Annotated in this window: 55 protein-coding genes (1 of these 55 only partly in view); 21 read left to right on the top strand and 34 right to left on the bottom strand. The window is 74.1% G+C overall.

Features of this window, described 5'->3' with window-relative positions:
* The 11 genes from ACFYXU_RS19790 to ACFYXU_RS19740 all read right to left on the bottom strand — a co-directional run.
* Window positions 1–550: the beginning of an aminotransferase class I/II-fold pyridoxal phosphate-dependent enzyme gene (locus ACFYXU_RS19790; RefSeq protein ID WP_389458894.1), read on the bottom strand. Its footprint begins 794 nt before the window's first position; only the first 550 of its 1,344 coding nucleotides appear in the window; it begins with the start codon at window positions 548–550; the stop codon falls past the left edge of the window.
* Window positions 547–1,758 carry an acetylornithine transaminase gene (locus ACFYXU_RS19785; RefSeq protein ID WP_389458892.1) on the bottom strand — a complete coding sequence of 404 codons (1,212 nt, stop codon included), beginning with the start codon at window positions 1,756–1,758 and terminating at the stop codon, window positions 547–549. The genes ACFYXU_RS19790 and ACFYXU_RS19785 overlap by 4 nt, the downstream gene beginning before the upstream one ends.
* Complete coding sequence (gene argB / locus ACFYXU_RS19780; protein ID WP_389458890.1) at window positions 1,755–2,693, bottom strand: acetylglutamate kinase; 939 nt, start codon at window positions 2,691–2,693, stop codon at window positions 1,755–1,757. Before argB ends, ACFYXU_RS19785 begins: the two co-directional genes overlap by 4 nt.
* Window positions 2,690–3,841: a bifunctional glutamate N-acetyltransferase/amino-acid acetyltransferase ArgJ gene (argJ, locus tag ACFYXU_RS19775; RefSeq protein ID WP_361391565.1), complete on the bottom strand. Its 1,152-nt coding sequence runs from the start codon at window positions 3,839–3,841 to the stop codon at window positions 2,690–2,692. The genes argB and argJ overlap by 4 nt, the downstream gene beginning before the upstream one ends.
* Window positions 3,838–4,878 (bottom strand): N-acetyl-gamma-glutamyl-phosphate reductase, encoded by a 1,041-nt coding sequence (argC, locus tag ACFYXU_RS19770; RefSeq protein WP_376512253.1) that lies wholly within the window; start codon window positions 4,876–4,878, stop codon window positions 3,838–3,840. Before argC ends, argJ begins: the two co-directional genes overlap by 4 nt.
* A gap of 75 nt (window positions 4,879–4,953) precedes the next feature.
* Window positions 4,954–5,658: an isochorismatase family protein gene (locus ACFYXU_RS19765; protein WP_376512251.1), complete on the bottom strand. Its 705-nt coding sequence runs from the start codon at window positions 5,656–5,658 to the stop codon at window positions 4,954–4,956.
* A gap of 96 nt (window positions 5,659–5,754) precedes the next feature.
* Entirely contained in the window at window positions 5,755–6,474 is a 720-nt protein-coding gene (locus ACFYXU_RS19760; protein ID WP_376512249.1) for a DUF2470 domain-containing protein, read from the bottom strand.
* Window positions 6,475–6,771: 297 nt separating this feature from the next.
* Window positions 6,772–7,167, bottom strand: coding sequence for an NTP pyrophosphohydrolase (locus ACFYXU_RS19755; protein ID WP_376512266.1), 396 nt, complete (start codon window positions 7,165–7,167; stop codon window positions 6,772–6,774).
* A gap of 92 nt (window positions 7,168–7,259) precedes the next feature.
* A complete protein-coding gene (locus tag ACFYXU_RS19750) occupies window positions 7,260–7,733 on the bottom strand; it encodes an SRPBCC family protein (protein WP_376512247.1) in 474 nt (157 codons plus the stop codon).
* A 123-nt stretch (window positions 7,734–7,856) separates the two neighbouring features.
* Window positions 7,857–8,927 (bottom strand): PI-PLC domain-containing protein, encoded by a 1,071-nt coding sequence (locus tag ACFYXU_RS19745; RefSeq protein ID WP_389405950.1) that lies wholly within the window; start codon window positions 8,925–8,927, stop codon window positions 7,857–7,859.
* A gap of 239 nt (window positions 8,928–9,166) precedes the next feature.
* Window positions 9,167–9,997 carry a DUF1206 domain-containing protein gene (locus tag ACFYXU_RS19740; RefSeq protein WP_389458887.1) on the bottom strand — a complete coding sequence of 277 codons (831 nt, stop codon included), beginning with the start codon at window positions 9,995–9,997 and terminating at the stop codon, window positions 9,167–9,169.
* 129 nt (window positions 9,998–10,126) lie between these two features.
* Here ACFYXU_RS19740 and ACFYXU_RS19735 point away from each other — a divergent pair, with 129 nt between their 5' ends.
* Entirely contained in the window at window positions 10,127–10,384 is a 258-nt protein-coding gene (locus tag ACFYXU_RS19735) for a WhiB family transcriptional regulator (protein ID WP_329858651.1), read from the top strand.
* A 152-nt stretch (window positions 10,385–10,536) separates the two neighbouring features.
* Here ACFYXU_RS19735 and ACFYXU_RS19730 read toward each other — a convergent pair whose 3' ends face one another.
* Both ACFYXU_RS19730 and ACFYXU_RS19725 read right to left on the bottom strand, forming a co-directional pair.
* A complete protein-coding gene (locus tag ACFYXU_RS19730; protein WP_376512242.1) occupies window positions 10,537–10,983 on the bottom strand; it encodes an ATP-binding protein in 447 nt (148 codons plus the stop codon).
* Window positions 10,984–11,083: 100 nt separating this feature from the next.
* Window positions 11,084–12,289, bottom strand: coding sequence for a PP2C family protein-serine/threonine phosphatase (locus tag ACFYXU_RS19725; protein ID WP_389405952.1), 1,206 nt, complete (start codon window positions 12,287–12,289; stop codon window positions 11,084–11,086).
* Window positions 12,290–12,396: 107 nt separating this feature from the next.
* Between ACFYXU_RS19725 and ACFYXU_RS19720 the strand changes: the two genes are divergently transcribed.
* Window positions 12,397–12,909: a MarR family transcriptional regulator gene (locus ACFYXU_RS19720; protein ID WP_329858654.1), complete on the top strand. Its 513-nt coding sequence runs from the start codon at window positions 12,397–12,399 to the stop codon at window positions 12,907–12,909.
* Between the two features lie 270 nt (window positions 12,910–13,179).
* Here the strand turns inward: ACFYXU_RS19720 and ACFYXU_RS19715 are convergent, their stop codons facing one another.
* The 5 genes from ACFYXU_RS19715 to ACFYXU_RS19695 all read right to left on the bottom strand — a co-directional run bounded on the left by ACFYXU_RS19715 (window position 13,180) and on the right by ACFYXU_RS19695 (window position 22,277).
* On the bottom strand, window positions 13,180–14,343 hold the full coding sequence (locus ACFYXU_RS19715) for a PP2C family protein-serine/threonine phosphatase (protein WP_389458884.1): 1,164 nt from the start codon (window positions 14,341–14,343) through the stop codon (window positions 13,180–13,182).
* A gap of 62 nt (window positions 14,344–14,405) precedes the next feature.
* On the bottom strand, window positions 14,406–14,774 hold the full coding sequence (locus tag ACFYXU_RS19710) for an STAS domain-containing protein (protein WP_329858656.1): 369 nt from the start codon (window positions 14,772–14,774) through the stop codon (window positions 14,406–14,408).
* Window positions 14,775–14,827: 53 nt separating this feature from the next.
* Entirely contained in the window at window positions 14,828–17,347 is a 2,520-nt protein-coding gene (locus ACFYXU_RS19705) for a SpoIIE family protein phosphatase (protein ID WP_389458881.1), read from the bottom strand.
* Window positions 17,348–17,467: 120 nt separating this feature from the next.
* Entirely contained in the window at window positions 17,468–21,481 is a 4,014-nt protein-coding gene (locus tag ACFYXU_RS19700) for a HAMP domain-containing protein (protein WP_376512235.1), read from the bottom strand.
* A gap of 451 nt (window positions 21,482–21,932) precedes the next feature.
* Window positions 21,933–22,277, bottom strand: coding sequence for a hypothetical protein (locus ACFYXU_RS19695; protein WP_389458879.1), 345 nt, complete (start codon window positions 22,275–22,277; stop codon window positions 21,933–21,935).
* Between the two features lie 245 nt (window positions 22,278–22,522).
* Between ACFYXU_RS19695 and ACFYXU_RS19690 the strand changes: the two genes are divergently transcribed.
* Window positions 22,523–22,669, top strand: a complete 147-nt coding sequence (locus ACFYXU_RS19690; protein ID WP_329858660.1) for a hypothetical protein — start codon at window positions 22,523–22,525, stop codon at window positions 22,667–22,669.
* A 159-nt stretch (window positions 22,670–22,828) separates the two neighbouring features.
* Here ACFYXU_RS19690 and ACFYXU_RS19685 read toward each other — a convergent pair whose 3' ends face one another.
* The 5 genes from ACFYXU_RS19685 to ACFYXU_RS19665 all read right to left on the bottom strand — a co-directional run bounded on the left by ACFYXU_RS19685 (window position 22,829) and on the right by ACFYXU_RS19665 (window position 26,879).
* Window positions 22,829–23,671: a class II glutamine amidotransferase gene (locus tag ACFYXU_RS19685; RefSeq protein ID WP_376512231.1), complete on the bottom strand. Its 843-nt coding sequence runs from the start codon at window positions 23,669–23,671 to the stop codon at window positions 22,829–22,831.
* 44 nt (window positions 23,672–23,715) lie between these two features.
* Window positions 23,716–24,471, bottom strand: coding sequence for a hypothetical protein (locus ACFYXU_RS19680; protein WP_376512229.1), 756 nt, complete (start codon window positions 24,469–24,471; stop codon window positions 23,716–23,718).
* Between the two features lie 16 nt (window positions 24,472–24,487).
* Window positions 24,488–25,048 carry a hypothetical protein gene (locus ACFYXU_RS19675; protein ID WP_376512228.1) on the bottom strand — a complete coding sequence of 187 codons (561 nt, stop codon included), beginning with the start codon at window positions 25,046–25,048 and terminating at the stop codon, window positions 24,488–24,490.
* Window positions 25,049–25,146: 98 nt separating this feature from the next.
* Complete coding sequence (lysA, locus tag ACFYXU_RS19670; protein ID WP_389458876.1) at window positions 25,147–26,490, bottom strand: diaminopimelate decarboxylase; 1,344 nt, start codon at window positions 26,488–26,490, stop codon at window positions 25,147–25,149.
* A 14-nt stretch (window positions 26,491–26,504) separates the two neighbouring features.
* Window positions 26,505–26,879, bottom strand: coding sequence for an SAV_915 family protein (locus ACFYXU_RS19665; RefSeq protein WP_361391506.1), 375 nt, complete (start codon window positions 26,877–26,879; stop codon window positions 26,505–26,507).
* Window positions 26,880–27,136: 257 nt separating this feature from the next.
* Here ACFYXU_RS19665 and ACFYXU_RS19660 point away from each other — a divergent pair, with 257 nt between their 5' ends.
* From ACFYXU_RS19660 to ACFYXU_RS19625, 8 genes are all read left to right on the top strand, one after another.
* A complete protein-coding gene (locus ACFYXU_RS19660; RefSeq protein WP_389458874.1) occupies window positions 27,137–27,643 on the top strand; it encodes an Asp23/Gls24 family envelope stress response protein in 507 nt (168 codons plus the stop codon).
* Window positions 27,644–27,714: 71 nt separating this feature from the next.
* A complete protein-coding gene (locus ACFYXU_RS19655; protein WP_376512224.1) occupies window positions 27,715–27,900 on the top strand; it encodes a hypothetical protein in 186 nt (61 codons plus the stop codon).
* Window positions 27,897–29,078, top strand: a complete 1,182-nt coding sequence (locus tag ACFYXU_RS19650; RefSeq protein WP_389458872.1) for a DUF6286 domain-containing protein — start codon at window positions 27,897–27,899, stop codon at window positions 29,076–29,078. Before ACFYXU_RS19655 ends, ACFYXU_RS19650 begins: the two co-directional genes overlap by 4 nt.
* On the top strand, window positions 29,075–29,653 hold the full coding sequence (locus ACFYXU_RS19645; RefSeq protein ID WP_376512221.1) for a hypothetical protein: 579 nt from the start codon (window positions 29,075–29,077) through the stop codon (window positions 29,651–29,653). Before ACFYXU_RS19650 ends, ACFYXU_RS19645 begins: the two co-directional genes overlap by 4 nt.
* A complete protein-coding gene (locus tag ACFYXU_RS19640; protein WP_376512219.1) occupies window positions 29,643–30,542 on the top strand; it encodes a YihY/virulence factor BrkB family protein in 900 nt (299 codons plus the stop codon). The genes ACFYXU_RS19645 and ACFYXU_RS19640 overlap by 11 nt, the downstream gene beginning before the upstream one ends.
* 51 nt (window positions 30,543–30,593) lie before the next feature.
* Complete coding sequence (locus ACFYXU_RS19635) at window positions 30,594–31,181, top strand: RNA polymerase sigma factor (protein WP_376512217.1); 588 nt, start codon at window positions 30,594–30,596, stop codon at window positions 31,179–31,181.
* Window positions 31,172–31,789: an Asp23/Gls24 family envelope stress response protein gene (locus ACFYXU_RS19630; protein ID WP_361391492.1), complete on the top strand. Its 618-nt coding sequence runs from the start codon at window positions 31,172–31,174 to the stop codon at window positions 31,787–31,789. Before ACFYXU_RS19635 ends, ACFYXU_RS19630 begins: the two co-directional genes overlap by 10 nt.
* A complete protein-coding gene (locus tag ACFYXU_RS19625; protein WP_376512215.1) occupies window positions 31,786–32,109 on the top strand; it encodes a hypothetical protein in 324 nt (107 codons plus the stop codon). The genes ACFYXU_RS19630 and ACFYXU_RS19625 overlap by 4 nt, the downstream gene beginning before the upstream one ends.
* A gap of 9 nt (window positions 32,110–32,118) precedes the next feature.
* Here the strand turns inward: ACFYXU_RS19625 and ACFYXU_RS19620 are convergent, their stop codons facing one another.
* The 3 genes from ACFYXU_RS19620 to ACFYXU_RS19610 form a co-directional block, all read right to left on the bottom strand.
* Window positions 32,119–32,715 (bottom strand): helix-turn-helix domain-containing protein, encoded by a 597-nt coding sequence (locus tag ACFYXU_RS19620; RefSeq protein WP_389405959.1) that lies wholly within the window; start codon window positions 32,713–32,715, stop codon window positions 32,119–32,121.
* A 121-nt stretch (window positions 32,716–32,836) separates the two neighbouring features.
* Window positions 32,837–33,688 carry a universal stress protein gene (locus ACFYXU_RS19615; RefSeq protein WP_389458870.1) on the bottom strand — a complete coding sequence of 284 codons (852 nt, stop codon included), beginning with the start codon at window positions 33,686–33,688 and terminating at the stop codon, window positions 32,837–32,839.
* A 397-nt stretch (window positions 33,689–34,085) separates the two neighbouring features.
* On the bottom strand, window positions 34,086–34,751 hold the full coding sequence (locus ACFYXU_RS19610) for a hypothetical protein (protein WP_389458868.1): 666 nt from the start codon (window positions 34,749–34,751) through the stop codon (window positions 34,086–34,088).
* 198 nt (window positions 34,752–34,949) lie between these two features.
* Between ACFYXU_RS19610 and ACFYXU_RS19605 the strand changes: the two genes are divergently transcribed.
* The 4 genes from ACFYXU_RS19605 to ACFYXU_RS19590 all read left to right on the top strand — a co-directional run bounded on the left by ACFYXU_RS19605 (window position 34,950) and on the right by ACFYXU_RS19590 (window position 41,263).
* A complete protein-coding gene (locus ACFYXU_RS19605; RefSeq protein ID WP_389458866.1) occupies window positions 34,950–36,602 on the top strand; it encodes a phospholipase A2 in 1,653 nt (550 codons plus the stop codon).
* Window positions 36,603–36,804: 202 nt separating this feature from the next.
* On the top strand, window positions 36,805–39,606 hold the full coding sequence (locus tag ACFYXU_RS19600; protein ID WP_389458864.1) for a S8 family serine peptidase: 2,802 nt from the start codon (window positions 36,805–36,807) through the stop codon (window positions 39,604–39,606).
* A gap of 202 nt (window positions 39,607–39,808) precedes the next feature.
* A complete protein-coding gene (locus ACFYXU_RS19595; protein WP_389458862.1) occupies window positions 39,809–40,024 on the top strand; it encodes a LapA family protein in 216 nt (71 codons plus the stop codon).
* Between the two features lie 147 nt (window positions 40,025–40,171).
* Window positions 40,172–41,263: a PP2C family protein-serine/threonine phosphatase gene (locus ACFYXU_RS19590; RefSeq protein WP_389458860.1), complete on the top strand. Its 1,092-nt coding sequence runs from the start codon at window positions 40,172–40,174 to the stop codon at window positions 41,261–41,263.
* Between the two features lie 40 nt (window positions 41,264–41,303).
* On the opposite strand, the gene ACFYXU_RS19585 is transcribed toward ACFYXU_RS19590, so the two are convergent.
* Complete coding sequence (locus ACFYXU_RS19585; RefSeq protein WP_389458858.1) at window positions 41,304–43,391, bottom strand: SpoIIE family protein phosphatase; 2,088 nt, start codon at window positions 43,389–43,391, stop codon at window positions 41,304–41,306.
* A 129-nt stretch (window positions 43,392–43,520) separates the two neighbouring features.
* On the opposite strand from ACFYXU_RS19585, the gene ACFYXU_RS19580 reads away from it, so the two are divergent.
* A complete protein-coding gene (locus ACFYXU_RS19580; protein WP_389405964.1) occupies window positions 43,521–43,742 on the top strand; it encodes a hypothetical protein in 222 nt (73 codons plus the stop codon).
* Window positions 43,743–43,909: 167 nt separating this feature from the next.
* The gene (locus ACFYXU_RS19575) at window positions 43,910–44,443 is read left to right on the top strand and encodes an EF-hand domain-containing protein (protein ID WP_329852457.1); all 534 of its coding nucleotides are present in this window, start codon (window positions 43,910–43,912) and stop codon (window positions 44,441–44,443) included.
* A 68-nt stretch (window positions 44,444–44,511) separates the two neighbouring features.
* On the opposite strand, the gene ACFYXU_RS19570 is transcribed toward ACFYXU_RS19575, so the two are convergent.
* The 6 genes from ACFYXU_RS19570 to ACFYXU_RS19545 all read right to left on the bottom strand — a co-directional run bounded on the left by ACFYXU_RS19570 (window position 44,512) and on the right by ACFYXU_RS19545 (window position 50,441).
* Window positions 44,512–45,471, bottom strand: a complete 960-nt coding sequence (locus ACFYXU_RS19570; protein ID WP_376512198.1) for a class I SAM-dependent methyltransferase — start codon at window positions 45,469–45,471, stop codon at window positions 44,512–44,514.
* Window positions 45,468–46,574: an NAD(P)-dependent alcohol dehydrogenase gene (locus tag ACFYXU_RS19565; RefSeq protein WP_389406445.1), complete on the bottom strand. Its 1,107-nt coding sequence runs from the start codon at window positions 46,572–46,574 to the stop codon at window positions 45,468–45,470. The genes ACFYXU_RS19570 and ACFYXU_RS19565 overlap by 4 nt, the downstream gene beginning before the upstream one ends.
* A 2-nt stretch (window positions 46,575–46,576) precedes the next feature.
* Window positions 46,577–47,986 (bottom strand): aldehyde dehydrogenase family protein, encoded by a 1,410-nt coding sequence (locus tag ACFYXU_RS19560; protein WP_389458855.1) that lies wholly within the window; start codon window positions 47,984–47,986, stop codon window positions 46,577–46,579.
* Between the two features lie 8 nt (window positions 47,987–47,994).
* On the bottom strand, window positions 47,995–48,750 hold the full coding sequence (locus tag ACFYXU_RS19555) for a (5-formylfuran-3-yl)methyl phosphate synthase (protein WP_361392507.1): 756 nt from the start codon (window positions 48,748–48,750) through the stop codon (window positions 47,995–47,997).
* A gap of 378 nt (window positions 48,751–49,128) precedes the next feature.
* The gene (locus ACFYXU_RS19550) at window positions 49,129–50,070 is read right to left on the bottom strand and encodes a M48 family metalloprotease (protein ID WP_389458853.1); all 942 of its coding nucleotides are present in this window, start codon (window positions 50,068–50,070) and stop codon (window positions 49,129–49,131) included.
* Window positions 50,067–50,441: a BlaI/MecI/CopY family transcriptional regulator gene (locus ACFYXU_RS19545; RefSeq protein WP_376512193.1), complete on the bottom strand. Its 375-nt coding sequence runs from the start codon at window positions 50,439–50,441 to the stop codon at window positions 50,067–50,069. The genes ACFYXU_RS19550 and ACFYXU_RS19545 overlap by 4 nt, the downstream gene beginning before the upstream one ends.
* Before the next feature lie 192 nt (window positions 50,442–50,633).
* On the opposite strand from ACFYXU_RS19545, the gene ACFYXU_RS19540 reads away from it, so the two are divergent.
* From ACFYXU_RS19540 to ACFYXU_RS19530, 3 genes are all read left to right on the top strand, one after another.
* The gene (locus tag ACFYXU_RS19540) at window positions 50,634–51,305 is read left to right on the top strand and encodes a DedA family protein (protein WP_389405969.1); all 672 of its coding nucleotides are present in this window, start codon (window positions 50,634–50,636) and stop codon (window positions 51,303–51,305) included.
* A complete protein-coding gene (locus ACFYXU_RS19535) occupies window positions 51,305–51,949 on the top strand; it encodes a phosphatase PAP2 family protein (RefSeq protein WP_389405970.1) in 645 nt (214 codons plus the stop codon). The genes ACFYXU_RS19540 and ACFYXU_RS19535 overlap by 1 nt, the downstream gene beginning before the upstream one ends.
* 301 nt (window positions 51,950–52,250) lie before the next feature.
* On the top strand, window positions 52,251–53,594 hold the full coding sequence (locus ACFYXU_RS19530) for a chloride channel protein (RefSeq protein WP_376512189.1): 1,344 nt from the start codon (window positions 52,251–52,253) through the stop codon (window positions 53,592–53,594).
* A 90-nt stretch (window positions 53,595–53,684) separates the two neighbouring features.
* On the opposite strand, the gene ACFYXU_RS19525 is transcribed toward ACFYXU_RS19530, so the two are convergent.
* Window positions 53,685–54,014: a hypothetical protein gene (locus ACFYXU_RS19525; protein ID WP_329852466.1), complete on the bottom strand. Its 330-nt coding sequence runs from the start codon at window positions 54,012–54,014 to the stop codon at window positions 53,685–53,687.
* Between the two features lie 189 nt (window positions 54,015–54,203).
* Between ACFYXU_RS19525 and ACFYXU_RS19520 the strand changes: the two genes are divergently transcribed.
* A complete protein-coding gene (locus ACFYXU_RS19520; RefSeq protein WP_389458850.1) occupies window positions 54,204–55,043 on the top strand; it encodes a hypothetical protein in 840 nt (279 codons plus the stop codon).
* Window positions 55,044–55,084 lie beyond the last annotated feature (41 nt).

The raw sequence follows: 55,084 nt of genomic DNA, 5'->3' as shown, positions 1-55,084 counted from the left end.
CCACCGCGTCGCCGGGCCGGAGGTGTGCGGACAGGGCGCGTTCGATGGCGTCGAGCGCGCCGGAGGTGAGCACCACCGGTCCGGCGGGCACCCCGTCGGCGTCGAAGGCGGTCCGTGCCGCCCGCTCCAGGTCCGGGACCACGAGAGCGTCGCCGTACAGCCTCGGCCGGCGGTCGTACCGCAGCGCGGCGGCCGTGAGGGCCCCGGTCAGCGGCGGCAGCAGGGCCGGATCCGGGTTCCCGTCGGCCAGGTCCCGCACACCGGGCGGGAGTCCGGCGTGGAGGGCGCCCCGGGGGAAGGTGGCGGGCTCGGCTCTCACCCGGCTGCCGCGCCGGCCGTCCGTCTCGATCAGCCCGCGCTCTCGGAGCGTCCGGTAGGCGGCGGCCACCGTGTGGAGGTTGACGCCGAGCCGGGCGGCCAGCTGCCGCATGGGCGGAAGCGCGGATCCCGGGGGGAACGCGCCGGAGGAGACGCCCTGTTCGACGCTCGTCGCGATGTCGGCGGCGCGGCTCCCCGTGATCGCGTGCTCTCCCGACGCGGCGGTCGTCATGCCGCGGGGTGGGGCGCGCCGTCGTCGCGCGCGGCGTCGAGTATCGCGGGCAGCGCCCTCGTCAGGGCCTCGGCGCGCTCCTCGGGCACATTGAGGGCGGGGGCCAGCCGTACCACGTCGGGGCCCGCCGCGTTCACGAGGAACCCGGCGTCCTGGGCGGCTCGCTGGACCCGCGCGGCGACAGGCTCGGCGAGGACGACGCCCAGGAGCAGCCCCGCGCCCCGGACCTCGCGGACCAGGGGGTGGCGCAGCGCCGTGACGCCGTCGCGCAGCCGCTCCCCCACGCGCGTGACGTGGGCGAGCAGTTCCTCCTTCTCGATGGTCTCCAGGACGGCGAGCCCGGCCGCGCAGGCGACGGGGTTGCCGCCGAAGGTCGAGCCGTGCTGACCGGGGGTCAGCAGGGAGGCGGCCGGGCCGAAGGCGACCGTGGCGCCGATCGGCAGACCGCCGCCCAGGCCCTTGGCGAGGGTGATCACGTCGGGTTCGACGCCCCGGTCCGCCTGGTGGGCGAACCAGTGTCCGGTGCGGCCGATCCCGGTCTGCACCTCGTCCAGGACGAGCAGGCTGCCCGCGTCCCGGGTGATCTCGCGGGCGGCCCGCAGATAGCCCTCGGGCGCCGGAACGACCCCGGCCTCGCCCTGGACCGGTTCGAGGACCACCGCGGCGGTGCGCTCCGTGACCGCGGCCCGCAGCGCCTCCGTGTCGCCGTAGGGGACGTGCGTGACCTCGGCGGGAAGGGGCGCGAAGGGGGCCTGCTTGGCGGGCTGGCCGGTGAGGGCGAGCGCCCCCATCGTGCGGCCGTGGAAGCCGCCCTGGGCCGCGACGATCTGCGGGCGTCCGGTGCGTCGGGCGATCTTGAAGGCGGCCTCGGCCGCCTCGGCGCCCGAGTTGGCGAAGAAGACCCGGCCCGGCCGGCCGAGGAGCTCGATGAGCCGCTCCGCCAGCGCGACGCCCGGCTCCGAGACGAACAGGTTCGACACGTGCCCCAGGCGCGCGGCCTGCTCCTGGACGGCCGAGACCAGCGCCGGGTGGGCGTGCCCGAGGGCGTTGACGGCGATCCCGCCGGTGAAGTCCGTGTAGGCGCGGCCTTCCTCGTCCCACACGGTGCTGCCCTCGCCCCGGACCAGGGCGAGCGGCGGCGTGCCGTAGTTGTCCATCATCACCGCGCGCCAGCGGTCTCTGAGCGGGGTCGTGGCTGTGGCGGTCACGCGCCGTCCTCCTTGTCGGCGGCCCCCTCGGGGCCGGACTTCTCGTCCGGCACCACCGTGGTGCCGGGACCGTCCTCGGCGAAGACACCGCGCAGCAGGGCGTGCGGCACCCGGCCGTCGATGACCTGTGCGCGGGCGACGCCGGTACGGACGGCCCGCAGGCAGCCCTCCATCTTCGGGAGCATGCCGCTCGCGAGACCGGGCAGCAGGGCGTCGAGCTCCCCGGCGGTGAGCCGGTCGATGACCCGGGTGCTGTGGGGCCAGTCCGCGTACAGGCCCTCGACGTCGGTCATGACCACCAGCCGGTCGGCGCCGAGGGCCGAGGCCAGCGCCGACGCCGCGAGATCGGCGTTCACGTTGTAGACCTGGCCGTCCTCGCCCCGCGCGACGGGCGAGACCACGGGGATGCGGCCCTGCTCCAGGAGCGCGCCGATCGTGCCGGCCTCGACGGCCACGACGTCACCGACCAGGCCGATGTCGACCGGGCGGCCGTCCACCCAGGCGGGGCGCCGGACGGCGGTCATGGTGTGCGCGTCCTCCCCCGACAGGCCCACGGCGAAGGGCCCGTGGGCGTTGATCGCGCCGACCAGGTCGCGCTGGACCCGTCCGGTGAGCACCATCCGCACCACGTCCATCGTCTCCGGCGTGGTCACCCGCAGCCCGGCCTCGAAGCGCACCTCGAGACCGAGACGGTCCAGCAGCGCGCTGATCTGGGGGCCGCCGCCGTGCACGACGACGGGGCGCAGGCCCGCGTGCCACAGCTCCACGACGTCCTGGGCGAACGTCCGGTGCAGCGACGGGTCCACCATGGCGTTGCCGCCGAACTTGACGACGACCGTGCGGCCCTGGAGTTCCTCCACCCACGGCAGGTCGCGGGCGAGCGGCGCGTCGGTCGTCGTGCCGGGGGTCGTCCGGCGCGCTGTGGCCCCGCTCATGAGCTGTACGCGCTGTTCTCGTGCACGTACTCGGCCGTCAGGTCGTTGGTCCAGATGACGGCGGAGGCGTCGCCGGAGCGGAGGTCCACGGTGACGGTGACGCGGCGGTCCGACAGGTCCACCTTGTCGCGCGCGTCGCCCTCCGCGCCGTCGCGGCACACCCAGACGCCGTTGATCGCCACGTCCAGGCGGTCGGGGTCGAAGGCGGCCGACGTGGTGCCGATCGCGGACAGCACGCGGCCCCAGTTCGGGTCCTCGCCGTGGAGCGCGCACTTGAGGAGGTTGTTGCGGGCGACGGAGCGGCCCACCTCGACGGCGTCGGCCTCCGAGGCGGCGCCGACGACGGCCACCTCGATCTCCTTGGAGGAGCCCTCGGCGTCCGCCACCAGCTGGCGCGCCAGGTCCTGGCAGACGGCGTGCACGGCGTCGGTGAGTTCCCCGTGGCCGGGTGTGACGCCCGAGGCTCCCGAGGCGAGCAGCAGCACGGTGTCGTTGGTGGACATGCAGCCGTCCGAGTCCACGCGGTCGAAGGTGGTGTGCACCGCCTCGCGCAGCGCCGCGTCGAGCGCGTCGGCGCTCACGGCGGCGTCCGTGGTGAGGACGACCAGCATGGTGGCCAGGCCCGGGGCGAGCATCCCGGCCCCCTTGGCCATGCCTCCGACCGTCCAGCCGTCCCGGGCTGCCACCGCCGTCTTGTGGACCGTGTCCGTCGTCTTGATCGCGACGGCCGCCTCCTCGCCGCCCTCGGGCGACAGCCGCTCCGCGACGGCGGCGATGCCGGCGGTCACCCGGTCCATGGGCAGGCGGACGCCTATCAGGCCGGTGGAGCACACGGCGACCTCGTCCGGGACCGTGTCCACGGCCCGCGCGGTGTGCTCGGCCATGGTCCGCGCGTCGTCCGCCCCGGCGGGTCCGGTGCAGGCGTTCGCGCCGCCGGAGTTGAGCACCACGGCGGAGATCCGCCCGTCCTCGAGGACCCGGCTGGACCAGCGTACGGGCGCGGCCTGCACGCGGTTGGAGGTGAAGACGCCGGCGGCGGCGCGCGCGGGTCCCCGGTTCACCACCAGGGCCAGGTCGGGGGCGCCGGACTCCTTGATGCCGGCGGCCCAGCCGCCGGCGAGGAATCCAAGGGCAGCGGTCACACTCACGGAGCCACTCCATTCGTGGGCAGGCCCAGCCACTCCGGCAGGCCGAGGGCGATGTTCATGCTCTGCACCGCGCCACCCGCGGTGCCCTTCGTCAGGTTGTCGATGGCGCTCACGCAGACGAGCCTGCGGGCGTCGGTGTCCACGGCGATCTGCACCTGGACGGTGTTCGTGCCGAGGACGGCCGAGGTCGAGGGCCACTGGCCCTCGGGCAGCAGGCGCACGAACGGTTCTTCGGCGTAGGCGGTCTCGAAGACGGCGCGCACCTCTTGCTCGGCCGCCGTCTCCGACACGTCCGGACGGAGCCGGGCGGAGCAGGTGGCGAGGATGCCGCGCGGCATGGGCGCGAGGGTCGGGGTGAAGGAGACCGTCACGTGCTCGCCCGCCGCGAGGGACAGGTTCTGCACCAGTTCCGGGGTGTGGCGGTGGCCGCCCCCCACCCCGTACGGGCTCATGGAGCCCATCACCTCCGCTCCGAGGAGGTGCGGTGCGAGGGAGCGTCCGGCGCCGGAGGTCCCGCTGGCGGCGACGACGACGGCCTCCGGTTCGACGAGGGCGGCGGCGTAGGCGGGGAACAGGGCCAGGGTGACGGCGGTCGGGTAGCAGCCGGGCACCGCGATCCGGGTCGCGCCCTTCAGCTCCGCGCGCGCTCCGGGCAGTTCCGGCAGGCCGTAGGGCCAGGTCCCGGCGTGGGGGGTGCCGTAGAACCGTTCCCAGGCGGCGGGGTCCCGCAGTCTGAAGTCGGCTCCGCAGTCCACGACGAACGTGCTGGGCTCCAGTTCGGCGGCCAGGGCGGCGGACTGTCCGTGGGGAAGCGCCAGGAACACCACGTCGTGGCCGCGCAGGGTGTCCGCGGTGGTGTCGAGCAGCACCCGGTCCGCGAGGTCCGGCAGATGCCGCTGTACGGTGCCCAGCGGGCGGCCCGCGCTGCTGTGCGCGGTCAGCGCGCCGATCTCCACACCGGGGTGCGCCGCCAGCAGACGGAGCAGTTCGCCGCCCGCGTAGCCGCTGGCACCGGCCACCGCGACCCGTACAGTCATGTTCTTCCGTTCTCTCTGTTCTCGTGGGGGGGGTGGGCGCGGAGCGGCCGCGCCGTCGTCGGTGGGGGGTCGCGCTCACGTGTCCTTGCGTGCGTCGTGCGAGACCTGACCGAGCAGCAGGTCGCGCAGCAGGGTCTCGGTGGTGCACACGACGGCGCTCCGGGCCGCCCACCGCAGGGCCATGGCGTGCTCCTCGGCGGAGAGGTCGGCCACGGCGTCGGCGACCACGAAGGGCTGGATGTCGTTCATGAAGGCGTCGGCGGCGGTCAGGAGGACGCCCAGGTGGGCGTGGACCCCGCAGACGATCAGCTGGTCGCGGCCTTCCGAGCGCAGGAGGCGCCCCAAGTGGCTGCGGAGGAAGGCGTTGTGACGCACATTCGCCAGGACGTGTTCACCGGGCCGGGGCGTGAGGGCGGGGATGATCGCCGCGGCGTGCCGGCCGTCGGCGGTGCCCGGCCCCCAGATGTCCTCCGCGAGCCCGCGCTGGCCCGGCCGCTGCGACGCGGGTTCCGCCGTGAAGACGACCGGTATCCCGAGGCCGGTGGCGAGGGTGCGCAGGGCCGCGATGTTGTCGACGAGCTCCACGACCGGGGAGCGCTCCGTGGGCAGTTCTCCCACGAACTGGTTCTGCATGTCGTGGACCAGCAGCGCGGCGCGGCTGGGGTCGACGGCCCAGCCGGCGCAGGGGCGCGGCAGCGCGGAGCGGTCGGGCATGGGATACGAGCCGACGACCGGCAGACCCATGATGGTGTTCCCCTCCCAGACGGTACGGGCGTGCAAGCTCCCCGCACCGCACGTTGACTTAGCTAAGCCTAACCTAATTCACTGTGACTTCGCCGACGCGGCCCGGGGCACGCCCCCGGGCCCGGCCCCGGATCAGCCGTGCGCGGTGAAGTGGTGCGCGCACCGGGGTGCCATGAGGAGGCGTCGGACCTGCTCGCCGGCTTCGGCCGCGTCGCGCACGGCGACCGGGAAGGGGAACCTCAGGTCGCAGTGGCCCTGGCGGTACTCGCAGCGCAGGGTGATCCCGTGGCGGTCCAGGGCGAACGGGGTGGTGCGCAGGATGCCGGGCGGCAGCTGCGGCGCGGCGAGCATCACGAGCTCGGCGACCATGTCCTCGTGGGCGTCGGACAGATGCGTCAGCATGCCGGCCTCGTCGACGGCGAGCGGATCCGGCTCGGCGAGCATCACCTCGTCGAGCCCGACGTCCCAGCCTCCCGCCGCGGTCCGCAGGGTGACCCGCGCGGCGTCCAGCCGGACCGTGTCACCGTCACCCCCCGGATCGCGGGGGGTGAGCCAGCCGGAGAGCGTCACCCGGGCCCGCACCCGGTCGCGGGCCCGCACCGCGGTCACGTCGGTGAACTCCAGGAGCGCGGCGAGGCTGCCGCGCGGCGCGGTCGCGATCTGCGCGGCCAAGGGGCTGCCGGCCGGGGGGTGCAGGGAGATGCGCCCCTTCCCGTCGACCGAGTGCACGCCGATCAGGTCGTAGACCCGCCCCTCCGTGGTCAGGGACAGGGAGACGGCCCGGACGAGCACGGACCGGACCCGCTCGGCAGCGGTCGGCTCGGTCCTCGCGGCATCTGCGGCACCACTCACGGCAACTCCTCATAGGACGGGACACCCGCTCAACTAAGGTAAGCCTAACCTAATGGATGCCTCAAGGTGTGCCTCCTCCGACCCGTCGAAGTCAGGCCCCCGGCACGGACGGTGGACGCGCCAGGGCGTGGCGGGGGGCACCGCCTTCGCGTACGGCGGGTGGGCGACGGCCTCGGCCGTCCGGATCAGGACCACCGGCGCCTCCGAACCGCCCGCCGGCCACGAAGGAGCCCCCGGCGGCGGGGTACGGCGTCGGACGCCCACGCGGGCGGGGTACGGCGGCGGAGTGCCGGACGCCTACGGCGCGGGGAGGACGCTGCGGGGGCCCGTGCAGCGGGCGCCCTCCGCCTCGACGCGCCGGCGGAGCTCCCGGTCGGCGGTGACGACCAGGCACGGCCGGCCCTTCGCCTGCCGGGCCAGTTCGGCGATGAGGTCGTCGCCGCTGCCCGGCGCCTCCTCGACGCGAACGCCCGGCACCGGGCCGACGCCTCGGGCGGCGCCCTCGACCACCAGGACGATCTCGTACGGGCCGGTGAACGGTCCGTCGGCCGGTCCACCGTGCGCGGCGAGCCGGTCGCGCAGCCGCTCGGCCGCCCCGCGCCGGTCGCGCCACCAGCCGTCGGGCACCGAACCCACGACGTTGGCGCCGTCGACGACCAGCAGGGGGCGGGAGGAAGGGGACTCGGGAGGCACGGCCACGGCCCGATGATGTCAGAGAACCCGGCCCCGGGCGGGCAGCGGGAGTCCGGCCGGGCGCTGGTCCCGGGTAGGGTCCCGGCCGTCGTTCACCCGTGGACGTCCTGGGCGGCGCGGGCGGCCGCCTCGTCGTGTTCGCGCACCGCGATCCGTGACAGCTTGGTCAGCATCATCCCGTTGCGGACGGCGACGACGTAGTCCACGGGCAGTCCGTGCATCCGCGTCCCGGGACCTCGGAGCGGATGCCAGTCCAGGATGAACAGCGTGCTGTCGCCCCAGGGAATCAGGTTCATGGCGATGCGAGCCGCGCCGAACGGATGGGCCCTGGCCTCCAGCTCCAGCCGCTGTCCCGGCTCGCAGATGCGGACGACGCAGGTGTCGTCGAGGGTCAGGGGACCCACGCCGACGCGGACCCGCAGGCGGGCGCCCACCTGCGGCCAGTGCGCGTCCGCCGCGAGGACCTGCCGGGTGCCCGTCACCCATTCGCCGTAGCGACGGCCGTCGGACAGCAGGTCCCAGACCTCGGAGGGCGGACTGAGGATCAGACGGCGGTTGCGGGCCACTTCGACCACGCTCCTTGACCGGGGAGGATGCGGAAGCACGACGAGTCACGGCTCACCGACACTATCCGCATCGCGCGCGGTGGGCATCCGCAGCGGGATGCGTCCGCGGGGTGCGGCCGGGCCTCAGTTCCGGGCGTTCAGTTCGGCGACGACCGAGGCCGGCGTGTGGCCGCTGCCGTCGGACACCCGGTGGAAGTCGACCGAGACGAAGTTCGGGTCGCGGCCGCCGGCCGCCACGCGGCACCGCTGGGTGACGCGGTCGCGCAGCTTGGTCCCGTTGTCGAGGGCGGCGTTGATGACCGTCGGTACGTTGCGGTGGTGGCTCATGGTGAAGAGCCGCCGGAAGCCGGGCTCCTGGCGGTCCAGGGGCACGTCGGCCCACCGGCTGACGCAGGACACGTCGTCGCCGAGGTCGCCGAGACTCCAGAAGTTGCTGACCGTCCAGGCCTTGTCGTACATGACCCCGAGGTGCTCGCGGTCGGACGCGTCGCTGAAGATCAGCAGCCGCTTCCCCGCCCCGACGAGGTCGGTCATCCGGGGCCACCCCTGCCCCCGCACGTTCCACGCGTCGGGCCGGAAGAGCAGCTGGTCGAGCCCGCGTACCCGCCCGAGGGAGTCGCCCAGCCGCTGGGCGCTGACGTAGTCCTCCAGGAAGACGGTCACGACCTCCTGGGGGTTCGCCTCCAGGAAGTCGACCACGGTCTGCATGCCGCTCCGGAACGACTGCCGGGGCAGCGCGTACGTGACTCCCGCGAAGGTCTTGCAGTCGCCGTGACAGAGGTACACGTCGCTCGGGTAGCAGTCGCTGCCGAAGCTGATGACACAGAGCCAGGTGCTGCGCTCGTACCAGTGGGTGTCGAGGCTGAGGCCCCGTACCCCGTTGTCGAGCTGATGGCGCAGGGACTCGGACTGCGAGACGGAACTCCAGCGGGAGTCCTCGTAGTTGGTGAAGGCGTTGTGGGTGCCGAGGAAGGAGACCTCGTCGAGCCGCCGGTCGCCCCAGCGCTCCCGGGCCTGGGCCACGGCCGCACGGTTCGCTTCCGACGCCACCGGCGGGGCGGGCGCGGCAGTGGCCGCGGCCGGGATTCCGACCAGGGTCACCAGGAGGAGCAGGACCACGGCGAGCGGTCCGGTCCTCCGGGCGGGAGCGGTCCTGGGCGGGCGCACTCGGATGTCCCCTAATGGCATGCTCATGCCAGACATTTATCCGCTCCGGCGGAAGGCGCGCAAGATGTCCGTCGTCACCGACCGGGCGGGCCGGGCCCCACCACGTCGGCCGGATCGGGTCTCGACACCCGGCGCGGCTGCCGAGCACGACGGGAGAATCGCCCCTGCCGCGGCACCGCGTCCCGACGTGCGGACGCGGTGCGGTGCGGGCCTTCACCCGGTGGCGGCGGATCCGTGTGAGCGAGTACGGAGGACTCGGATCCGGGTCAGACGTCGCGCCACTTCGCCTGACCGAACGAGAAGAGACCGAAGAGCACCAGGGTGACGGCCACCGCGATCAGCAGCCAGGGGCCGGCCGGGGTCTGGGCGAACGAGCGGATCGCGTCGTCCATCCCCTTGGCCTCGTCCGGATTGAACTCGATCGCGGCCTTCACCCCGGAGACCCCGACCGCGGCGAGGACCAGACCGCGCCCGACGCCGCCGGCGATCCCGGTCACGTCCATGAAGCGGCGCTGGTACGTGTTCAGGGTCGCCCACTTGAGACGGTCCCGGTACTTCCGCATCACCGCACGGCCGCCGATCCAGAGCCCGGCGCCCACGATGCCCACGGCCACCGCGCCGACCCACCAGCGTCCGCCGGGCAGGTCCAGGAGGCGGCTGGTGATGTCCCGGCTCTGCCGGTCGGTCGATCCCTCACCGCTCCCCCGTTCCCCCGCCGCGAAGGAGAGGACCAGGAAGGCCGAACCGGTGTAGAAGGCGCAACGGACGGCGGACAGCGCCCGCTTGTGGGCCTTGTCCCCCTTGGGTCCGGCCGCGCCGAATATCGCCTCGGACAGCCGCCAGAGCGCCATCCCGGCCAGGCCTATGCCGAGCGTCCAGAGCAGGACGGCGCCGAACGGCGTGGCGGCGATCTCGGAGAGGGCCCCTCCCCGGTCGGCCTGTTCCTGCGATCCGGTCAGGCCTATGCGTACGGCCAGGGTGCCTGTGAGCAGGTACAGCAGGCCCCGCGCCGCGAATCCGGCCCGGGCTCCCGCCCGGACGGCCTCGGCGGGGACCGCACTTCTCGTTCCGGCCCCAGGGGCCCGTGTGGTGGTCACGTCGACTCGCTCCTCTCGGTCGACGCTCCGGATGCCCCGTCCGCGCCGGACCATTCCCACCGGGTTTCGGGACCCGACTTGGGGTCAGGTGGACGGGGACGCATTCCGACGACGCACCAGGAGGCTCGCATGGACGGCTGGCGGACTGCCGCGGCCTGTCAGGAGGTCGACCCCGATCTGTTCTTCCCGGTGGGCATCGGTCCCGCCGCGCTCGCTCAGGCCGAGGACGCCAAGGAGATCTGCCGGATCTGCCCGGTCCGGGAGGAGTGCCTGCGCTGGGCCATGGAGGAGCCCCACCCGCCGTCGGGCGTCTGGGGCGGCCTCACCGAGACCGAGAGGACGTCGCTGCGCCGCCGCTCACGCCGGGCGGCGGAACGGCGGCGGTGACGGCGCACCTGATCCCTCGGCACGCCGTCGACCGGACGGGCGGAAGAGCGGCGGCGACGCCGGCCCGCCCGGTCCGGCCGCTTCGGGGCGAAGCCCCTCGGCCGCTCCCGCCCCTCCCCCAGGAGCCGGCCGTCACGGCCCTTCCGGCCGGCCTACGACGCCAGCAGGGAGAGGCGCGCCCGGACCCGCTTCCCGTCCGGGCACGGCTCCACGCTGACGCTCTCGCAGACGGCGACGACGATCTCGACGCCGTGCTGCCCGATGCGGCGGGGATCGTGTCCACGGGGTACGGGAGCGGTCGTCTCGCGGTCGAAGACCGAGATCTCCAGGGCGTCCCTGCGCAGCTCGAGCAGCAGCCGGCAGGGACCGGGGGCGTGCCGCGCCGCGTTCGTCACCAGCTCGCTGACCACCAGCTGCGCCAGCTCGACGCGCTCGCCCGCGACCGGCGCGTACCGCACGGGCGGGGCGGCGGCGAGGAAGTCGGCCGTGAAGGCGCGGGCCGAGGCGATCGCGCCCGCGTCGGCGGTGGTGTCGTAGCCGACACTCGCGGACAGCAGGGGCTCCGGTGCCGCACGCTCCGCGGTGGTCGCGTCCGTCATGGCGCTGGACATCCCCTCTTCCGGTCGGACGGGTGCCGCCGGGCACCTCACTCCTCCGCCTATCCCCACTTCATGGATCCCACACCGCCCGCAACGGGGATCACACGTCCGGTGCGTCCGTTCCGGGTGTCCGGTCCGGGTCCGCGACCGGGTCCGGTGACCGGGTTCCCTGGCCGTGCCAGTCGAGACACAGTACGAGGACGGCGTCCCGCGCGCCACCGGGTGACGCGCGCAGTGCCTTCACGACGGCCTCCGGAGCGTCCGCGCCGTCCATCCCCCGGACGTGTTCCAGGGCCCGGGCGACGGGCCCGTCGGGTGTCCCGCACTCCCCGGGCGAGGAGGTGCCGTGGGCGACGAAGACCAGCCGGTCCCCGGGCAGGAGGCGCAGGCGCTGGGTGGCGTAGACGGTGTCCTCGAACATGCCGAGGGGCAGCTGCCGGTCCAGCTCGACCCGCTCGGCGACGGTGTCGCGGATCCGCCAGAGCGTCGGCGACCCGGCGTCGACGACCTCGATCGCGCCGGTGGCCAGGTCGAGGCGGAGCAGCAGGGCGGCGAGCGCGCTGTTCCCCCGGTACTGCCCGTAGAGCGCCTGGTCGGTGAGGCTGGCCTGTCCCACCAGGTCGAGTCCGGCCCGGCGGGCGTTGCGGACGGCGGTGAGGGCGAGCGTGCTCACCAGAGCGGCCGGCATGCCGGGGCCGGCGCCGTCCGCGACGATCAGCAGGATTTCGTCCTCGGTCACGCTCCAGTCCAGGAGGTGGCCGCCCGAGGTGTAGGAGGGTTCCCAGTGGGCGTGGAGCGCGAAGGCGGGTCCGGAGCAGGCGCGGCCCGGCAGGGTGTCCCACTGCATCTCCCCGGCGACGGTGAGGGCGTGGGTCCTGCGGGTGGTGCGGTAGAGGTCGGTGTGCCGGTCGGCGACGCGCAGGGCGTGTCCGAGCGTCTCGGCGACCCGGCCGAGGCTCGCGGTGGTGTCGGGGGTGGCCCGGTCCTCGGGCAGGCCGACCACGAGGACGCCGAACCGGTCACCGCGGACCGTGACCGGAAGGTAAACGGTCGCCGTGGGCCCGACATCACGGAAAAGATATGGTTGCTGGGTGCGGAAGACCCCACCGGCGGGGCCCGCGTCCACGGGCACGTGCCGGTCCCCGGCAGGCGCCCGCACGGGCTCCACGGGGCGCAGGGACGTGAATCCGTAGTCGATCAGCAGCAGGTCGGCGGAGGTGGCGGCGTACAGCCGCGCGAGACTGGTACGGAGGGAGTCCAGGAGGAGGTGTGGTGCCGCCCCGCGCAGTGCGCTTTCCACTGTCACGTGTCGATCCACCGGATGAGTACCGCCTTCTGCAGAGGTGTGGAGATGACCGGTCCGTCGCAAGGGCGACGTCCTCGGTCCCGGACGTCCGAGGAGTGTCGGCAGTCATGACCACCCAGCCCGCCCCGGCGTCGGGGGAACCGCAGCGGACGGCCGAGGCCGCCCGGGAGCTCATCGAGCTGCTGGAGGTGCTGTGGGAGCGCGGCCGGGACATGGTGTCGGCGACACCGGTCTCGGCGAGTCAGCTGCGCGTGCTGTACAGCCTGGACCGCGAGGAGGGCATCAGTCTGCGGACCCTCGGCGACCTGCTGGGGTCGGCGCCGCCCTCGGTGAGCCGCATGTGCGACCGGCTGGAGGCGCTGGGCTTCGTCCGGCGGCTGCCCAGCCCCGTCAGCCGGCGGCAGCTGGAGCTGCACCTGACCGCCCACGGCAAGGCCTACCTGCGGGACCTGCGGGTCCAGCGTGAGGAGGCCCTGCTCGGGGTCATCGCCGACATGTCGGAGACGAGTCGCAAGGCGCTGCTGCGGGGGCTGACGGGGTTCCAGGAGGCTCTGGACGGAGGCGGTCCGGCCGCCTCGTCACACCCGCGCACGCCGCTGAAGGACGTCAGCTCGGCCTGAGGCCGGGGGGACGCGGGCGTGCGTCCCGATGCCGGGGCCCAGTCCTCCGGCCCCGACCCCGGCACCCGCCTCGGCCCCGGCACCCGGCGCGACCACGGTTCCGCTCCGCGCCCCGGCTATGGCCGCGGCTTCCGCTCCGGCCGGGCGAACCCTCCGGGTCGTCGGCCGAACCCTCCACGTCCCCATTGCCACCTCCGGTCGTCCTCGACGCGATCCATCGGCGCACGGCCGAATGTTGCCTCAAGGATACAGTTGCCGGACGGCAATTGATCACCCGGCGCCGTGCCAGTCGAGACAGATCACGAGGGCGTCGTCGTCCAGCGGACTGCCGCCGTGGTGCACGGCCAGCTCCCGGAGCATCGCCTGCGGCACCTGCGTGGTCGGGAGCAGCCGCGTCCCCCGCAGCGCACGCGCCAGCGCCCGGTGCCCGTAGCTCTCCCCGGCCGGCGAGACGGCGTCGTACACGCCGTCGCTGCCGAACAGCAGCCGGTCCCCCGGCCGCACGACGAACCGCTGGGGCACGTAGGCGGTCTCCTCGAACATGCCGAGCGGCAACTGCGCCTCGAACAGGACGGGATCGACGGACTGGCCGCGCAGCCGCCACAGGCGGGGTGAGCCCGCGTCGACGGCCTCGACCTCGCCCGTGGCCAGGTCGAAGCAGAGCAGCAGCACCGCGACGAAGGCCTCGCCCCGGTAGTGCGCGTAGACGGCCTGGTCCGCCAGGGCCGCCTGGTCCGCGAGGCCGAGACCGGCCCGCCGGGCGTTGCGGAGGGCGTTGATGGCGAGATTGGTCAGCAGGGCGGCCTCGATGCCCTCGCCCATGCCGTTGGTGACGGTGAGGGTCAGCCGCCCCTCGGACACCGACCAGTCGTAGTTGTCACCGAATATGGCGTAGGCGGGCTCCAGATGGGCGGCGAGGGCGAACTCGGGGCGGGCGCAGGAACGCCCCGGCAGCAGCTGCCACTGCATCTCCGCCGCGAGCGTGAGCCGCGTCGCCCGCCGCGCCAGGACGTACAGGTCCGTGTCCCGCTCGGCCACCAGGATCTCGTGCCCCAGCGCCTCGCAGAGCTGGAGCAGTCCCGGCAGCAGCGGCCGCGGGTCGGTGCCCGGAGGCAGATCGACGCTCAGGACGCCCAGCCGGTCGCCCCGGACGGTGACGGGCAGGTGCACCAGGTCCGCGGCGGCGGGCCCCCGGACCACGTACGGCTCCTGGGCACCGAAGGCGCGCCCCTGCGGACTGCCCTCGATCGGGACGGACGGATCCGCCCCGGGGACGCGCTCCACGAGCTGGAGCGTCCGCAGCCCGTAGTCGGCGAGGCGGAGCTCCACGCGCAGGGCGCCGCAGCGTTCGCGCAGGGCGTCCTCGACGACGCGCGTGAGCTGGTGCGGGGCCGCCCGGCGGAGCGCCTGCTCGACGTCGGCGATCTCGTCCACGGTCTCGTTCTTCCTTCTCTCCTGGGCCCGGTTCCCCTCCCGGGGGCCGGGCCGCTCCTCGGCTATCTCTCGCCGCCCGCCGCGGCGAGCGCCTCCGCCACGCCGTCGTGCGGCGGGATGGTCATCGTCACTCCGGTGATCTCCAGAATGCGTCGCACCGCCGACGTCGGCGCGGCGAGGTACAGGTCCCCGCCCTGCGCGCGGGCCCGGTGGACCGACCTGATCAGGACGTTGAGGCCCGACGAGTCCATGAAGCCGAGGGCGGACAGGTCGAGGACCAGATGGTGCCGGCCCTGACCGAACTGCTCGCTCAGAAGCCGGTCGAGCCGGTCCGCCGTCTCCATGTCCAGCTCGCCCCCCACGGCCAGTACGGCCGTGCGGGCGTCGCGCACGTCGACGTCTACGTCCAGATTCGGTTCCTGCTCGGGCATGTTCCCTGCTTTCGGTGGGAGGAAGGTTCGGTGGGCGGGCTGACGCACGGCGATCACGACACCTTGACGCCGACGACGCACGTGTCGTCGTCCGTGTCCGACTTGCTGCGCTCCAGCAGCTCGTCCAGCCTTCGTTCCAGGCTGTCGGACGGCTGCCGGGCGACGGTGAGCAGCTGGGCGACGGAGTCCTGGACGGCGGTGTCCCGTCGCTCGACGAGGCCGTCGGTGTACATCAGGACGATGTCGTCGGGTTCGAGCCGGACCTCCGACTCCTCGTACTCGGCCTCGGCGAGCGCCCCCAGCAGGAGGCCGCGCAGCAGGGGCAGGTCGGCCGCCTCGTTCCCGCGGACCACGACGGGCGGCAGGTGCCCCGCCCTGGCCCAGCGCAGGGTCCGGGTGTCGGGGTCGTAGATGCCGCAGACGGCCGTGGCCGTGACGTGGGCGGCGAGGTGGTGCGCGACGCTGTTGAGCCAGGACAGCAGCTGTCCCGGGCCCGCGCCCGTGACGGCGAGGCCGCGCAGGGCGTTGCGCAGGACCACCATCCCGGTGGCCGCCTCCACCCCGTGGCCCGCAACGTCCCCGACGCACAGGAGCACCTTCTTGGACGGCAGCACGACGGTGTCGTACCAGTCGCCGCCGACCAGCGAGTCGGACTCCGCCGGACGGTAGCGCACGGCGACGTCGAGGGTCGGGGCGTCGAGCGGCGGCCGGACCGGCGGCATGATCGCGTGCTGGAGCTGGAGGGTGAGCCGGTTGCGCTCCTCGGCGGCCTCCTCCGTGGCGGCCAGCCGGTCGCGGGTGGCGGAGAGGGCGACCTCGGTCCAGTGCTGCGCCGAGATGTCCTGGTAGGCGCCCCGGACGGCCTGGAGGCCGCCGTCGACGCCCCGGGCGGGCTCGGCGGTCACCCTGATGTGCCGGGTGACCCCGTCGTGCCGCAGCATGCGGAAGGCCGCGCTGCCCACCTGCCGCTGGTGGAGCACGGTCTGGAGGAAGCGCCGGATGGTCGCGGCGTCGTCGGGATGGGCGTACGCGGCCAGGTCCTTCAGGGCGACGGGCGGCTCGGTCGTGCGGCGTCCGAAGAGCTCGAAGAGCTGCGCGTGCCAGGTGATGTCGCCGGTGAGGGCGTCCTCCTCGAACGCGCCGACCCGGCCCAGGCGCTGGGCGTGCTGGAGCAGGCTGGCGAGACGCGCCGACTCGTCCTCGACGCGCCAGATGAGGAGGACGCCCCCGCCGTACCGGCTGATGCTGATGTCCGCGAGCGAGGTGAGCGGCACCTGGTCGACCAGGGCGGTGAGCCGGGCCCGGCGGGCGCGGAAGGGCTCGCCCGTGGCGTGGACCCGCTCGATCCGGTCGAAGAGCTCGCTCCCGCCGGCGGTCGCGGGGTACGCCTCCAGGAGCAGCGCTCCGTCGACGGCGGCGCGGGGGCGGCCCGCCGGGTCCTGGAAGTGGGCGTTGGCGTGCCGGATGCGGAAGTCGACGAGCCTGCCCTCCTCGTCCAGCTCGGGGGTCAGGACGAGGGCGGGGTCGTAGAGCCCGTCGGAGAGCTCGGCCAGCTCCCGCGCCCCGTCCGCGACGGGTACGAGGTGTCCCCCGGGACCCGCCTCGGCGGGCAGGGCCTCCAGGGTGTGCGCGCAGAGCTCCGCGAGGGCCTCGATCTGGCGTTCCACCGCCTGCGGCTGGGGGTCCAGCGGGCGGGGCCAGCAGATCTCCAGGACGCCGTGGATGCGTCCGCCGGTCCCGGCGGGGACGACCACGCGGCCGCCGTCGGGGTGCCGCGTGCGTCCGATCGACGGGATGCCCGCCGCCGCGAGGGAGGGGTAGCGCACGGTGCTGCGGCCGGACAGCGCCTGCCGGGCCGCCGTGGTCACCCCGGGGGGTACGTGGTGCCAGCGTTCCGCCTCCTCGGAGCCGAAGCCGGCGTGGCCGCGCAGGCTCAGGGAGCCGTCCGGGCCGGTGGTCCAGATGGCCACGGCGACGGCGCCCAGGGGTTCGAGGGCGTGCGAGAGCAGCGACTCGGCGACGGCCTGGGTGTCGCCCGCTCCGAGCGCCGCGCTCTCTGCCGTGCGGAGCCGTACGGCGACCGAGGCGGCGGGCACGGCGGTGCCGGGCTCCTCTATGGCCGTCCGCACGAACTCTCCGGTCACCTCGGCGACCTGGTCGCGGGCGGCCTGGTTGATGATGTCGGCGGCCAGTTCGAGGCGGGAGAGCCCGGCGCGGTCGGCGAGCTCGGCGAGCTGCCGGGCCGCCTGGGCCGGACCGCAGCCGAGTCGCTCGACGATCACGCCCTTGGCGAGCTCGATCAGGGCGCGGCCCTCGGCCGCCGCGTGGGCGGCGCGCACCTCGCCCCGCAGCCGCTCCACCGTGGCGGACAGCCGGCCGTCGGCGTCGTCGGGCGCCGCCCGCAGCGCGTCGGCGGCGGCGGGCGGTGCCTGGAGGGCCGGGAGCGTCTGCGGCTCGCCCCCGTCGGAGGACGGGGCCGGGTCGGTGACGCGGGCCGGGGGCCACGGGGTCGTCACGCTGGCCCAGGCGGAACCGTCGGACGGGTCCGCGTCCCGGGGTCGGGGGTCACTCACGGCGACTCCTCGGTCAGGACGGCCTCGGGGCCGCCGCGCGGGCGGAGACGGGGGGCGCCGGAGCGGCGCGGGGCCCGGCGCACCCTTTGCGCCGGTCCCGGACGGTCGATGGTCATGGGGCTACCGGCCGTTCAGCCAGCGGCCGACGCACGCGACGAGTTCGTCGGCGTCGACGGGCTTGGTCACGTAGTCGCTGGCGCCCGACGCGAGGCTCTTCTCGCGGTCGCCGGGCATGGCCTTCGCGGTGACCGCGATCACCGGCAGCTCGGCGTACTCGGGCAGCTCCCTGATCCGGGCCGTCGCCGTGTAGCCGTCCATCTCGGGCATCATCACGTCCATCAGGACGAGGGAGACGTCCGGGTGCGCCTGGAGCGTCTCGATCCCCTTCCGGCCGTTCTCGGCGTGCAGCACGGTGATGCCGTGCAGTTCGAGGATGCCGCTGAGGGCGTAGAGGTTGCGGGCGTCGTCGTCGACGACGAGGACGGTCCTGCCGTGCAGCGTGGTGTCGATGGCCTGGGGTGCCGGGGCGCGGAGGTCCCCGCGGACCAGGGGCACGACGTCGCCGGGCTGCTCGGCGGACAGGTGCAGGGCGATCCGCTCGCGCAGCTCGTCGAGGCTGGAGAGGAGCTCCAGGGGCCGCCGGTGGGCGAGCTCCTGAAGTGCTCCCTCCTGGTCGGCGGGGAGGCGGCGGTTGTTGTGGGCGAGGACGGGGACGGTGCGCAGGGCCTCGTCGCCATCCATGGCGTCGAGGAAGCGCAGGGCGTCGCCGTCCGCCATGTCGACGTCCAGCACGACGCAGTGGAACGCCTGGGTGGCCAGTGCGCTGGCCGCCTCCTGCGGGCCGACCACCGCGATCAGTTCGATGTCCGTCCGCTCGGCGTGCCCGCCGTCGGCGGCGAGCTGGGTGACGGCGTTCTCCGCGACGACGGCGAGGAGTCCGCGCGGGCGCTCCTCGATCACGAGGAGGCGCCGGGCCGGGCGGGCGGCCGACGCCCCGGGCCCGGCGGTCAGGGCGAGGGCGGCGCCCTCGGACGGCGCCGGGAGGACGGCGGGTTCGCTCTCCTGGGCGGGCGCGGGCCGCTCCGTGAAGTCGGTGCGCGTGACCGGGAGGTAGAGGGTGAAGGTGCTCCCCTCGCCGGTGACGCTGGTGACCGTGAGGGCGCCGCCGAGCAGATAGGCGATCTCGCGGCTGATGGACAGGCCGAGGCCGGTGCCGCCGTACTTCCGGTTGGTCGTCCCGTCGGCCTGCTGGAAGGCTCCGAAGATGGCTTCCAGGTTCTCGGCGGCGATGCCGATCCCGGTGTCCTTCACGCGGAAGGCGACGACGGGGCCGCCCCGGTGGACCGAGACCGGGAGCTCTTCGTCGGCCGCCGGTTCGATGCGGAGCTCGACCCCGCCGTGCTCGGTGAACTTGACGGCGTTCGAGAGCAGGTTGCGCAGCACCTGCCGGAGACGGGTGTCGTCGGTGAGCAGGTCGATGGGGACGCCGGCGGCGGTGGACACCGAGAAGGCGAGGCTCTTCTGGGAGGTGAGCGGCCGGAAGGTGGCCTCGACGTAGTCGAGGAGCCTGCGCAGGAGCACGCGCTCCGGGTTGAGGTCCATCTTCCCGGCCTCCACCTTGGACAGGTCGAGGATGTCGTTGATCAGCTGGAGCAGGTCCGACCCGGCGGAGTGGATGATGCCGGCGTACTCGACCTGCTTGGCGGTGAGGTTGCGGGTGGGGTTCTGGGCCAGCAGCTGGGCGAGGATCAGCAGGCTGTTGAGCGGGGTGCGCAGTTCGTGGCTCATGTTCGCCAGGAACTCGGACTTGTACGTGGAGGCCAGCGCGAGCTGCTGGGCGCGGTCCTCCAGCTCCTGCCGGGCCTGCTCGATCTGGAGGTTCTTGGCCTCGATGTCGCGGTTCTGGGTGGCGAGCAGGGCCGCCTTCTCCTCCAGCTCGGCGTTGGAGCGCTGGAGCTCCTCCTGCTGGACCTGGAGTTCCTCGGTGCGCGAGCGGAGTTCGCCGGCGAGGCGCTGGGACTCGTCCAGCAGTTCGTCGGTCCGGGCGTTGGCGACGATGGTGCTGAGGTTGACGCCGACCGTCTCCATGAGCTGTGCCAGGAAGTCCTGGTGCACCGAGGTGAAGGGGCTGAAGGACATGAGCTCGATGACGCCGAGCACCTGGTCCTCGACGACGATCGGCAGGACCACGAGGCTGCCCCGGGCCGTGCTGCCGAGTCCCGAGGAGATGGTGACGTAGTCGGCGGGGACGTGCTCGGCCGCGATGGTGCGGCGGCTGCGGGCGGCCTGGCCGACGAGCGACTCCCCGAGCCGGAAGCGGTCCCGGCCCTCGGCGGCCGGGCGGCCGTAGGAGCCGACGAGGCCCAGCTCGACGCCGTCCGCCCCGTCCACGGCCAGGTAGAACGCGCCGTACTGGGCGGCGACGAGCGGCGTCAGCTCGTCCATGACGAGTTCGGCCACGACGTCCATCTCGCGGTGGCCCTGCATGAGCGCGGAGATGCGGGCCAGGCTGGACTTCAGCCAGTCCTGTTCCTGGTTGGCCCGGGTCGTCTCGCGCAGGGAGCCGACCATCGCGTTGATGTTGTCCTTGAGCTCGGCCACCTCGCCCGAGGCCTCGACGGTGATCGAGCGGGTCAGGTCGCCCTCGGCGACGGCGCTGGCGACCTCGGCGATGGCGCGAACCTGACGGGTGAGGTTGCCGGCCAGTTCGTTGACGTTCTCGGTGAGGCGCTTCCAGGTCCCGGAGACGCCCTCGACCTCCGCCTGTCCGCCGAGCCGGCCCGCGCTGCCGACCTCGCGGGCCACCCGGGTCACCTCGGCGGCGAACGAGGACAGCTGGTCGACCATCGTGTTGATGGTCGTCTTCAGCTCCAGGATCTCGCCCCGGGCGTCCACGTCGATCTTCTTGGAGAGGTCTCCGTTGGCGACGGCGGTGGTGACCTGTGCGATGTTCCGGACCTGACCGGTCAGGTTGTTCGCCATGGAGTTGACGTTGTCGGTGAGGTCCTTCCAGGTGCCGGCCACGTTCGGCACCCGGGCCTGTCCGCCGAGCCGGCCCTCGGTGCCGACCTCGCGTGCGACGCGCGTCACCTCGTCGGCGAAGGCGGACAGGGTGTCCACCATGGTGTTGATGGTGTCGGCGAGCGCGGCGACCTCGCCCTTCGCCTCGACGGTGATCCGGCGCGAGAGATCACCCCGGGCCACGGCGGTGGCGACCTGCGCGATGGAGCGCACCTGCCCGGTGAGGTTGGACGCCATCACGTTGACGTTGTCCGTGAGGTCCTTCCAGGTGCCCGAGGCGCCCCGGACCGTGGCCTGGCCTCCGAGGTTCCCCTCCGTGCCGACCTCGCGGGCCACCCGGGTCACCTCGTCGGCGAAGGCCGAGAGCTGGTCCACCATCGTGTTGATGGTCGTCTTCAGCTCCAGGATCTCGCCCCGGGCGTCCACGTCGACCTTCTTGGACAGGTCGCCGGTGGCGACCGCGGTGGCGACGTGGGCGATCGCCCGCACCTGGGCGGTGAGGTTCCCGGCCATGGAGTTGACGGAGTCGGTCAGGTCCCGCCAGGTCCCGGACACGCCCTTCACGTCGGCCTGTCCGCCGAGGATTCCTTCCGTGCCCACGTCACGGGCCATGCGCGTGACCTCGTCGGCGAAGGAGGAGAGCTGGTCCACCATCGTGTTGATGGTGTTCTTGAGCTCCAGGATCTCGCCGCGCGCGACCACGTCGATCTTCTGCGACAGGTCGCCCTTGGCGACGGCGGTGGCCACCTGGGCGATGTCACGGACCTGGGTGGTGAGGTTCCCGGCCATCGCGTTCACCGAGTCGGTGAGGTCGGCCCAGGTCCCGGAGACGCCGGGCACGACGGCCTGCCCGCCGAGGGTGCCCTCCGTGCCGACCTCGCGGGCCACGCGGGTCACCTCGGAGGTGAAGAGGGAGAGCTGGTCGACCATCCCGTTGAACACCTGGGAGATCTCGCCCATGAGGCCGTCCGCCTCGTCGGGCAGTCTGGTGCCGAAGTCGCCGTCCCGGACCGCCGTGAGCCCGGCCAGGAGCTGCCGCAGCTCGGGTTCGGCGACCGCGGCCGGATCCGGCCGGACCCCGGTCGAGGAATCCTCGGTCGTCGTCTCAGACATGCCCATCCTCGTTCCCCAGAAGCGTTCCGCCTACGGACCGTCCACACGCGGTCACGAACCGGACAGCCACCCTCCCCCAGGGCGTCTCCGACCGCGATCGTTGCCGTACGGCAATCATGACGACACTACAGCTCCGTGATCTCCAGCAGGAGGGCAGTGCCACGTCATAAGGCCGGAACCCGCCGTCGGCCCGCAAGCGGGAGGGCGGGGAGAGGCGGTGACCCTCGGAAACGAAGGGCACGGGAAGGCGGGGCCTCACGGCGGCCAGGGGCCTGGGCTCTCGGCAGCATGAGGCATGGGACGGCAGCGGCCCTCGGAAACGAAGGGCACGGCAGGAGCTCTCGGACGCCAGGGCTCTCGGCAGCCAGGGCACGGGAAGGGGCCGCCGGCCCAGGAGGGCGGCGGCCCCGGTGTCTGCGGACGCTGCCGGAGGATCCGGCGCCCCTGCCCTTCAGAGGCGGCGTCCGAGGAGCAGCGCCACCGGCCCGAGGTCGTGCCGGGCCGACCGGCGCCCCGCCCGGCGTCCCAGCGCGTACGCGAGGAGGAGGGCGGCCGCCGCACCGACCGCGGCTCCACCCGCCGCGGCCCGGCGGACCCGCTCGGTGACGCGCGACGCGGCCAGGGCCCTCTGGGCGTACGGCGTCGGAAGGACGTGCACCTCGCCCCTGCCCGCGGTGTCGCAGGTCTCCACCGCCATGCCGGACTCGTGCGCCCGCGCCAGACCGGGGTGGTCCGGGACCGCGTAGGGGCCGGTCCAGGTGAACGAGTTCTGTCCGCTGCCTTCCGAAGCCTTCATGCCGTCCGTCTCGCCGCGCCCGCCCGTCGTAAACCCGCCGCCCCGCCCTGGCGGCCGTGCAGAAGCCGGCGGACCGGACAGGAAGGGCGGTTCTGCGGCTCCGCCGATCCCGGTGGTGTCAGACGGCGACTTCGGGCAATACGGAGGGTCAGGACTCGAAGACCGGCAGTACGCGCCTCTGGGCGTGCCGCCCGGAGGGGGAGTCCGGCGGGACCATCTCGTCCGTCCGATCCGAGGAGAGACCGATGTCCGAACTGCTGACCCGTATCAAGCGACTGGCCCGCAGCCCCCAGGGCCGTGGCGCGGCCGACTCCGTCCGCCGGATCGCCTCCGACCCCCGCAAGCGCGCCCAGGCCCAGCGTCTCCTGGGCAAGCTGCGCCGTCACCGCTGACACCCGGCCCACGGCCTCGCGCCGGAGGCCCGCCGCTTCCCCGGGGGTAGCGGCGGGCCTTTTTGCCGGGGGTCTCCCCCTAAGAAGCGGCGGCCTCCGGGCAGGGCCGGGGGGCCGGGACGGAGCCCCTGGGGTTCGTCGCGCGGGGCCCGTACCGGGTCACCCGTCGCCGGCGGGCGCCGGAGCGAAGGGGTGGAGCGACTCCTCGTCGGCGGCGATGACCCGGTAGCTGCTCTCCGGCACCTCGTTCCACGCCCCCGGCAGGTCGTCGAGGGGTTCGGAGACGATCAGGCGCGTCTCCGGTGAGATGTCCCGCAGGAACGCCACATCGGGATGCAGCCTGCGGAGGTCGTCCACCCGGCTGCTGTAGAAGAGCGAGCGCGAGGCGTGCTCGCTGGAGTAGCGGAAGGCCCAGACGCGTTCGCCGTCCGTGAGCGCGACGGTCATCTGGAGCGGGAAGTCCACCCCGTGCCGCCGGCCGACGCGCTCCACGACCCCCGCCATCCGGGCCACCGCCCCGGGCGGGTCCCGCTCAAGGCCCAGGGTGACGGTCAGGTAGAACATCACCTCGGAGTCCGTCGTCCCCTCGAGGTCGGCGTAGAGCGCGGGGTCGACGAGCAGGGCGAGGTCACGGCGTATCAGGGGAAACCCGTCTATGGCGCCGTTGTGCATGAACATCCAGCGGCCGTGCCGGAAGGGGTGGCAGTTGGACTGCTGCACCGCCGATCCGGTGGACGCCCGGATGTGGGCGAAGAACAGCGGCGAGCGGATGTGGTCGGCGAGCTCCCGGAGATTGCGGTTGTTCCAGGCCGGTCCGACGTCCCGGAGGAGCGCCGGGGTGTCGCTCTCGTCCGTGTACCAGCCGATGCCGAAGCCGTCGCCGTTGGTGGTCTCCACGCCGAGCTTGGCGTTCCGGCTCTGCTCGATCAGCGAATGGGTCGGCTGGTACAGGATGGTGTCCAGCAGCACCGGCGTACCGGCGTACACGAGCCAGCGGCACATGAGTGGTCACCCGGTTCCCTTGCGCGCCTCCTCGTGTCCGTCCCTCAGGTGCTGAGGAGCCGGTGGAAGAACGAGCGGTACTGCCGGAGCGCCTTGCGCAGGCTCTCCGTGTCGACGTCCTCGCCCTCGCTCCACTGTCCCTCCAGGTCCTTCTTCCGGTCCCCGAAGGTGGCGGCGAGCTGCCGGATCACGTCGGTGACGAGCCCGTCGGCGTCGTGCACGGCCTCGCGGGGATCGTCGACGAACCGGCTCTGGATGTCGTGCCAGCGGTTGCGGAAGGCCTCCTCGTCCATGGGGTCGAGCAGCCGCGCGGGGGCGTTCTCCTCGTGAGCGGCCCCGCCTCGGGTGGCGTCCCCGCCCGGACCGCCCGGGGTGTCCGGTTCGTGCTCGCGCCCACGGGACTCCTCCGACGGGGCGCCGACGGGGTCCCCGGTGGCGGGGCGGTCGCCGGTGGTGGTGCCGGAGCGGTCGCCGAATGCGGAACGTTCGCCGGTCGTACGCTCGCCGGTTCCGGTTCCGCCGTCGCGCTCCGTACCGGTGTCCGTGGCCACCGCGGAGTCCGCGCCCGCGCCGTAACCCTGGCCGGAGTCGGGGTCGGTGTCCGTGTCGGGGCCCGGGACCGTGCCGGGGTCCCTCACCTCGTCGGACCGGTCCCGCTCACCCCGGTCGTCCCGGTCGCCCAGGCCGCTCCGGTCGTCGTCCCGCGCACTGCCGATGCCGGTGCTCTCGCCCGGGTACACGGGCGGCGGAGCCGGGTCCGAACCGTCGCCGGACCGCCCTCGTATGTCGTGCTCGCGCATGTCCTGTGCCTCCTCGTCAGGTCCGGCCGCGACGGGGAGCGTCGCCGTCGGAGAGAAGTTCGTCGAAGAGGGCCCGGTAGTGCACCATCGCTCCTCTCAACTGTTCGGTGGTGGCCTGCCGCGAGGAGCTGAGCGCGTGGATCTCGTGCGCCGCCCGGTAGTGCTCCAGCGTCTGGCCGTGTTCGACCGAGAGGTCCCGCGTCTGCTGCTCGAACCCCTCCGTCGGATAGCCCCGCTCGCGCATGAGGGAGGTCACGAGGCCGTCCGCGTCGTGCACCGCGCCCTCGGGCCGGTCCACGAACGCCTCCTGCACCGCGCGCCACCGCTCGGCGTAGCGCTCCTGCGCCCCGCTCGACAGCGGCTTGATGTCCAGGGTCTCGTGGCGCTTCTCACGGGCGTCGAGGTCGTGCTCGGCCGCCCTCTTGCTTCCCGCGTCGTCGACCGTGCGGTCGTACTCGGGCCCGAACCGCTCGCGCAACCGCCGGCGACGCCGCCGGTCCAGCGCGATGGCGAGCGCGATCAGCGCGAGCACCACCACGGCGGCTATCACGATGGCGAGAATCGTTCCTGTCGACATCGGCCTCGCTCCCTCGGGTCTGTTCCCCCGTGCGCCCGGCGGCTGCCCGGCCGGAGCGATCTGAAACGGTTCGCCCGGACGCGTTCCGCGGCGCGTGTCTAGAGCCCGATGTCGCGGCGGTTCATGTCGTCGAGCGATTCGCGGCGTACGAGGGTGCGCGCGGTGCCGTCCTTCACCGCGACGACGGGCGGGCGGCCGACCAGGTTGTAGCCGGAGGCCATGGACAGGTGGTACGCACCGGCCACGGGGACGGCCAGCAGGTCCCCGGGACGGACGTCCTCGGGCAGCGGGACCTTCTCGGCCAGGACGTCTCCGGCCTCGCAGTGGCGGCCGACGACCGTGACGAGGTGCGGCGCGGCCGTGGAGTGCCGGCCGATCAGGCGGGGCGCGTAGCGGACGCCGTAGAGCGCCGGCCTGGGGTTGTCGCTCATGCCTCCGTCGACGGCGACGAAGGTGTGCGGTCCGGTGCGCTTGACGGCGAGGACACGGTAGACGCAGACGCCCGCGGGTCCGACGACCGCGCGGCCGGGCTCGATCGTCAGGCGGGGCACGGTCAGCTTCAGCTCGGCGCAGCCGTCCCGCAGTTCGGCCCGCACCCGCGTGGCGAGCCGCCGCACGTCGAGGCTCTCCTCACCGGGCCGGTAGGCGATGCCGTGACCACCCCCGATGTTCAGCTGGGGCAGCTCGACGCCGTGCTGTTCCCTGATCCGTGCCATGAGGCCGACCATGCGGCGGACGGCGGCGACGTACGGCTTGGCGGTGGTGATCTGCGAGCCGATGTGGCAGTGCAGTCCGACGAGTTCCAGCCGGGGCTGGCCGAGCACCCGGGCGACCGCGTGCCGCGCGGAGCCGTCCGTGACGGACAGCCCGAACTTCTGGTCGTCGGTGCCGGTCCGCACCTTGGCATGGCCACCCGCCGCGACACCGGGCACGACGCGGAGCATGACCCGCTGACGCGAGCCGTGCGGCACGATGGCGGCGAGGCGCGCGATCTCCGAGGCGCTGTCGAGGACGATCCGCCCCACGCCCAGCCGCACGGCGGCGTCGAGGTCCTCGGGGCTCTTGGCGTTGCCGTGCAGGACGATCTTCCCCGGCGGGAAGCCGGTGGTGACCGCGAGCATCAGTTCGCCCGCCGAGCACACGTCCAGGCCCAGGCCCTCCTCCCGCACCCAGTGGGCCATGGTGCGGCACAGGAAGGCCTTCGCCGCGTAGACGACGTCGGCCTCGGGGAACGCGGAGCGGTAGGTGCGGCAGCGTTCGCGGACCTCGTCCTCGTCCAGTACGTAGACGGGGGTGCCGAACCGGCCGGCGGTCTCGGCGAGGGACACACCGGCCACGGTGAGGTCCCCGGTGCTCCCGGGGCGGGTGGAACGCGGCCAGATGGACAGTCCGTCGGCCCGGTGCGAGACGGGCGACGGCACCTGGGGGGCGGTGAGGGACACGGACACGACTCTCCTCAGCCGATCGGAAGGTGGACGCGCGGGGCGACGGCGGCGGCACGCGCCCCGCGCACGGGACCCGGCTCCTCGCGAGGGGGCTTCGAGACCCCGGGCGCGGCGAGCTGCGGGTCGACGGTGAGGACGGTGACGCCCAGCGGCGCCACGAGGGCCCGCAGAGCGGGCTCGGAGAGCCTGACGCGGGCGTGGCCGGGGCCCAGCGTCGCGGCGAGTCCGGCCTCGGTGGTGAACCCGACGGCCGTGCGGTCGCCCAGGGGCGTACGGAAGAGGCGGGCGCTGCATCCCGAGGGTCCCGGCCGGACGGGGACGAGAAGTGGTCCGGCCGGGACGCGTTCGGAAGGCTCGGGGTCCTCGGAACGTGTGAGGTCAGTCATGGCGGTGGCCCCTCGGAGAAGGAGAAGTGTCGGTGGTGGCGCCCGGCCGGTCGGCCGGGCGTCGTCCGGATCGAAGCTATGCCCGCCGGGCGGGTCTCCGGCCACCTCGCTGACGCGAGCTTGACGGGACGGCCCGCTGTCGTGACGCGCTCCTGACGGATCGGCGAGGTTTTTCGGGGCACGTGCGTCACAGCCGTCGACGGGCGGTGTCCAAGGGAGTGGAAGTGCCGCACACCCCCCGAGAAAGGGACGTACACATGACCGTCCAGCAGCAGGTCCCCGTGTCGAAGCCGCTCGCCGCCCAGCGGACGGACAAGTCGGCGGCGGGCACGACCGAGGTGTTCCTCGGCGCGACCGGGGCGGACGAGCCCGCCGCCACCCGGGGGAAGACGTCCATCGCCGACATCGTCGTCGTGAAGGTCGCCGGCATCGCCGCGCGTGAGATCCCGGGCGTGTACGACATGGGCGGTGGCCTCTCCCGCACCATCGGCGCGGTCCGCGACCGCGTCCCGGGCGGGCGCCCGAACGTCGGCCGGGGCGTGAAGGTGGAGGTCGGCGAGCGTCAGACGGCCGTCGACCTGGACCTGGTCGTCGAGTACGGGGTCGCCATCACCGAGGTCGCCGCCGCCGTGCGGGAGAACGTCATCTCGGCCGTGGAGCGGATCACCGGCCTGGAGGTCGTCGAGGTCAACATCTCCGTCATCGACGTGCGCCTGCCCGAGGACGACGACCCGGAGGAGACCGCCGACTCCCGCGTCGCGTGACGGAGCCCGCGGTCAGGCGTTGAGGGAACGCGCCCGCCCCCGGGGCGGCGCGCGGCAGAGAGGCGGAGAACATGAGTAGGGCGTTCATCGGAATGATCGCCGGAATGGCCCTGGCGTTCGCCGGATACTTCGGCGGCTTCACCGCCTTCGTCCTGGTAGCCGTCCTCGGCGCGGCCGGATACGGGGCCGGAGCCTGGCTCGACGGCGGCGGACGGCTGCACGAGCTGCGGGACGTGCTCGATCGGGGCAGGCGATGACCGAGGCGGCCGAGCGGGGAACGACCACGATCACGGACCGGGCCGTCCGCAAGATCGCGCAGCGGGCGGCCGGGGAGGTCCTGCCTCCCTCGCTGGCGGGCGCGGCCCGCGGTTCGGCGAGGGTCCGCGGCCGGAGGGCGGGGGTGACCCTGCGCGTGGCACTGCCCTATCCGGCGCCGCTCTCGGAGACCGCCCGTCAGGTGCGGGAGCACGTCGCGGACCGCACCCGGGAGCTGACCGGGCTGGACGTCCCCCCACCCCGGCTGACGGTGAGCCGGCTCGCGACCTCCGCCCCCGCACCGGCCCCGGCTCCCCCGCCCGGGGCGGTGCGTCCCGGTCCGCGGTACTGGTGGTCGGCCCGCCGTGTCCCGACGGCCGTGCTCCTGCTCGTGGGGACGGCGGTCGCGGCGACCGTGACCGCCGACGTCCTCCAGGTGTGGGTGCTGCACCACCACCCGGCCGCGTGGCGCCTGCGCGCCGTCGACTGGCTGTCCGGGCACGGCCCCGGTGATCCGGCCGTCACCGCCGGTTCCCTGGTCGCCGTCGCCCTGGGGGTGTGGCTGCTGGTCCTCGCCCTGACCCCGGGACGGCGGCGGCAACTGGCCCTCGGCACCGCCGCGTCCGGTGTCCGCGGTGCGGTGGACCGGAAGGCGGTGGCCGCGCTGGTGCAGGACGCGGTCGACGAGGTGAACGGCCTCACCGGGGTGCGGGTCCGACTGGGGCGCCGCCGCGTCCTCGTCCGTGCCCGGCTGGCCTTCGGGGAGCGCGGCGACGCCCTGGGGCAGGCCGTCGCCGCGGCCGAGGGGGCGGTCGAGCGCTGCCTTCTGCGCCGCCCGCCGCGGTGCAGGGTGGTCGTGGTCCCGGATCCCACGTGGCGGCCGCCCCTGTCCCCGACCGAGTCCGGGACGAAGGCGTTCGTCCCGGGTCCGGCGACGAGCGGGCTTCCGGCCGGTACGGCGACGAGCGGGCTTCCGGCCGGTACGGCGGGCGGGCCCGAGTCCGGTCCGGCCACCGGCGACCCGACGCCCGCTCCGGCGACCAGCGGGCCCGAGTCCGGCGGTTCCGCGACGAGCGGGCCCGAGTCCGCCTCCGCGACCAGCGGGCCCGAGTCCGCCTCCGCGACCGGCGGGCCCCCGTCCCGTTCCGCCGCGGGCGAGCAGGAGGGTGCGACCGCATGAGAGAGCCCCGTACCGTCGTCAACCGCTCCGTCCTCGCCGCCCTCGGGCTGCTCCTCCTGCTGGGCGGAGCGTGGCTGGCCGGCGCGGACACGGACCTCGCCCGGCGGTTCCCGTCGGCGTGGCCCGCCCCCGGGTCCACCTTCCTCGGGCCGGGGACGACGGCCGAGCTGCGCGAGCACGGCTGGTGGACGCCCGCCGTCGTCGCGGCCGGCACGCTCGTCACGCTTCTCCTCGCCCGGTGGGCGTACGGCCAGATCGTCGTCCGCCGGGGATCGCGCGTCCCCCTGCCCCAGGCGGGAGGCGCCGCCCTCAGCCGGCGGGCCCTGGAGACGGCCCTCTCCCGGCGTGCGCTGGCCGTCGCCGGCATCGGCCGCTGCCGGCTGCGCGCGCGCCTGCGCGGAAGCCGTCTGGAGCTGCGGCTCCGGGTGTGGCTGGAGCCGGGAGCCGGTCCGGACCGGGTCGTCCCGGAGCTGCTGGCGGTCACGGCCGAGGCCGCTCGGGCGGCAGCCCCGTACGAGATCGGCGCCCGCGTGCGCATCAGCTCCCTCTCCCGGCGGGCGCCGCATGTCCGCTGACACCCGACCGTCCGCACACGAGCACCGGGCCGCCGCCCCCTCCACCTCCCACGCCTGGTGGGGTGCGCTGCGCCGCACCCCCGCGACCCTGTGGAAGGACGACGTCACCGATGCCGCCGCCGCCCTGACCTACTACGCGATCCTGGCGATCCTCCCGACCCTGCTCGTCACCGTGCTGGCCTTCGCCCTCGTCAGCCCGGACACCGCCGAGCAGTTCACCGCCCACGTGACGCGCTACGCCCCGGGCGACTCCGGCGCCGAGCTGCACGAGCTCCTCGGCCGGGCGCCGGACCAGCACTCCGCGACCTGGACGCTGCTCGCGGCGGGCGCCGCGAGTGCCCTGTGGTCCTCATGCAGCTACCTGGCCGTCTTCCGCCGGGCCCTGCACGCCATGCACCGCGTCCCGGACCGCCGCTCCACCTGGCGCAAGGCCCACCGCATCGTCATCACGGCCCTGGTCCTGCTCGTCCTGCTGGTCGTCGGATCACTCGTCCTGATCCTCAGCGGTCCCGTGGCCAAGAGCGTCGGCGGGCTGCTCCACCTCGACGACAGCGTGTCCTTCGTGTGGTCGCTGGCCCGGTGGCCGCTGCTGCTCCTCCTCGTCGCGGTCCTGGTCCTGGTCGTCTTCCGCACCGGCCCTCCCTCCGCCCGTCTCCGGCGCCACAGCCTGTCCGGCGGCACCCTGGCCGCCGTGCTGTGGCTGACGGTGTCGGCCGGCTTCGCCCTGTACACCTCGGTCCTCGGTGCCTACAGCCGTCTCTACGGTTCGCTGGGCGGCTTCGTCGCCTTCCTCGTCTGGCTCTGGCTGTCGAACGTCTCGCTGCTCGCGGGGGCGCAGTTCACCGCCGAACTCCGTGCGGGAACGAAGGTGCGGATTCCCTCGGCGTAACGAAAACGGGGTACGCGGTGTCAAAGAACCGGAGGCTGGAAGGAGCCCGTATTGAGCGCGCGTCGAGGCCCGGACGACCATGGGGGCGAGGACGTGCCCGAGGCCGACGTCCGACTGCTGGCCGTCAGAGCTGCCGAAGGGGACGAGGAGGCGTTCGAGGTGCTCGTACACCGACATTCCATGCCGATGATCCAGCTCGCCACGCGCCTCCTGGGCAACCGCGCCGAGGCCGAGGACGCGGTCCAGGACGCGTTCGTCAGCGCGTGGCGCAGTCTCCCCGAGTACCGGGGCGAGGCGATGTTCGGCACCTGGCTGCACCGCATCGTGACCAACCGGTGCCTGAACCTGCTGCGCGCCCGCAGACCCGCCGCCGACCTCGACGCGGTCGCCGAGCCGGCCGCACCGGACCACCAGTCCTCGCCCGCCCGGGCCGCCGAGTCGCAGGCGGCGGTGCGCGACCTCGCCCAGGCGATGCGGGCGCTGTCCGCGGAGCAGCGGGTGTGCTGGGTCCTGAGGGAGATCGAGGCGCAGCCCTACGACACGATCGCCCGGACCGTGGGGATCAGCCCCGAGGCGGTACGGGCACGCGTGTTCCGGGCCCGGCGCATGCTGACGGAGGCGATGGCCGCATGGCGATGAACACTCCTCACGACCCCGTCGCCGAGGACGACGACCTCGAACTCCTGGCCTGCGGGAGGGACCTGGCCTCGGTGTGGGAGACGGCCGGCCGGCCGGACGCCGACCCGCACACCGCCGACTGCCCGTACTGCCGGGGGGCCGTGGAGGACCTGGAGCGGCTCCGTGCCGCCGCGCTCCCCGCGACCTCCCCGCCCGCCGCCGAGATCGACACGGCCGCTCTGGTCCGCCGTGTGATGGACGTGGTCCGGCTGGAGCTGCGTCCCGGCCGGGACCTGCCGCTCGGTGAGGTGGAGGAGGACACCTGGATCTACGAGTCCGTCGCGGCCCGGGCGCTGCGCGCCGCCGCGGAGGAGGTGCCCGGGGTCCGCGCCGGAAGCTGCCGGATCACTCCTCCCGGCAGCCGTACCGATCCGGCACGCGGGCCGGTGGCCGTCCGCGTCGCCGTCACCGTCGCGTACGGGCTCGATCTGATGACCGTCTCGGAGGCGGTGCGCGACCGCGTCGCGCAGGCCGCCCGCGAGCGGCTCGGTCTGGCCGTGTCCGCGGTCGACGTCACCGTCACCGATCTCCACGAACCCCCGGACCAGCCTCGGAAGGCCTCAGCATGAGCAACGGACGGGCGCAGGCCCTCGATCGCACGGTCGCAGACGCCGTCCTCGCCGTTCCCGGTGTGGCGTGTCTGCGGCCGGGGCTGCGCGCGCTGCTGCACGCTCCCGGGGTGCGCCCGGCCTCGGGTGCCTCGGAGCCGGACTCGGCGGTACGCATCACCCGGGACTCCCAGGGGAGGGTGACGGCGATGCACATCCGGATCGTGGTCCGGGCGGAACGTCAGGCCGCCCGTACCGCGCAGGCCGTACGGGCGGCGGCCGCGGGGGCCGCCGCCGCGGCACCGGAGGTGGTGCGGGTCACCGTCACCGGCATCGTCTGAGCGGCACCGCTACAGGGGCGGCGGGCAGGTGAGAACGACCCACAGGGCGAGGGACCACACGCACGCCGCGACCGCGAACAGCCGGAGGCGGCGGATCCGCTCGGGGGTGACCGGGTCGGACCCGCGCCCGGCGACGTGGACCACCCGCAGCGGACGGGGAGCGGCCGAACGCGCGGGAGCAGAATCCGGAACGGCGCGCGGCGATCGGGCGGGGACGGTCCGTGCAGCGGGATCAGCCGCTCCCCCGGTCGGTGCGGTCCGTGTCGTCGACGGACTCCGGTCTCCCGCCGCCGGACGTCCGTCACGGCCTCCGCCCCGCGCGGGGGCGTCGGCCCGGGCGGTGACGCCGGGCTGGGCCAGGCCCGCCAGGAACCGGCCGTAGGCCTCCTTGCGACGGCCGCGGGGCGTGGACCGGCCGGACTCCCAGGACCGCACGGTCGCGGGGGTCACGCCGAAGGCGAGGGCCACCTGACGGGTCGACAGGCCCCACCGCTCCCGCAGACGACGCCGCTCGCCCGGCTCGGGCAGGTCTCCGGGGCGCCGCTTGGGCATCCGGGGTGCCGCGTGGCCGATCTGACGGGGGAGGATCTGATGCGCTGTGGTCATACTCGTGTGACAATCCGCGCTTCTCGGGCGTGACGGACGATCTCCGACGTTCATCCGAAAAGAGCATCGCGCGCATGACGGGCCCGGGCGTCCGCCACCTCGCGACGGACGCCCGGGTCCGTCAGGTGTGCGGTACGACCGCGACGGGGCAGGAGGCGTGGTGGATGACGGCGTGGGTGACCGACCCGAGGTGCGAGCCCCGGGCGGCCCTCCGCCGGCCGACGATCACCAGGCGCGCGTCCGAGGACGCCTCGATGAGGTGCTCGGCCGCCCGTCCCGGCGCGGACACCTCCGCCACCTCGGTCGCCGGGTACCTGTCCCGGAAGGGCCGGACGGCCCCGGCCAGGGCCGCCGCCCTCTCGTCTCTGGCGGCCGCGTCGGCGTGGTGGACGAAGGAGTCGTGCCAGGTGTGCACGATCTCCAGCGGGACGCCGTGACGTCCGGCGAAGTCGAACGCGAAGTCCAGGAGCTCGTCCTTGGCCTCGTTCACGTCCAGGCCGAGCACCACCTTCCGGGCGGTGCCGCTCCCCGACGCACGGGAAGCGTCCTTCTCGTATCCGGGGCGGACGAGGACCACCGGCCGCTGGGCTTCCGAGATGACCTCCTGCCCGACCGAGCCGACGACGAAGCCGCGGACGCTGCCCAGTCCGTGCGAGCCCACGACGAGCAGTTCCGCCCGGGCCGCGGCGGCGAGCAGGACGCTCACCGGGGCGTCCTCGACCTCGTCGGCGGTCAGGGCGACGTCCGGCTGCCGGGATCCGACGCGCCGCTCGGTCTCGGCCAGCACGCCCTCCGCCGCGTCGGCGCGGTCGTCGTGCGACACCTTCATCGCACCCAGCTGATGCTCCGCCCATCGGGTGGCGTACACCAGCCGCAGGCCGTCGCCGCGCACCGCCGCCTCGTCGGCGGCCCAGTCCACCGCCGCCACGCTGCCTTCAGAGCCGTCCACTCCCACGGTGACGGGTCGGGACATCGCCGCTCTCCTCGCCTCGGGCCATCGTCGACAGCCCCCTCGCGGGGGCGTCGGTGGGCGCCCCCGTGCGAGGCACCCGGTCACGACGCTACCGAGCCGCCGGAACAACGGCCCGCCCAGCGTGCGACCGCGCCGCCGAAGTACCCGTCCGGCGGAGCGCCGCGGCGGAGGCATCCCGGACGGACACGGAACCCAGGCGCCCTGGAGACGTCGGATTGCTGCCGCAATCAGGATCACGGCTCCGCCGGACAACCACCCTCAATGACCCGCCGTCCCCCAACTCGCCGCCACAGCACCGATTTAGGACACTATCCGCCATTACCGGGTAACGCACTGCTTGCGTGCTGTCACCAAGCATGAGCCATCCCATGTGACCCAGATCACATTTCACTCCGGATCAAGGGGCGAGATTTGCGGAAAAGAATCTGCCGTCCTTGGGTGCGACACAGGCCTCGACCTCCGTCAGCTCGCCCTGGGCCCGGCCGTCCAGGCACAGGCGTCCCCCCTTGTCCCGGAGGTCGATGACGAAGGTCGTCACCGCTCCGGACCCCCTCAGGTCATGGATGCGCTCGTCGACGTAGCCGAGGCCGTTCAGGACCTTCCTGACCTGGGCGGGATCGGGCTTCTCCAGCGGCAGCAGCGCCTCGGCCACACGCTGTTCGTGCTGCACCCCCGCGCACCAGTCGCGGGCGTCCAGCTCGACCTCCGGGCCCGCCGAGGGGGCGACCGGCTCGACCGCGCCGCCCGGCGGGGTCTCCCCCGCGGCGCCGGGCGGCGGTTCGACCGGAGCGGTCGGCGGCTCGCCCTCCGGGGTGGCCTGCGGCTTCCTCTTCGTACCCGGCGGGGGGCACTCCCGCGCCACCTCGTCCAGCATGCCGACGAAGGACGCGTCCTTCCCGGCCGGGGCGGCGTCGACGGACTCGGCCCGCCCACGCGGGGGATCCGGCTGCCCGGAGCCGCAGGCGGCCAGGGCCAGAGCGGCGAGGGCCGTCACCGCGAGGGAGCGGCCACCACGACTCCAAATGGTGTCAACTGCTCTGATACGGACTCGGGTTGGGTTCATGGGCTCAGTCTTGGGCCGGCCCGGACCCGCCACATGAGTACGCGTACTCATGTGGCGGGTGCCGCGGTCTGAAATCTTCACTGCTGCAAGGAGGCGGAAGCAACTACAGCCGCTTTCAAGCCACTTGTGGCCGTGATCGACACCGGTCTACGGTCCGCAGCGATCAAGCACCTCACCTACGACACGAGGGGGGAACTCGTGCGCAAGTCAGCTCTGCCTGTCATGGCCGCACTCTCCATGGCCCTGCTGATTCCGCAGCAGGCCGCCGGAGCCGCCGTCATCCAGCAGCCGCAGGCCGCGTCCGCCACCGTCGATCCGCCGCTGGCCGACGGAGAGATCCAGCAGGTCGGTCCCGGCCAGTACTCCACCGCGGAGAAGTCCTTCGAGCTGTACGAGACCGATGTGGCCGAAGGCCTCATGGGCCGCACTCATACGGTGACCACGGGCGCCGACGGCGTCGCGAGACCGGAGTCGGCGCCTGCGACCCGTCCGGACCAGGGGGTCTTCGGCCCCGGCTGGGAATCCGGCTTCCTGGGGGGCCAGCTCAACCGCAAGCTGGAGCAGAAGGGCGGCTCCGTCGTGGTCACCGACCTCGACGCGAAGGTCTCCGTCTCGTACGCCCTCAAGAGCAGCGTCGACTACCCGAGCGGCGGTGGCGTCAAGAAGTACGAGACCACCACCGGCGACAAGATCACCGAGACCACCACCTACAACGAGGCCACCGGCGCGCTGGTGACCACCGCGGTCGAGACGCTCGCCCCCGCCACCGGCACCCCGGACACGGACGTGACCGGGGACGAGGACGCCGGCGCGCCCGTCGGCATCGCCAACCTCACGGCGACCTACAACTGGAAGCAGGTCGCTCCGGGCGCCGACAAGTGGCGCGTGACCAGCGTGGGCAACCTGGCCGACGGCGCCACCGCCACGGTCTCCTACGACACCAAGGGCCGGGTCGGCACGGTCAGCGAGCCCGCCACCGCCGACGCTCCGGCGCATTCGGTGACGGTCAAGTACTCGACCGCCACGACGGCCACCGGCTCGGCGCTCGGTGAGTACACGGGCCGGGCCAAGGAGATCACCCTGACGTCGGGCGCCACCACGCAGACGCTGGCGCGCTACTCCTACGACGCCTCGGGCCTGCTCCGCAACGTCACCAACCCCACCGAGGGCACCGACCCGGTCTCCTCGTACGCCTACGACTCCACGGGCCGCGTCTCCGACGTCGCCTCGCCGACGAACGGCGCGTGGGACCTGTCGTTCCCGGCCGCCTCGGCCGAACCGAACGCCGCCCCCGTCGGCACCGACCTGCCGTCCTCGACCGACCCCCTGCGGGGCCCGGCCGGCGACGGAACCGCGACCGCTCCCCCGGCCGGGGACTTCACGACGGGTGAGATCAACGACCCGCAGGCCTACCCGCGCTACTGCAACCGCGCCACCGAGTGGATGTGGTACCTCAACCGGGGCTGCGTCGCCTGGGCCGCGCACTACGGCTGGCACTGGCCGTACTTCCGGTACACGCCCACCGGCTTCCGCGTGGCGGGCATCCTCTACGACGGGTGCAGCACCCCCGGCCCGAACGTCAGCCGCCCGGGCGGCTTCAACTTCCGGGCCGCGTGCGACACCCACGACTACGGGTACGGCCTGATCGGCAACACGTACAAGGGCTACCGGTACTACCTGGACCGCAGCAAGAAGTCGAACGTCGACAACGCCTTCTACAGCACGATGAAGACGCACAGCTGCAAGGCGTACAACATCCTGGTCCGCTGGAAGTGCAACTCCTACGCCTACGTGTACCTCAAGGCCGTGGCCTGGAAGGGGCACCCGAAGAACGGTGCCAACAAGACCTGATGACGGGTCGGCGCACCTTCTGACGCACGACGGCACGCAGCACGCCCCTCGGGCGTGAAGGGGCCGGGTGGCGGACACCGACTGTCGCCGCCCGGCCCGCTCCACGAGGACCTCCAGCACATCGCCCCTTATCTCCCCGGGCTGCGCCGTGCCTGCTTCCCACGGGCCTGGCCATGACGCGCCCCCTGCTCACCGAGGCACTATGAAGAGAACGATCCGGGCGACGCTCGTCACCGCGGTGACGGCCGTGACCCTCGGCGCCGCGATACCGGCGCACGCCCTCACCCCGACGAGCACCCCGACCAGCACCCCGGCGGCGGCCGCGTCCGACCCGGTCGACCCGCCGCTCTACGACCGGACCGCGGGCGGCGGCAAGGTCCGCGTCAACGTCGTCACGCAGACGCTCGGGGACGTCGCCGCCGCGGCGGCAGCCGGCGAGAAGAAGCAGGAGTTCCGGACGGTACCGGTCGTCACCCTCAAGGTGGACCGGAGCGGCCTCGACCGGCTCGCCGCGCAGCCGGGCGTGGTGAGCGTCACCGAGGACAAGGTGGAGCGGCCGACCCTGGACGAGAGCATCCCGCTGATCGGCGGTGACGCCGCCCTCGCGGCGGGCAAGAACGGCACCGGGCAGGCGATCGCCGTCCTGGACACCGGCGTCGAGACCGCCCACCCGTTCCTGAGGAACCGCGTCGTGGCCGAGGCCTGCTTCTCGCCGAGCGACGCCGAGAGCGGCGTCGTCAGCCTCTGCCCGAACGGCGCCGACACGCAGGAGGGCACCGGTTCCGCCGACACGGCGGCCGGACCCTGCGCGACCCTGGCCGACTGCGACCACGGCACGCACGTGGCCGGGATCGCCGCCGGCAACGGCGCCGGGATCACGGGCGCTCCGAAGCGCGGTGTGGCGCCGGCCGCCGGCATCGTCGCCATCCAGGTCTTCAGCGAGTTCACCACCGAGGAGTTCTGCGGCGGCGTCGCCCCCTGCGTGGGCAGCTACCAGAGCGCCCAGCTCAAGGGCCTCGAACACGTGCTGAAGCTCAAGCAGGCCGGTACGCCGATCGTCGCGGCCAACCTCAGCCTCGGCAACGGCCGTTACACCACCGCCTGCGACACCGATCTGCGCAAGCCGGTCGTGGACAGCCTGCTGAGCGCGGGCGTCGCCACCGTGATCGCCGCCGGGAACAACGGGCACACCGACGCGGTGAGCATGCCCGGCTGCATCTCCTCCGCCGTCACGGTCGGTTCGACCACCGACGACGACGAGCTGTCCGCCTTCACCAACCGGGGCCCGCTGCTGGACCTGTTCGCCCCCGGCACGAGCATCGTCTCCTCGGTGCCCGGCGGCACCTACGCCTCCAAGAACGGCACCTCCATGGCCGCGCCGCACGTGGCGGGCTCGTACGCCGTGCTCAAGCAGGCCTTCCCCACCAAGAGCGTCGCCGAGCTGACCGCCCTGCTGAAGAGCAGCGGACGCGCCATCACGTACACCGGCGCCACCACTCCCCGGATCGATCTCGGAGCCGCCGTCGGCGGCGGGGGCAACGTCCCCAAGCCGGCCGGGCTGACCGACTTCAACGGTGACGGCGCGGAGGACATCGCGATCTCCGACCCCCAGGCCAGCGTCGGCACGGACGCGAAGGCCGGCCTGATCCGCATCGTGTACGGCGGCGGCAAGGGCACGGCGGAGATCAGCCAGGACCTGGACTGGGTGCCCGGCGGCTCCGAGGCGGACGACTACTTCGGCGAGACCCTCGCCACCATCGACTGGAACAAGGACGGCTTCACCGACCTCGTCGCCGGGACCCCGAGCGAGACCGTCGGCACCGCCACCGACGCGGGCTTCGTCGACATCCTGTACGGCGCCGCCGGCGGTCTGGGCGCGGGCACGCTGAAGGCCACACACCTCGAACAGGGCACCGGCACGGGTGCGATCGCGGGCTCGGCGTCCGAGGCCGGCGACCGCATGGGGCACCGGATCGCGGCCGCGGTGAACGACGCCGGCCGGCCGTACCTGGTCATCGGCGTGCCCGGCGAGGCCCTCGGCAGCGTCGCGCAGGCGGGTTCCTCGTTCTACGTGTACGGCACGACCAGCCTGGCGATCAGCCAGGCAACGGCCGGGGTCCCCGGTGATCCCGAGACGGGCGACCTCTTCGGCTGGTCCGTGGCCGCCGACCAGAACTACATCGCGATCGGCTCCCCCAACGAGGCCCTGGGGACCACGGCGAAGGCCGGCGGCGTCGTGATCTTCGACGCCAACCGCTTCGACTCCACCGGCCACCCGCTGCCGCTCGCCGGACTCGACCAGGACAACCCGGCCATCTCCGGCGGTTCCGAGGCGGGCGACCAGTTCGGATACGCGGTGGCCATGGCGCCGTTCCGGGCGGCCGGGGCCCCCGCCGCCACGGAGTCGATCCTGGCGATCGGCTCACCCGGTGAGAGCGTGACGGTCGGCACCGAGGACCGCGCCAACGCGGGCCGCGTGGTGCAGATCCGCATCAAGGCCGACGGCACCTGGAGCTACCTGCGCGAGCTCAAGCAGGGCACCGCCGAGGACGACGTGTCCGGCACCTCGGAGACCGGTGACCGGATGGGCGAGTACCTCACGGCCGTCAACACCGCCCCCGGTGCGGTGAGCACCGTCGCGTCCATGCGGCTCGCCGTGGGAACGCCCGGTGAGGACATCGGCACCGTGGCGAACGCCGGCGCGGTCCACACGTTCTCGCTGGCCGGATCGGCCGGTCCGAACGACCGCTGGATCGAGGCCGGCGACGGCGACGGCATCCCCGGGTCCCCCGGCGCCAACCAGTACCTGGGCCGGAGCATACACTTCACGGCCACCCGGCTGTACGTGGGCATGCCCTCCGGACCCCTGGCCACGGGCGTGCTCTACGCCCTGCCGATGTCCAACGTGACGGGGGGCGGCGCGGTCGCCGCCACCACCACGTACAAGCCCGGTTCCGCCGGCCTCCCGGCCAACGGCGTGGCCTTCGGCTCCACGGCGCGGTAGACGGCACTCCAGGCGAACGGCCCCCGAAGGCATCGGCCTTCGGGGGCCGTGCGTCGTCCCGGCTCCCCGGGAGGATCGGCCGGGCGAGATCCAGGGCGGCCGTTCGACCCCGCTCAGCGATAAGTCGACCGTTCGACCCCGCTCATCGATAATGGGTGACATGCCCCGAAATACCGCAAACAAGGCATACGGTCCGTCCACGGTGACGGTCAAGGGGCGGGACCTGCGACTGCGCACCCTCGCCTTCCTGGTCCTGGCAGCCCTGGCCATCTGGTTCATCGCGGCGAACACGGGATCGGTGACCATCAGACTGTGGATTCCGACGGTCTCGCTCCCCCTCTGGATCGTCCTCACCGTCACCCTCCTCGTCGGCATCGTCCTCGGCCTGTTCATCGCCCGCCGCCGCGCGCAGCGGTGACGGCGACGCGGATCGCGAGCGCGCCCCGGCACCCTCCGCTACCGCGCGACTCCTGAGCGTCCGATGCCGACGACGTGCGGGCCCCGCCCCAGGAGGCGCGCCCGCGCCGCGTCGCTGAGCGGGCCCCTCGCGGATACGCTGGGATTCATGATCGAGTCCGGACGGCCGTGGCTCCGTCGGAGCTACGGCTACGGCAGGCTCGTGCGGCTGTCGCCGGTGATTCTGACCGTCGTGATCGCGAGCCTGGCCTACGCCACGCCTCCGGAGCTGGCCTTCAGCCGCCTCCTGCCCGCGGCGCCGGCTCTGGCCGCCGCCATGTGGCCGGTCCTCCCGACCGTCCTGCTCGGGACCGTCTGCCTCCTGCTGATGATCGGCCTCAGCCTCGTCTTCCCCGATCTCGGGACCTGGTGGACGTGCGGGGGGATCGTCGCGGTCACCGTGGCCGCCGCGTACGGCAGCCACGTCCGGCTCCAGCGGGAGCGCACCCTGATCCAGGTGCGGCTCGTCGCCGACGCGGCCCAGCAGGTGGTGCTGCGGCCCCTGCCGCACCGCTTCCGGAACGTCGAGATCGAGTCGCTGTACCTCGCGGCCGCCGCCGAGGCCCGCATCGGCGGGGACTTCTACGAGGTGATCGACACGCCGTTCGGGGTCCGCCTGCTCATCGGCGACGTACGGGGCAAGGGCCTGCCGGCCGTCGGGGCGGCCGCGGCGATCGTCAACGCCTTCCGGGAGGCGGCGCACGGCGAGGCGGCCCTGGCCGATGTCGCCCGCCGGCTCGACGCCAGCTGCGCCCGACACAACGCCGCCCATCCGCCCGAGGCGCCGATGGAGCGCTTCGCCACCGCGCTCCTCGTCGAGATCCCGCACGGGGGCGGCCACATCAGCATCGTGAACTGCGGCCATCCCCCACCGCTGGTCCACGGCCGCAGGAGCGTGCGCGTCCTCGAACCGTCCGCGCCGTCGCCGCTGCTCAGCCTCGCGGAACTCATCGGCGACCACTACCGTTCGGACGCCTTCGCCTTCGCGCCCGGCGAGCTGCTCCTCCTCTACACGGACGGGATCGCCGAAACGCGCGCCCGGGACGGTGAGTTCTTCCCGCTGACCGCCTGGATGCGCCGACAGCCCCCCACCCCTCCCCGTGATCTGCTCACCGCGCTGCACCACGACCTGCTCCGGCACAGCCGGGGAAGCCTCGACGACGACATCGCCGCCCTGGCCGTACGCCTGCGCACGCCGTGACCCGGCCCCGCCGCCCACGGCGGGCGGCGGATCGTGGCCGTCACGGCGCGGGCAGGGCCTGCTCCGCCCAGATCGTCTTGCCCGTCGGCAGATAGCGCGTGCCCCAGTGCTCGGTGAGCTGGGCGACCATGAAGAGCCCGCGGCCGCCCTCCTCGTCGTTCCCGGCGTACCGGGCGTGCGGGGAGGTGTGCTGCGAGTCGGAGACCTCGCAGATGAGGGAGCGGTCCCGGATCAGGCGCAGACCGATCGGGCCGGAGGCGTGCCGGATCGCGTTGGTGACCAGCTCGCTGACCACGAGCTCCGTGGTGAAGGCCAGATCGTCCAGTCCCCACCGCCCCAGCTGCTCCGCGGCCACCGACCGGGCGCGCGCGACAAGGGCGGGGTCCGGGGACAGCTCCCAGGCCGCCACCTGGCGCGCGTCGAGCGCCCGGGTCCGCACGACCAGCAGGGTCGCGTCGTCCCGCACGTGGTCCGGTACGAGCTCCTCGACGATCCGGGCGCACAGCGCGTCGGACGACACCGCGCGCCGCTCCCCGAGCACGGCCGCCAGCCGCTCCAGCCCCCCGTCGACGCCCTGCCCCCGGGCCTCCACGAGGCCGTCGGTGAACAGGACGACCTGGCTGCCCTCGGCGAGCGGCACCTCCGCGGCCTCGTACGGAAGCCGTCCCACGCCCAGCGGAGGCCCCGGGGGCAGACGCAGGAACCCGACGGGGCCGTCCGGCGGCACCACGGCCGGCGGCAGGTGTCCCGCCGCCGCCCAGGTGCTCGTCCCGGAGGCCGGGTCGTAGATCCCGTAGACGCAGGTGGCTCCGACGGCGCCGCCGGCGTCCGGGCCCCGCGCGCTCTCGTCCGACGCGTCCCGGCCGACCTGGTCGTTCAGCCGGGCGAGGAGTTCGTCGGGCGCGAGGTCCAGCTCGGCCAGGGTGCGCACCATCGCGCGCAGGCGCCCCATGGTGGCGGCGGCCCCCAGCCCGTGGCCGACGACGTCCCCCACGACGAGTCCCACCCGGGCGCCGGACAGCGCGATGACGTCGAACCAGTCGCCGCCGGCGCCCAGGTGGCTGTCGGCGGGCAGGTAGCGGCTCGCCGCCTCGACCGCGCTCAGCTCGGGGAGCGAGCGCGGCAGCAGACTGCGCTGGAGCATGAGCGCGGCGGTGCGCTCCCGTCGGTACCGCCGGGCGTTGTCGATGCAGACGGCGGTACGGGACGCCAGTTCCTCGGCCACCGCCCGGTCGCCGTCGCCGAAGGGTTCCGATTCCTCGCCCCGTACGAACGTGACGAGGCCCAGGGGCGCGCCGCGCACGACCAGCGGGACGTACAGGTGTGTCGGCGCGACGACGGGGTCCTCGGTCGCCCGGCCCCCCGCCAGGCTCTCGGCCTGCGGGGATCCGGCGGCGTGGGCGACCCGCTCACCCACGCGGGAGGGTGCCCCGCCGGAATCGGCCGCGCGCACCAGCTCCCCGGCCGTGGCGGGGCCGGGATCCTCTCCTTCGAGTACCTCCGCCGCCACGTCGACCAGCGCGGCGTCGGCGAAGTGCGGCACGGCGACCCCGACGAGCTCCGCCGCCGTACGGAACGGGTCGAGGGTCGCGCCGATCCGGGCGCCGGCCTCCGCGAGGAGCGCGAGCCGCTGCTGCGCGCGGTAGTGGTCGGTGACGTCGATGGACTGTTCGCACACCCCCACGGGCTCTCCCCGGCCGTCGAGGAGCCGGAAGTACGACGAGGACCAGACGCGCTCGCGCCGCGGGTCGGCGGGGGCGCGCCCCCGGAAGTGCACGTCGATGACCGGCTCACCGGTGTCGAGGATCCGGCGGACGAAGTCCTCGGGCGACGCCAGGTGCTCGGTGGTGAGGAGGTCGCCGGGGAAGAGTTCGTTCATGGAGCGGCCCAGCGACGCGGAGAGGTCGCCGCCCAGCTCCCGGACGCTGGACGCGTTGGCCCACAGGAGGCGTGCGCCCGGACCGTAGATGGTCAGCGTCACCGGCGACTGGGTGACGAGTCCCTGGAGCATCGCCTGCCGGGTCTCCCACCAGCGAAGACCGTCCAGTTCGGCCGCCATGAGGACGGCGGAGGGGGCCCGGCCGGTGGCGTCGGGGGCGGGTGCCAGGGGGCGCAGCGTCACGGCCACGCGCAGGGTGTGTCCACCGCGGTGCCGCACGTCGACGACCGCGCTGCGCGACCCGTCGAGCCGCAGCGGCGAGTCCGGTCGCGAGGGTTCCGTTCGCGGCGGTTCCGTTCGCGAGGGTTCCGTTCGCCCGTGCTGCTGTCGCGGCTCTTCCGGTCGGTCGCGACCGACGGGCGGGACGAGCAGGTCCGCCGCCCGGCGTCCCAGTACCTGCGGGGCGGTGTATCCCAGGAGGGCCTCGGCCTCGCGGCTCCACCCGACGAGCACGCCGTCCGCGGCGATCAGGGCGAAGGCAGCCGGGGGCGGACCGAGGGGCCCGCCTTCGTCCACCCCGGCGGGAGACGTGAAAGGTAGCCCTTCCATGCTCCCATCATCCTTCCGAGCGGTCGCGACCGCAGTGCGCTCACTCCTTCCGGTACCGGAGACCGCCTCGCCGTCACCCTTCTGCCCCCGGCGCGGTTGGAGGAAGCACGGATGGAGCAGGGCCCGGACCCACGGGCCGTACGAGACAGGTGACGGACATGCGCACTGAGGCCGCCCAGCGGATCGAGCTGGTCTTCTCCCTCTTCGACGCCAACGGCAACGGGGTCCTCGACTCCGGCGACTTCGATCTCATGACGGGACGCGTCCTGGAGGCGGCGGTCGACTCGGACGCGGGCGCCAGGGAGGCCATCCGGGCGGCGTTCCGGCGGTACTGGACGACGCTGGCCACCGAGCTGGACGCCGACGGCGACGGCGTGATCACCGTCGAGGAGTTCCGCCCGTTCGTGCTCGACCCCGAGCGCTTCGGCCCCACGGTCGGCGAGTTCGCGCGGGCGCTCTCCGCGCTGGGGGACCCGGACGGGGACGGGCTGATCGAGCGCCCCCTGTTCCTGTCGCTGATGAGGGCGATCGGCTTCGAGGAGGCGAACGTCCACGCGCTCTTCGACGCGTTCGGCCCGGACGCCGAGGACCGCATCACCGTGGCGACGTGGGCCTCCGGCATCGAGGACTTCTACGCACCGGATCTGGCCGGGATCCCCGGCGACCGGCTGGTGGGGACCCCGGCCGCCTGACCCCACCAGACCCGGACATCACGGGTCCGCGCGTCACGGACCGCGGACCGTACGTCGCGGTCCGCGCGTCACGGACCGGGTTTGTGGGCGAAGACCCACCGGTTCCCCTCCAGGGCGTCGTTCGGCTCGGGGAGGGGGCCGCGTCCGTGCCGGCGGCTGAAGTCGAAGGGCGTGCGGATCGCCGTGGACCAGCCCCGGTCCGCCAGGTGCCCGGCCGAGTCGGGGCGCGGTCCCAGGTCGAAGAGGCCGAGCAGGTCGATGCCGATCCGCTCCCGCGTCGCCGTGTAGATCGCGCTGTCGCGGTAGGCCAGCAGGTCGTCCTCCAGCTTGGCCTCGAAGGCCAGGGCGCTGCCCCCGGCGGTCAGCCGGTCCACCGCGTCGACGAGGCGGGTCTCCGCGGGGCCCGGCAGGTAGAAGAGCAGTCCCTCGGCCAGCCAGACGCTCGGCGCGCCCGTGTCGAAACCGGCGGAGGTCAGCGCGGTGACCCAGTCCTCGCGCAGGTCGGCGGCGACGGGGACGCGCTTCGCCCGAGGGGCGGCCGAGAGGTCGGTGAGCACCCGCTGCTTGAACGCCAGGACGCCGGCCCGGTCGATCTCGAAGACCACGCAGTCGGAGGGCAGGTCCAGCCGGAAGGCGCGCGTGTCCAGGCCGGCTCCCAGCAGGACCACCTGACGGACCCCTTCGAGGACGGATCCGAGGACGAAGTCGTCGAGGACCCGGGTCCGCAGCCCGAAGTACCGGGCGAACCTGCCCCACAGCGGGTCGGCGTCTCCCTCCGGGACCTGCCCGATGCGTACCGGCCAGCCGGAGCAGGCCGGGGCCGCGCGGACGAAGTGCTCGGCGTGGACGTCCCGGGCCAGGCTGTCGTGGCGGTGGGTCTCGATCGCGCGGGCCGCGGCGACCAGGAGGGCGGTCAGTCCCACGCCTCCGTCGACGCCCTCCGGGTCGGGGCGCGGGGGCGCCGTGGCGGTCGTGCGGTCCCCGGGCGCGGGTGGGGAGGGGTCCTCGGTGGTGAAGGTCTCGCTCATCGGTCTCTTCTCTCCGGCAGCAGGACGGGTTTGACGACGCGTCCGGCGTCGCAGTCCCGTTCGGCCTCGTTGACGTCGGCCAGCGGGTAGGTGCGGATCAGCTCGTCGAAGGGGAAGCGGCCGGCCTGCCAGAGGCCGGTCAGCCGGGGTATCAGCAGGCCGGGGACCGCGTCGCCCTCACAGATGTGGCGGATGCCCCGGCCCCGGTCGAGCGTGCCCGGTTCGAGCGTCAGCGGGGTGTGGAGACGCGCCACCAGACCGAGCGTGCCGGTGGGGCGCAGGGCGTGGAGCGCGTCGTTGATGAGCGGGGCCGAGGCCGTGGTGTCCAGGGCGTACTGGGCTCCGCCGTCGGTCAGCCGGCGGATCCGCTCGGGCAGGCCGCGCGGTGCGGCGGGCAGCGGGGTCGCGCCGAAGCGTTCGGCCAGGTCGAGCCGCTCGGGGCGGTGGTCCACGGCCACGGTCCGTACGCCGGCGGCGGTGGCCGCCATCACGGCGGCGAGGCCCACCGCGCCCGCGCCGAGGACCGCGAGGGTGTCGCCGGGCCGCGCGGCGAAGGTGTTCAGGACGGCTCCGGCCCCGGTGAGGAAGCCGCAGCCGAGCGGTCCGAGCAGTTCGAGCGGGAGCGCCGGGTCGACGCGGACGGCGTTGCGGGCGGGGACGAGCGCGTACGCGGCGAAGGAGGACTGGCCGAACCAGCGGGGGGCCAGTGGCCTTCCGTGGGCGTCGGCGAGGCGCGGCGGCTCCTCCGCGCGTCCGCCGAAGAGGTTGAGGGAGGCGAAGGAGTCGCAGTAGGCGGGGGCCGCGGCGCGGCAGTTCCGGCAGCGTCCGCAGGAGTCGAAGCTGAGCACGACGTGGTCGCCGGGGCCGAGCGAGACGTCGGGGCCGCCGCCGGTCGCCACCACGACCCCGGCGCCCTCGTGGCCGAGGACCGCCGGGAGCGGACTGCGGCCGGCCGATCGCCGGACCGCGAGATCGGTACGGCACATCCCGGCTCCCGCGATCTCGACGAGGACCTCGCCGGGGGCGGGGTCCGTGGGCAGGAGCACCTCCTCGATCGTGAACGGGGCCTCGTAGGCGCGCAGGACGGCGGCCCGGAACCGCAGGGTCACGCCTGCTCCTCCCCCGGGCGGTGGACGACGAACGGCCGGAGGTTCCCGTAGAGGCCCCAGGGGCCGCCCGCGACGCCGACGCCGCTGTCGCGGACGCCCGCGAAGGGCTGGGCGAGGGAGAGTTCGGCGTGGTGGTTGATCCAGGCCGTGCCGCATTCGAGCCGGTCGGCCACCGCCTCGGCCCGGTCGGGGTCGGCGCTCCAGACGGAGCCGCCCAGTCCGAAACCGGTGCCGTTGGCCGCGTCGACGGCCTCGTCGAGGCTCCGGTAGGGCAGTACGGGCAGGACGGGCCCGAACTGTTCCCCGGTCACCACCGGGCAGTCGGGCGGGACGTCGGTGAGGATCGTGGGGGCGAAGAAGTGGCCCGCCCGGTCGAGCCGGTGACCGCCGGCCGCGGCCCTGGCGCCCGCCTCCAGGGCCTGTCGCGTGACCGCTTCGACCCGGGCCAGCTGGGGTGCGTTGCTGACCGGGCCGATCCGGGTGTCCGGGTCGAGTCCGGATCCGACCGTGACGCTCCCGGCCCGGTGGGCGAGGGCTTCGACGACCTCGGCGTGGAGCCGGGCGGGGGCGTACACGCGTTTGACGGCCATGCAGACCTGGCCGCAGTTGCGGAAGGCGCTCCAGAACAGCCGGTCGGCGATCCGCTCGACGTCGACGTCGTCGAGGAGGACGGCCGCGTCGTTGCCGCCCAGCTCCAGGGTGACCCGGGCGAGCGAGCCCGCCGCGGCCTCGGCGACGGCGCGACCGGTGGGCACCGATCCGGTGAAGGTGACGTGCCGGATGCCCGGATGGGCGGCGAGGCGGGCGCCGAGGGGTTCCCGGCCGGTGACGACGGTCAGGACGTCCTCGGGCAGGACGGCCGCGAGGAGGGAGCCGAGCAGCCGGGTGGCGAGCGGGGTGTGCGGGGACGGTTTGAGGACCACCGTGTTCCCGGCCGCGAGCGCGGGCGCGAACTTCGCCGCCGCGAGCTGGAGCGGGAAGTTCCACGGGACGATCGCCGCGACGGGCCCGACGGGCCGCCAGCGGACCTCGCTGTGGACGGGCCGGCCGTCGTCGATCCGGCGGGTCCTGGGGGCCAGGTCGGCGAAGTAGCGCAGCCGGGCCGCCGTGCGGGCGATCTCGGCGTACGACTCGGCCAGGGGTTTGCCCTGCTCCCGTGTGAGCAGCCGGGCGAGGCCGTCGCCCGCCGTCTCCACGGCGTCGGCGGCGGCGCGCAGGGCGGTGGTGCGGGCGGCGGGGTCGGCGCGCCAGCCGTGCCAGGCCCGCAAGGAGCGGGCGACCGTCGCGTCGAGCTCGTCCGGCCGCTGGTCGGGGGCCTCGTCGACGACCTCGCCGGTGGCCGGGTCGAGGACGGCCAGGCGCGCGCCGCGGTGCCCGGGGAGGGGTGCTGCCTCGGGTGTCGGCATCCCCGGGGTCAGTTCACGGCCGGGGCGCCGACGGCGTGCTCCCGGGCCTGCCGGTCCATCTCCGCGCGGAAGGCGGTGACCAGGTGCGGCTGGATCCTCCCGGCGTTGCGGTCGCCGCCCGCGCAGACCGCGCCCCGCACGCCGACGATGTCCGTGCCGATGCGGGTCAGCGGACCGAGGTCGACCTGCCTGACGCTGCCGGCGAGGGCGGCGAGCAGGCCGGAGGCGTGGGCGCGGCGTACGAACTCGCCGCAGGCTTCGGGCGGGACGTGGTCGAAGAGCCGCGTGCCGTCCTTGATCGCGGTGTCCAGCATGGCCGCGTCGGCACCGGCCCGGGCGGCGATGTCCGGCAGGGCGAGCGGGTTGACGCAGCCGACGCGGTGCGCGTCGGCGTAGCCCGAGGCGACGACGAGGGCCTCGGGGCTGTGGTCCTTCACCGCGCGGACGACCGCCCGCATGACCTCGACGCCCTGCTCGGGCGTGGTGCAGCCGTACAGGCCGACCTTGATGTACGTGGCGCCGGAGACGACCGCGCCGAGCGCGGCCTGCGCCACCGTGCCGGGCTTGTACGGCACGTCCCCCACGGTGGCGGACACCGGCTTGTGCGCGGGCACCGCGGCGCGGATCTCCCGGATGACCCAGGGGAAGTTGGCGCCCAGCGAGCCCTCGTCGGGCTTCTTGACGTCGACGATGTCGAGGTGTTCGGCGGCCTTGGCGCAGTCGAGGGCTTCCTCGACACCGTCCGGGGAGATGAGAAGCAACACCATGAGTTCCTTCCGTCGCGTGTCCGCCTGCCGGAGCCGGGCGCGACGCACGCGGTCCGCATGTGGCCGGGGACAGGGAGGGGGTCGCCGAGTTCCTCCGTGGTGGGCTCATCCTTTCCGTCGTCCCGTGGGCACCGGTAGGGCGCGCGGACCTCCCCGAGGGCGCGCGAGGGCACGCGCGCCGGGAGGTGTGCACCGGCGCTTGGCGGGGCACTTCGACGCGCGGCGACCGCGCCCCCTGCGCACTTGCGTGCTCCGGTGCGCCCCGTCGGGGGCGGTCGCCCGGCGGCGGTCGTGTCGCCTCCGTCGTGCGCGGCGGGTACGGCGATGTCCGCGGGCCCGCCACGGGAGGCCGGTCAGGGGCCGGTCAGGGGCCGGTCACTCGAAGGGGAGTTCGCCCTGCGCGATCTCCACGCCCCGGTGCAGCCAGACGGCCCCGGCGGCGGAGGACGCGCCGGCGGCCCCGCAGAGCAGGACCATGGCCAGCAGGGCCGGGGCGACGCGGCGGGTGGGGGCCTGGGCGAGGAGTGCCCGGACCCGGGCGGGCACGGGGCCGGTGGTGCCGCCCGCCGCGAGGACCGGGAGGTCCGGGCCCGCCGGACGGCTGGTCGCGGCGAGGGCGGCGCGTCCCACGGCCCGGGCGGTGAGGCGGCGGTCCCCGCAGGTCCGGGCGGCGGCCTCGTCGGCGGCCCGCTCCGCCGCGAAGGAGACGTGCGGGACGACGGCGGCCAGGGCCGGGTGGCACCAGCCCGCCAGGGCGGCGACGGCGAGGAACAGGTGGTGCCGGGAGCTCAGGTGGGCGCGTTCGTGCCCGAGGAGCGCCTCGCGCTCACGGGCGTCGAGGGCCCTGAGCATGCCCGCCGTCACGACGATCCGTCCTGTGCCGCGCGGACCGCCCGGCAGGGCGAACGCGTCGGGGCGGTCGTCGTCGAGCACGCACATCCCCCCGGCCTCGGGGACCCCGGCCACCCTCCGGTGGGCCGTGCGCAGCCGGTCCGCCTCCGCCAGGCTCCCGCGCGCGACGGCCGTCGCGGTCACGACGAGCGCTCCGGCCGCGACGGCGGACAGCACCGGCACCAGGACGGGCGGCCCGGCGTGCAGCGGCCGGAGCAGATGGACGAGGGCGGCGGCACCGGGAAGGCGGAGCGCGAGCGGGAGCAGCAGGACGCCGAGGCAGGCGACGACGCCGAGGGCCAGTGCGGCCGCTGCGCCGGTGACCGCCACGAGCGCGATGTCCGGGCGGAGGCGCTCGGCGGTCCTGCGCGCCAGGGGCGGCAGGGCCCAGGGCAGCAGGAGGGGAAGGAGGAGGAGGGCGATCACGGGCGCTCTTCCCGCAGGAGGCGTCGGAGTTCGGCCTCGTCGTCGGGGCCGAGCCCCTCGACGAAGCGGGCCAGGACCAGGCCCCGGGCGTCGCCGCCCTGGTCCAGTGCGCGGTGCATGCGGCGGGCGGTCAGACCGTTCTCGTCCTCCACCGCGAAGTAGACGAAGCCCCGGCCGCCCGGACGGCGTCCGATCACGCCCTTGTCGTGGAGCCGGGCCAGGAGCGTGGCGACCGTGGTGCGTGCCAGGTCCTGGGATATCGAGGCCCTCACCTGGGCGGCCGTCTGGGGCGTACCGGCTGCCCACAGGGCCGCGAGGACGCTGGCCTCCAGCTCGCCGGCGGGCCTGCGCTCACCTTCGGAGACCGACATGGAACCCCTTCCACCCACATTGCGTCTACAGTGAAGTAGACCGACTACTGTTCTGTAGACAGGATAGGCCGTCGCGGCCGGTCCGTACCCGCCGAGGACACGCTCGCCCGCCTGCCGGCGCCACCGTCCCCGCCGGGGATCCGGCGGCCCGCTCCGCCCGTCCGTCCCCGCCCACCAGAAGGGGCTTCGCCCATGACCCCCGCGCTGACGGCCGCGTCACCGACGCACCTCGCCGTGAACGTCCTCGACGCCCAGTCCCTGCTCACCGCCTTCGGCACGCTCGGCATCGCCGTGATCCTCTTCGCCGAGACCGGCCTGCTCGTCGGCTTCTTCCTGCCGGGCGACTCCCTGCTGTTCACCGCGGGCCTGCTCTGCGCCGGCCCGGCCGCCCAGCCCGGCCGCCTGTCCCTCCCCTGGGTGCTGGTGGCGGCCGCCGCGGGCGCCCTGGTCGGCGCGCAGACCGGCTACCTCCTCGGCCGGAAGGCGGGCCCGGCGTTCCTGGCCCGCTCGAAGTCCCGGCGGATCGGCGAGGGAGCCGAACGGGCCGCGGAGATCCTGCGGCGCTACGGCTACGCGAAGGCGATCGTGCTGGCCCGCTTCCTGCCGGTCGTACGGACCGTCCTGAACCCGCTGGCCGGTGTCCTCGGCGTCCCCGCCCGCGCCTTCACCACGTGGCAGGTGCTCGGCGGCCTGCTGTGGACCGTCGGCCTGGTCCTCGCGGGGTACGCGCTCGGCGCCTCCGTGCCGAACGTCGACCGCTACCTCCTGCCGATCATCGCCGTGATCGTCGCCGTCTCCCTGATCCCCGTCGTCCTGGAGCTCACCCGCTCCCGGCGCGCCCGTCGGCCGCGGGGGAACGTCTGATGCCCGGCACGATCACCCCGACGCCCGCCCCCACCCCACCGCCCGGTTCCTTCGACGGCTCGGGCGTCGACGGAACGGCCTACCTCGACGTCGTCCACACCGCGCAGACCGCCCCGGCGTGGCTCGACCACCTCGTCGGCGGGTACTCGGCCTACGGCCTCGCCCTGTTCGCCCTCCTCATGGCGGTCGCCTGGTGGCGGGCCCGCGAGGAGAGCCCCGAGCGGGCGGTCCGGGCGCTCGCCGTGCCGCTGATCACCGTCGCCGCGTTCGCCGTCAGCAGCCTCCTCAAGCTCCTCGTGCGCGAGGCCCGCCCCTGCCGGTCCCTCCACGTGACGGTCCTGGAGGCGTGCCCGGCCCCGGCCGACTGGTCCTTCCCCAGCAACCACGCCACCCTCGCCGGGGCGGCGGCCGTGGCGCTGCTGCTCGTCTCCCGCCGGCTGGGCGCGATCGCGCTGGTGGCGGCGGTCCTCATGGCCGCCTCCCGGGTGTGGGTCGGCGCGCACTATCCCCACGACGCCCTCGCCGGACTCCTGCTCGGCGCCGCCGTGGCGCTCCTCGCCGGCTGGACCGTGCGCCACGCCCCGGACCCTCTCCCCGAACGGCTGGTACGCGGCCCCCTGCGCCCGCTCCTGGCCGGGCGGTGACGGGCGGGCGGTCCCGGACGAGCGCCCTGCGCGCGGCGGGGCCGCCTCGTGGGCGAGGTGCGCGCGGGTGGCCGTCGTCGATCAGCGGCCGGGCGGTCTCCGGTCACCGCGGGGTGCGTCCCGTACCGATGCGCGCGGGGCGGCCCCACCGGCCCGCGCGCGCCTGAACGACCGTCACTCCAACGCCGCACAGCGGCGGTGTGCCCGCCCCTGCGCGGCGCCCGGCCCGTGGTACCACGTCAGGACGACGCCGGTGAACCGCCGCGATCCCGACGAAGGTCGAGCCCAGGAGCTGATGCGCATGTCGGCCGACAGTCCCGCCGGGGCGCCCGGCACGCCGCCGACGGACCCCTTCGCCCTGGTCAGGACCCGGGGCTACGTCGGGCTCCTGGTCATGGCCGCGGTCCTCGGCGTGCCGATCTCCGCCGCCGCGTACGGCTTCCTCGCCCTGGTCGGCCACCTCCAGCCGTGGACGTACACCGACCTGCCCGAGGCGCTGGGCTTCGATGCGACGCCCGCGTGGTGGCCCCTTCCGCTGCTCGGCGTCGCGGGCCTGCTCGTCGGAGCGACCCTCCGCCATCTCCCCGGGACGGGCGGCCACAAGCCCGCCGAGGGGCTGTCGACGTCGGGCGCGCCGAAGCCGCGTGAGCTTCCCGGCATCCTCCTCGCCGCCCTCGCGACGCTGGCCCTCGGCGCCGTCCTCGGTCCCGAGGCCCCGCTGATCGCCCTCGGCAGCGGCACCGCCATCTGGCTCGTACGCCTCCTCAGGCCGGACCTTCCGGAGCAGGTGGGGGCCGTGGTCGGCGCCGCCGGAAGCTTCGCCGCCGTCAGCACTCTGCTCGGGTCGCCCCTCACCGGGGCGTTCCTGCTGATGGAGGCGTCGGGGATCGGCGGCCCGATGCTCGGCGTCGTCCTCGTACCGGGCCTGCTCGCCGCCGGCGTCGGCTCGCTCGTCTTCGTCGGACTGGACGGCTGGACCGGTCTCGGCACGTACTCCCTGGCGCTGCCGGAGGTGCCGCACGCCGCCACGCCCGATGTCGCCGAGTTCGGCTGGGCCCTCGTCATCGGGCTGGTGGCGGCCCTCGTCGGCACGGGCATCCGGCGCCTCGCCCTCCTGGCGCAGCCGCGTGTGGAGCGGCACCGGGTCGTCGCCACCGTGCTGATGGGTCTGGTGGTCGCCGGGCTCGCGATCGCCTTCGCCGAAGGGACGGGGAGGGAGGCGACCGAAGTGCTGTACTCGGGGCAGTCCGCGCTCGGCCCGCTGCTCGCGCACAGCGCCGACTACTCCGTGGGCGCGTTGGTCCTGCTCGTCGTGTGCAAGGGACTGGCCTACTGCGCCTCACTGAGCGCGTTCAGGGGTGGCCCCATCTTCCCGGCGATGTTCCTGGGGGCGACCGGCGGCATCGCGCTGTCGCATCTTCCGGGACTGGACCTCACCCCCGCGTTCGCGATGGGGATCGGAGCCATGTCGGTCACCATGCTCGGGCTCCCGCTGACCTCGGTGCTGCTGGCCACCCTGCTGCTGGGGTCGCAGGGCCTCACCGTCATGCCGCTGGTCATCGTCACGGTCGTGGTCGCCTACGTCGTGTCGAAGCGCCTCAGCCCTCCGGCGGCCGCCGTGTCCGAGGAGACGAAGGCACCCTGACCCTCCGGGCGGCGACGTCCACGCCCCCCGCGCGGCCCGTGTCCGCTCCGACGGCGGGGGGCGGCTCACGGCCGGACGGGCCGGGCGCGGTCAGGCGTACCAGTCGGCCTCCGCCGGACGCGCCCGCCGGGGCACCTCCCGGGCGGGCATCGGCAGCCGTTCGCCGTCCACGAGCAGGGTGCACGCCGCGTCCCCGCCGAGAGCGCCCGGGAGCGTCACCTCGACCTCGATGCCGCGCGGCGGATCGGTGGGAAGCACGGCGGCCATCACGGTCGTCCCGGCGTGGTGCCCGGGGGCGCGCGCGGTGGCGACCTCCTTCCCGTCCACGAGGAGATCCAGCTCCCGCGTCCCGCCCATCCAGAGGTCCACGGTGACCGAGCAGCCCGCGTGGTCGCGATGAAAATGATGGTCCCGGCTCATGAGTGCCTCCCTGAAGCACCTGACGACCGCTTCCCTCCATCGTGACACCAGGTGACGGGGACGCCAGCCCTGGCAGCCGCACCCCGGGTTCATCACGAACGGAGCAGGTGCCCGAGGGCGTGCATCCACGTGCCGTGCGGATCGGCGTTGCACCGGGAGGAGCCCGGAGGGGCGCTCTAGTCTCGGCTCGTGACCCCTACCGAGCAGCGCGCCGAGGGCGCGGGACCGTTCACCACCCGGGTCACGTGGGCTCTGCCCGGCGACGGGGAGGCGGTCTGGGAGTCGCGCCCCGCCCGGCGCCGGGGAGTCCTCGCCGTCCGGGCGCCGGGCTCGGCGGCCGGCCACCGTGCCCGTGCCGACGCGGTCGCGGTGCATCGCCTGCGCCGTCTCAACGCCATCGCCGCGACGGCCTTCGTCATCGGCGGGGCCTTCTTCGCGGCCGGTGCGGGCATCGCCCAGTTCGGCTCCGCGGACGCCACCCGGCTCGCCTCGATCTACTTCGCCGGCGGCCTGTTCTTCAACACCGGTGGCTACGTGTCGCTGCTCCAGGTGATCAACGCGCCCCGCCACGTCGTCGGCGGCCGGGCCCTGGTCACCCAGCGCTGGCGGTGGTGGAGCTACGAGCCGATGCGGCTGGACTGGCTCAGTGTCTTCCTGCTGTTCACCGGCACCCTCGTGTTCGGTGTCAACCTGCTGGACTCCTTCCTCCAGGGACTGAACGTCCAGCAGGTCAACCGGCTGATCTGGGTTCCCGACGTGGTGGGCTGCGTGCTCTTCCTGGCCTCCGGGCACCTCGCCCTGGCCGAGGTCAGCCACGGCCGGCCCCGTGCGCTCCCGCGCAGCCTCGGCTGGTGGATCGTCGCCGTCAACCAGCTCGGGTCCGTCCTCTTCATGGTCTCGGCCCTCGCCGCGTACACCCGACAGGCCACCGGCAGCCCGCTGAACGTCGACATCGCCGACTGGGGCACCCTCACCGGCGCGCTGTGCTTCTCCGTCGGCGGCGTCCTCCAGTTCTTCGAGCGCCCGTAGGACTCCCCTGCCCGGGCGCCCGTCCTTCCCCGGGTGCTCGT

It is taken from the genome of Streptomyces sp. NPDC002232 (genome assembly GCF_042890295.1).
Taxonomy (GTDB): Bacteria; Actinomycetota; Actinomycetes; order Streptomycetales; family Streptomycetaceae; genus Streptomyces.
The sequence above is the reverse complement of the archived record's forward strand: the minus strand, read 5'-3'. Positions and strand labels throughout refer to the sequence as shown.

What these genes read in the sequence shown, in the direction of transcription:
- argB (WP_389458890.1), bottom strand. Translation starts at nt 2,693, where the DNA reads ATGAGCGGGGCCACAGCGCGCCGGACGACCCCCGGCACGACGACCGAC.
- argC (WP_376512253.1), bottom strand. Translation starts at nt 4,878, where the DNA reads ATGACTGTACGGGTCGCGGTGGCCGGTGCCAGCGGCTACGCGGGCGGC.
- ACFYXU_RS19745 (WP_389405950.1), bottom strand. Translation starts at nt 8,927, where the DNA reads ATGAGCATGCCATTAGGGGACATCCGAGTGCGCCCGCCCAGGACCGCT.
- ACFYXU_RS19735 (WP_329858651.1), top strand. Translation starts at nt 10,127, where the DNA reads ATGGACGGCTGGCGGACTGCCGCGGCCTGTCAGGAGGTCGACCCCGAT.
- ACFYXU_RS19730 (WP_376512242.1), bottom strand. Translation starts at nt 10,983, where the DNA reads ATGACGGACGCGACCACCGCGGAGCGTGCGGCACCGGAGCCCCTGCTG.
- ACFYXU_RS19720 (WP_329858654.1), top strand. Translation starts at nt 12,397, where the DNA reads ATGACCACCCAGCCCGCCCCGGCGTCGGGGGAACCGCAGCGGACGGCC.
- ACFYXU_RS19710 (WP_329858656.1), bottom strand. Translation starts at nt 14,774, where the DNA reads ATGCCCGAGCAGGAACCGAATCTGGACGTAGACGTCGACGTGCGCGAC.
- ACFYXU_RS19700 (WP_376512235.1), bottom strand. Translation starts at nt 21,481, where the DNA reads ATGTCTGAGACGACGACCGAGGATTCCTCGACCGGGGTCCGGCCGGAT.
- ACFYXU_RS19695 (WP_389458879.1), bottom strand. Translation starts at nt 22,277, where the DNA reads ATGAAGGCTTCGGAAGGCAGCGGACAGAACTCGTTCACCTGGACCGGC.
- ACFYXU_RS19690 (WP_329858660.1), top strand. Translation starts at nt 22,523, where the DNA reads ATGTCCGAACTGCTGACCCGTATCAAGCGACTGGCCCGCAGCCCCCAG.
- ACFYXU_RS19685 (WP_376512231.1), bottom strand. Translation starts at nt 23,671, where the DNA reads ATGTGCCGCTGGCTCGTGTACGCCGGTACGCCGGTGCTGCTGGACACC.
- ACFYXU_RS19680 (WP_376512229.1), bottom strand. Translation starts at nt 24,471, where the DNA reads ATGCGCGAGCACGACATACGAGGGCGGTCCGGCGACGGTTCGGACCCG.
- ACFYXU_RS19675 (WP_376512228.1), bottom strand. Translation starts at nt 25,048, where the DNA reads ATGTCGACAGGAACGATTCTCGCCATCGTGATAGCCGCCGTGGTGGTG.
- ACFYXU_RS19665 (WP_361391506.1), bottom strand. Translation starts at nt 26,879, where the DNA reads ATGACTGACCTCACACGTTCCGAGGACCCCGAGCCTTCCGAACGCGTC.
- ACFYXU_RS19660 (WP_389458874.1), top strand. Translation starts at nt 27,137, where the DNA reads ATGACCGTCCAGCAGCAGGTCCCCGTGTCGAAGCCGCTCGCCGCCCAG.
- ACFYXU_RS19655 (WP_376512224.1), top strand. Translation starts at nt 27,715, where the DNA reads ATGAGTAGGGCGTTCATCGGAATGATCGCCGGAATGGCCCTGGCGTTC.
- ACFYXU_RS19650 (WP_389458872.1), top strand. Translation starts at nt 27,897, where the DNA reads ATGACCGAGGCGGCCGAGCGGGGAACGACCACGATCACGGACCGGGCC.
- ACFYXU_RS19645 (WP_376512221.1), top strand. Translation starts at nt 29,075, where the DNA reads ATGAGAGAGCCCCGTACCGTCGTCAACCGCTCCGTCCTCGCCGCCCTC.
- ACFYXU_RS19640 (WP_376512219.1), top strand. Translation starts at nt 29,643, where the DNA reads ATGTCCGCTGACACCCGACCGTCCGCACACGAGCACCGGGCCGCCGCC.
- ACFYXU_RS19630 (WP_361391492.1), top strand. Translation starts at nt 31,172, where the DNA reads ATGGCGATGAACACTCCTCACGACCCCGTCGCCGAGGACGACGACCTC.
- ACFYXU_RS19625 (WP_376512215.1), top strand. Translation starts at nt 31,786, where the DNA reads ATGAGCAACGGACGGGCGCAGGCCCTCGATCGCACGGTCGCAGACGCC.
- ACFYXU_RS19620 (WP_389405959.1), bottom strand. Translation starts at nt 32,715, where the DNA reads ATGACCACAGCGCATCAGATCCTCCCCCGTCAGATCGGCCACGCGGCA.
- ACFYXU_RS19615 (WP_389458870.1), bottom strand. Translation starts at nt 33,688, where the DNA reads ATGTCCCGACCCGTCACCGTGGGAGTGGACGGCTCTGAAGGCAGCGTG.
- ACFYXU_RS19610 (WP_389458868.1), bottom strand. Translation starts at nt 34,751, where the DNA reads ATGAACCCAACCCGAGTCCGTATCAGAGCAGTTGACACCATTTGGAGT.
- ACFYXU_RS19600 (WP_389458864.1), top strand. Translation starts at nt 36,805, where the DNA reads ATGAAGAGAACGATCCGGGCGACGCTCGTCACCGCGGTGACGGCCGTG.
- ACFYXU_RS19590 (WP_389458860.1), top strand. Translation starts at nt 40,172, where the DNA reads ATGATCGAGTCCGGACGGCCGTGGCTCCGTCGGAGCTACGGCTACGGC.
- ACFYXU_RS19575 (WP_329852457.1), top strand. Translation starts at nt 43,910, where the DNA reads ATGCGCACTGAGGCCGCCCAGCGGATCGAGCTGGTCTTCTCCCTCTTC.
- ACFYXU_RS19570 (WP_376512198.1), bottom strand. Translation starts at nt 45,471, where the DNA reads ATGAGCGAGACCTTCACCACCGAGGACCCCTCCCCACCCGCGCCCGGG.
- ACFYXU_RS19560 (WP_389458855.1), bottom strand. Translation starts at nt 47,986, where the DNA reads ATGCCGACACCCGAGGCAGCACCCCTCCCCGGGCACCGCGGCGCGCGC.
- ACFYXU_RS19545 (WP_376512193.1), bottom strand. Translation starts at nt 50,441, where the DNA reads ATGTCGGTCTCCGAAGGTGAGCGCAGGCCCGCCGGCGAGCTGGAGGCC.
- ACFYXU_RS19540 (WP_389405969.1), top strand. Translation starts at nt 50,634, where the DNA reads ATGACCCCCGCGCTGACGGCCGCGTCACCGACGCACCTCGCCGTGAAC.
- ACFYXU_RS19535 (WP_389405970.1), top strand. Translation starts at nt 51,305, where the DNA reads ATGCCCGGCACGATCACCCCGACGCCCGCCCCCACCCCACCGCCCGGT.
- ACFYXU_RS19530 (WP_376512189.1), top strand. Translation starts at nt 52,251, where the DNA reads ATGTCGGCCGACAGTCCCGCCGGGGCGCCCGGCACGCCGCCGACGGAC.
- ACFYXU_RS19525 (WP_329852466.1), bottom strand. Translation starts at nt 54,014, where the DNA reads ATGAGCCGGGACCATCATTTTCATCGCGACCACGCGGGCTGCTCGGTC.